The organism is Variovorax beijingensis, from assembly GCF_007828835.1.
GTDB lineage: Bacteria > Pseudomonadota > Gammaproteobacteria > Burkholderiales > Burkholderiaceae_C > Variovorax > Variovorax beijingensis_A.
Genome location: NZ_VIVL01000004.1, coordinates 335,947 through 393,617, shown reverse-complemented (window position 1 = coordinate 393,617; position 57,671 = coordinate 335,947). Strand labels below are relative to the sequence as shown.

General features: G+C 65.9%; 39 protein-coding genes, 2 tRNA genes and 1 pseudogene (2 of these 42 only partly in view). 14 read left to right on the top strand and 28 right to left on the bottom strand.

Features of this window, described 5'->3' with window-relative positions; translation table 11 throughout:
- The 3 genes in view from FB547_RS15350 to FB547_RS15340 are tightly spaced (each overlapping or abutting the next) and all read right to left on the bottom strand, a layout consistent with a single transcriptional unit that may run on beyond the window.
- A protein-coding gene (locus FB547_RS15350; protein WP_145743582.1) for a TIGR03862 family flavoprotein crosses the window boundary here: on the bottom strand, positions 1–302 show its beginning. The gene continues 937 nt to the left of window position 1, outside the view; 302 of the gene's 1,239 nt are visible here — the first part of the coding sequence; the start codon lies at positions 300–302; the stop codon falls past the left edge of the window.
- Positions 299–3,562, bottom strand: a complete 3,264-nt coding sequence (locus FB547_RS15345; RefSeq protein ID WP_145743580.1) for a UvrD-helicase domain-containing protein — start codon at positions 3,560–3,562, stop codon at positions 299–301. The genes FB547_RS15350 and FB547_RS15345 overlap by 4 nt, the downstream gene beginning before the upstream one ends.
- Entirely contained in the window at positions 3,559–6,153 is a 2,595-nt protein-coding gene (locus FB547_RS15340) for a PD-(D/E)XK nuclease family protein (protein ID WP_145743578.1), read from the bottom strand. The genes FB547_RS15345 and FB547_RS15340 overlap by 4 nt, the downstream gene beginning before the upstream one ends.
- A 158-nt stretch (positions 6,154–6,311) precedes the next feature.
- Here FB547_RS15340 and trxA point away from each other — a divergent pair, with 158 nt between their 5' ends.
- Both trxA and rho read left to right on the top strand, forming a co-directional pair.
- Positions 6,312–6,644 carry a thioredoxin TrxA gene (gene trxA, locus FB547_RS15335; RefSeq protein WP_012747433.1) on the top strand — a complete coding sequence of 111 codons (333 nt, stop codon included), beginning with the start codon at positions 6,312–6,314 and terminating at the stop codon, positions 6,642–6,644.
- 182 nt (positions 6,645–6,826) lie between these two features.
- Complete coding sequence (gene rho / locus FB547_RS15330) at positions 6,827–8,092, top strand: transcription termination factor Rho (protein ID WP_021007063.1); 1,266 nt, start codon at positions 6,827–6,829, stop codon at positions 8,090–8,092.
- A gap of 54 nt (positions 8,093–8,146) precedes the next feature.
- Here the strand turns inward: rho and FB547_RS15325 are convergent, their stop codons facing one another.
- Positions 8,147–9,220 (bottom strand): oxidoreductase, encoded by a 1,074-nt coding sequence (locus tag FB547_RS15325; RefSeq protein ID WP_145743577.1) that lies wholly within the window; start codon positions 9,218–9,220, stop codon positions 8,147–8,149.
- Positions 9,221–9,378: 158 nt separating this feature from the next.
- Between FB547_RS15325 and FB547_RS15320 the strand changes: the two genes are divergently transcribed.
- The 3 genes from FB547_RS15320 (at position 9,379) to FB547_RS15310 (ending at position 12,807) form a co-directional block, all read left to right on the top strand.
- Positions 9,379–9,648 carry a type B 50S ribosomal protein L31 gene (locus FB547_RS15320; RefSeq protein WP_007836661.1) on the top strand — a complete coding sequence of 90 codons (270 nt, stop codon included), beginning with the start codon at positions 9,379–9,381 and terminating at the stop codon, positions 9,646–9,648.
- Between the two features lie 84 nt (positions 9,649–9,732).
- Positions 9,733–11,460, top strand: a complete 1,728-nt coding sequence (locus FB547_RS15315) for a hypothetical protein (protein ID WP_025569354.1) — start codon at positions 9,733–9,735, stop codon at positions 11,458–11,460.
- A 3-nt stretch (positions 11,461–11,463) separates the two neighbouring features.
- Positions 11,464–12,807 (top strand): MATE family efflux transporter, encoded by a 1,344-nt coding sequence (locus tag FB547_RS15310; RefSeq protein ID WP_145743575.1) that lies wholly within the window; start codon positions 11,464–11,466, stop codon positions 12,805–12,807.
- On the opposite strand, the gene phoR is transcribed toward FB547_RS15310, so the two are convergent.
- Genes phoR through pstS form a run of 7 tightly spaced genes read right to left on the bottom strand, consistent with a single transcriptional unit; the run spans position 12,796 to position 19,447 of the window.
- Entirely contained in the window at positions 12,796–14,133 is a 1,338-nt protein-coding gene (gene phoR / locus FB547_RS15305; protein WP_145743573.1) for a phosphate regulon sensor histidine kinase PhoR, read from the bottom strand. The two genes, FB547_RS15310 and phoR, sit on opposite strands and share 12 nt — an antisense overlap.
- 44 nt (positions 14,134–14,177) lie before the next feature.
- Complete coding sequence (gene phoB / locus FB547_RS15300; protein WP_012747427.1) at positions 14,178–14,870, bottom strand: phosphate regulon transcriptional regulator PhoB; 693 nt, start codon at positions 14,868–14,870, stop codon at positions 14,178–14,180.
- Positions 14,871–14,899: 29 nt separating this feature from the next.
- Entirely contained in the window at positions 14,900–15,601 is a 702-nt protein-coding gene (gene phoU / locus FB547_RS15295; protein WP_012747426.1) for a phosphate signaling complex protein PhoU, read from the bottom strand.
- 16 nt (positions 15,602–15,617) lie between these two features.
- Entirely contained in the window at positions 15,618–16,397 is a 780-nt protein-coding gene (gene pstB, locus FB547_RS15290; RefSeq protein WP_021007056.1) for a phosphate ABC transporter ATP-binding protein PstB, read from the bottom strand.
- Positions 16,398–16,417: 20 nt separating this feature from the next.
- Positions 16,418–17,302, bottom strand: a complete 885-nt coding sequence (gene pstA, locus FB547_RS15285) for a phosphate ABC transporter permease PstA (protein ID WP_145743571.1) — start codon at positions 17,300–17,302, stop codon at positions 16,418–16,420.
- Complete coding sequence (gene pstC, locus FB547_RS15280) at positions 17,299–18,378, bottom strand: phosphate ABC transporter permease subunit PstC (protein WP_145743570.1); 1,080 nt, start codon at positions 18,376–18,378, stop codon at positions 17,299–17,301. The genes pstA and pstC overlap by 4 nt, the downstream gene beginning before the upstream one ends.
- 31 nt (positions 18,379–18,409) lie before the next feature.
- Positions 18,410–19,447: a phosphate ABC transporter substrate-binding protein PstS gene (gene pstS / locus FB547_RS15275; RefSeq protein ID WP_145743568.1), complete on the bottom strand. Its 1,038-nt coding sequence runs from the start codon at positions 19,445–19,447 to the stop codon at positions 18,410–18,412.
- A gap of 255 nt (positions 19,448–19,702) precedes the next feature.
- Here pstS and FB547_RS15270 point away from each other — a divergent pair, with 255 nt between their 5' ends.
- Positions 19,703–21,223, top strand: coding sequence for a Ppx/GppA phosphatase family protein (locus tag FB547_RS15270; RefSeq protein ID WP_145743566.1), 1,521 nt, complete (start codon positions 19,703–19,705; stop codon positions 21,221–21,223).
- Between the two features lie 6 nt (positions 21,224–21,229).
- Here FB547_RS15270 and FB547_RS15265 read toward each other — a convergent pair whose 3' ends face one another.
- From FB547_RS15265 to FB547_RS15245, 5 genes are all read right to left on the bottom strand, one after another.
- Positions 21,230–22,084 carry a hypothetical protein gene (locus FB547_RS15265; protein ID WP_145743564.1) on the bottom strand — a complete coding sequence of 285 codons (855 nt, stop codon included), beginning with the start codon at positions 22,082–22,084 and terminating at the stop codon, positions 21,230–21,232.
- Between the two features lie 166 nt (positions 22,085–22,250).
- Positions 22,251–23,033 (bottom strand): hypothetical protein, encoded by a 783-nt coding sequence (locus FB547_RS15260; protein ID WP_145743562.1) that lies wholly within the window; start codon positions 23,031–23,033, stop codon positions 22,251–22,253.
- A gap of 145 nt (positions 23,034–23,178) precedes the next feature.
- A complete protein-coding gene (locus FB547_RS15255; RefSeq protein WP_018906136.1) occupies positions 23,179–23,640 on the bottom strand; it encodes a SixA phosphatase family protein in 462 nt (153 codons plus the stop codon).
- 19 nt (positions 23,641–23,659) lie between these two features.
- Positions 23,660–25,978 (bottom strand): polyphosphate kinase 1, encoded by a 2,319-nt coding sequence (gene ppk1, locus FB547_RS15250; protein ID WP_145743560.1) that lies wholly within the window; start codon positions 25,976–25,978, stop codon positions 23,660–23,662.
- A complete protein-coding gene (locus FB547_RS15245; protein WP_145743558.1) occupies positions 25,975–26,835 on the bottom strand; it encodes a GNAT family N-acetyltransferase in 861 nt (286 codons plus the stop codon). The genes ppk1 and FB547_RS15245 overlap by 4 nt, the downstream gene beginning before the upstream one ends.
- A gap of 144 nt (positions 26,836–26,979) precedes the next feature.
- On the opposite strand from FB547_RS15245, the gene FB547_RS15240 reads away from it, so the two are divergent.
- The 6 genes from FB547_RS15240 (at position 26,980) to FB547_RS15215 (ending at position 31,532) form a co-directional block, all read left to right on the top strand.
- The gene (locus FB547_RS15240) at positions 26,980–28,659 is read left to right on the top strand and encodes an FAD-dependent oxidoreductase (protein ID WP_186454173.1); all 1,680 of its coding nucleotides are present in this window, start codon (positions 26,980–26,982) and stop codon (positions 28,657–28,659) included.
- A gap of 101 nt (positions 28,660–28,760) precedes the next feature.
- On the top strand, positions 28,761–29,465 hold the full coding sequence (locus FB547_RS15235; protein WP_145743554.1) for a glutathione binding-like protein: 705 nt from the start codon (positions 28,761–28,763) through the stop codon (positions 29,463–29,465).
- A gap of 35 nt (positions 29,466–29,500) precedes the next feature.
- A tRNA-Pro gene (locus FB547_RS15230) sits at positions 29,501–29,577 on the top strand.
- A gap of 141 nt (positions 29,578–29,718) precedes the next feature.
- A complete protein-coding gene (locus FB547_RS15225; protein WP_145743552.1) occupies positions 29,719–29,967 on the top strand; it encodes a hypothetical protein in 249 nt (82 codons plus the stop codon).
- Between the two features lie 68 nt (positions 29,968–30,035).
- Positions 30,036–30,112: transfer RNA gene (locus FB547_RS15220), tRNA-Arg, on the top strand.
- A gap of 181 nt (positions 30,113–30,293) precedes the next feature.
- Entirely contained in the window at positions 30,294–31,532 is a 1,239-nt protein-coding gene (locus FB547_RS15215; protein WP_145743550.1) for a tyrosine-type recombinase/integrase, read from the top strand.
- A gap of 239 nt (positions 31,533–31,771) precedes the next feature.
- On the opposite strand, the pseudogene FB547_RS33600 reads toward FB547_RS15215, so the two are convergent.
- The 11 genes and pseudogenes from FB547_RS33600 to FB547_RS15155 form a co-directional block, all read right to left on the bottom strand.
- Positions 31,772–31,873 (bottom strand): annotated as a pseudogene (locus FB547_RS33600) (AbiEi antitoxin N-terminal domain-containing protein); the annotation flags it as partial.
- Positions 31,874–32,062: 189 nt separating this feature from the next.
- Positions 32,063–32,494 (bottom strand): hypothetical protein, encoded by a 432-nt coding sequence (locus FB547_RS15205; RefSeq protein ID WP_145743549.1) that lies wholly within the window; start codon positions 32,492–32,494, stop codon positions 32,063–32,065.
- Between the two features lie 516 nt (positions 32,495–33,010).
- A complete protein-coding gene (locus tag FB547_RS15195; protein ID WP_145743547.1) occupies positions 33,011–33,841 on the bottom strand; it encodes a hypothetical protein in 831 nt (276 codons plus the stop codon).
- 339 nt (positions 33,842–34,180) lie between these two features.
- On the bottom strand, positions 34,181–34,864 hold the full coding sequence (locus tag FB547_RS15190) for a hypothetical protein (protein ID WP_145743545.1): 684 nt from the start codon (positions 34,862–34,864) through the stop codon (positions 34,181–34,183).
- Between the two features lie 91 nt (positions 34,865–34,955).
- Positions 34,956–36,671 carry a ShlB/FhaC/HecB family hemolysin secretion/activation protein gene (locus FB547_RS15185; protein ID WP_145743880.1) on the bottom strand — a complete coding sequence of 572 codons (1,716 nt, stop codon included), beginning with the start codon at positions 36,669–36,671 and terminating at the stop codon, positions 34,956–34,958.
- Between the two features lie 75 nt (positions 36,672–36,746).
- Positions 36,747–36,950: a hypothetical protein gene (locus FB547_RS15180; protein WP_145743543.1), complete on the bottom strand. Its 204-nt coding sequence runs from the start codon at positions 36,948–36,950 to the stop codon at positions 36,747–36,749.
- 44 nt (positions 36,951–36,994) lie between these two features.
- Entirely contained in the window at positions 36,995–47,068 is a 10,074-nt protein-coding gene (locus FB547_RS15175; protein WP_145743541.1) for a hemagglutinin repeat-containing protein, read from the bottom strand.
- A 914-nt stretch (positions 47,069–47,982) separates the two neighbouring features.
- Positions 47,983–48,249 carry a helix-turn-helix transcriptional regulator gene (locus FB547_RS15170; RefSeq protein ID WP_145743539.1) on the bottom strand — a complete coding sequence of 89 codons (267 nt, stop codon included), beginning with the start codon at positions 48,247–48,249 and terminating at the stop codon, positions 47,983–47,985.
- Positions 48,250–48,502: 253 nt separating this feature from the next.
- Complete coding sequence (locus FB547_RS15165; protein WP_145743537.1) at positions 48,503–49,609, bottom strand: relaxase/mobilization nuclease domain-containing protein; 1,107 nt, start codon at positions 49,607–49,609, stop codon at positions 48,503–48,505.
- Complete coding sequence (locus FB547_RS33595) at positions 49,602–50,180, bottom strand: hypothetical protein (RefSeq protein ID WP_261380291.1); 579 nt, start codon at positions 50,178–50,180, stop codon at positions 49,602–49,604. The genes FB547_RS15165 and FB547_RS33595 overlap by 8 nt, the downstream gene beginning before the upstream one ends.
- A 557-nt stretch (positions 50,181–50,737) precedes the next feature.
- Positions 50,738–51,310 (bottom strand): helix-turn-helix domain-containing protein, encoded by a 573-nt coding sequence (locus FB547_RS15155; protein WP_145743536.1) that lies wholly within the window; start codon positions 51,308–51,310, stop codon positions 50,738–50,740.
- Between the two features lie 206 nt (positions 51,311–51,516).
- Here FB547_RS15155 and FB547_RS15150 point away from each other — a divergent pair, with 206 nt between their 5' ends.
- Positions 51,517–51,729, top strand: a complete 213-nt coding sequence (locus FB547_RS15150) for a helix-turn-helix domain-containing protein (protein ID WP_047787280.1) — start codon at positions 51,517–51,519, stop codon at positions 51,727–51,729.
- Between the two features lie 386 nt (positions 51,730–52,115).
- On the opposite strand, the gene FB547_RS15145 is transcribed toward FB547_RS15150, so the two are convergent.
- Positions 52,116–53,927: an ATP-dependent nuclease gene (locus FB547_RS15145; protein WP_145743534.1), complete on the bottom strand. Its 1,812-nt coding sequence runs from the start codon at positions 53,925–53,927 to the stop codon at positions 52,116–52,118.
- A 176-nt stretch (positions 53,928–54,103) separates the two neighbouring features.
- Here FB547_RS15145 and FB547_RS15140 point away from each other — a divergent pair, with 176 nt between their 5' ends.
- Positions 54,104–57,671, top strand: the 5' portion of a protein-coding gene (locus tag FB547_RS15140) for a RecQ family ATP-dependent DNA helicase (RefSeq protein ID WP_261380290.1). 1,619 nt of this gene lie beyond the right edge of the window; only the first 3,568 of its 5,187 coding nucleotides appear in the window; its start codon is at positions 54,104–54,106; the stop codon falls past the right edge of the window.

Sequence of the window (57,671 nt, the reverse complement as noted above, 5' to 3'; positions counted from 1 at the left end):
GAGGTGCCGACGAAGGTCTCGATGCCGAGGCCCGCCGCCCAATCGCGCACCTGCTGCGGACCGAAGCGGGCGAGCATCGGTTCGAGCTGCGCGCGGCGCTCGCCGAACCGGCTCATGAACACGTCGAAGGGCTCCGAATGCGTGAGGTTCAGCCCGCCGCGGCCGGCCAGCAGGAACTTGCGGCCCACCGAGGGCATGGCGTCGTAGACGTGCACCTGCACGCCGGACGCGCTCAGGACTTCGGCCGCCATCAGGCCGGCCGGTCCGCCGCCGATCACGGCAACGGTTTGGGAAAGAGTCATTCGAGAGTTACCAGTTCGCCCTGCCCGGTCAGGAACGCGGCGCGCACCAAGGCACCGGGATAGGCATGTTGCACGGCCGCGCGGTAGCGCTGCATCTGTGCGATCAATTCCGCGTCCCGTTCGGGGCGCGCAGCGGATTTGTAGTCGAGGATCCACCAGGCACCGCTGGCGCGCTCGCGCACCAGCCGGTCGATGCGCAGCGTCTCGCCTTCGTGGACCAGCGTCACTTCGTTGCCATGCCAGTCGATCATGCGCTCATCCCACGCCCAGGCGCCGGCGCCCGCGCGGATGCGCTCGGCCAGCACTGCAGCGCCGCGCGCCTGCTGCGCATCGAGCATGAATTCGCGGGCCGCGGCACGCACGTGCGCAGGCGGCAGCGCCTCGCCCTGCCGGGCCCATTCGAGCAGCCGGTGCATCGCCTGGCCGAAGGCCGCAGCCCGCGCATCGACGGTAGCGCCTGCGGCTTTCCTGGTGGCCGGTGCTTCCTTGGCCGCAGATGCGAGGACGGGCATCTTCTTCATCGAGAAACTTCCGGCCCCGGTCTCCACGGGCAGCGCGAGCAGCGGCTCGTCGGCTTCAACGGGCTCGCACATCGATTCGAGCCGCGACCACCAGCTGCCCTCGTTGGCCCGGGCCGGCTGCACCGACGACAGCACGAGGCGCTCGCGCGCCCGCGTGGTCGCGACGTAGAGGCCGTTGAGCTCCTCGCGATGGCGCGCGCGCTGTTCTTCCTCGAGCAGGGTGGCCGCGCAACCCGGCGGCGTTTTTTCGCTTGCCAGGAACACGAAGCGCGTGGGCGCGCTGTCGCTGCCCTTCCATTCGACCAGCACGCCCATGGTCTGGGCGCGCGGCGGCGGCGCGTCGCAGTCGAGCATGAGCACGGTGTCGGCTTCCAGGCCCTTGGCACCGTGCACGGTGAGCAGTTGCACCGCATCGGGCACGGCGACGGAAGGCGCCCTGACGCCGCCGGCGCGCAGCGCACGCACCAGCGCATAGGGCGTGGCAAAGCGCGCGCCCTCGATCTCGAGCGAAGCCGCCAGCAACCCGCGCAGATTGGCCAGCGCGCTCTGGCGCATGGCCGAAGGCATGGCGGCGCCGAACCTGGCCAGCACGTCGCCATCGTGAAAGATCGCACTGAGCGCATCGTGCGGCGGCAATGCGGCGAGCCAGCGCTGCCACTGCCTGAGCCTGGCGCCGGCCTCGGCCAGTTCCGCCGGCAGGCCCTCGCCTTTCTGGATCAGCGCGAACCAGCTTGAAGAGGAGTGCTCGCGCTGGCGCAGCGCCAGCTGCACCAGCGCCTCGTCGCTGATGCCGAAGAGCGGCGACTTGAGCGCGCGCGCCAGAGAAAGGTCGTGCGCGGGCGACACCAGCGCATCGATCAACGCCACCACGTCCTGCACTTCGGGGGCGTCGTGCAGTTCGTTCTTCTCGGGCTGCTGCACGGGAATGTGGCGCTGGCGCAGCGCGTCCTGCATGGCGGACAGCCGGTTGCGGCGGCGCGCCAGCACCATGATCTGGCGCGGCGGCGTGCCATCGGCAATGCGCTGCGCGACCCAGCGCGCGGCCTGCTCGCATTCCTTTTGCAGCAACTGCTCTTCGGGCAGCACCCGCGGCGTGACGAGGCTGTCGCGCCAGTGCAGCATGCCGTCGTCCGCGGGCGCGGCCTCGGCTGTGGTATCGAGGGCGCCGCGGTCGATGGGCGGGAGCTTGAGCAGATCGCCCGCGTCGCTGCGCTCGGTGGTGTGCGCGCGGTAGCCGTCGAACTCGCCGGCGTCCTGCGCGGCCAGCATGGACTGGTTGACCAGGCCGACCACCGCGCGCGCGTTGCGGTGGGTGTGGTCGCAATTGAGCAGCTCGCCGCCCAGCCCTTCGCGCACGAATCTCTTCGCGGCGATGAAGACCTGCGGCTCCGCGCGGCGGAAGCGGTAGATGCTCTGCTTCGGGTCGCCCACGATGAAGACGCGCGGCGCCTTGCCGCCCGCGCCGGTGTAGGCGCTGAGCCAGCCGTAGAGCGCCTGCCACTGCAGCGGATTGGTGTCCTGGAACTCGTCGATCAGCAGGTGCGCGATGCGCGCATCGAGCCGCTCCTGCACCCAGCCCGACAGCGCCGACTGGCCCAGCAGCAATTGCGCGGCCTGTTCCACGTCGTTCATGTCGACCCAGCCGTGGGCGCGCTTGACCTCGGCGAAGGCGGAGATCAGAAGGCGCGTGAGGCGCGTCATGCGCTGTTGGTAGAGCCAGGCCGCGTGCTGGGCCTGCGCGGCGCACAGGGTCTGGAGCTCGGCCTCGGCTTCTTGCGCGGCGGGGTATTTCTGCAGGTTCTTGTTGAGCCGGTCTTCGGTGGCGACGAAGAAGTTCTTGCGCAGATGCGCGAGCGCGGCAGGGAGCGACTCCTGCGGCGGTTCGCCATTGCCGAACACGTCGATGATCGCCTCGGCCGCTTTCTGCGGCGTCTTGTTGGCTTCGCGGCCGAGTGCGGCGGCGCGGTCCAGCCAGCGGCGCCGGACCTGCTCGCCGCGCAGTGCTTCGGGCGGTTCGTCGAGGCCTTCGAGCGACGGATGCATGGCGCTGAAATGCTGCACCGCCGACGCCGGGTCGGACAGCGAGAACTCGACCCGGCGTGTGAGCGCTTCGCCCAGGGCCTTGGCGGTCTGCGACCGGCCATAGGTGGCGACGACGGCGTAGTAGTCGGCCAGCGCCTCCTTGTCGGCCGTCACCGCTTCGAAGAAGGGGCGCCAGGTGCGCGAGCGCGCCTCGGCATCGTCCTCGAGCAGCTCGTAGTTCGCGGGCAGGCCGAGCTCGCGCAGCACCGCCAGCGGCGCGTTGCGCAGCAGGCCCGCGAACCAGGCGTGGAAGGTGCGGAACTGCACCGGCCGGCCGCCTTCGAGCAGGCGCCTGTAGAGGCCTTGCAGGCGCGGCACGGCGGCCAGCGCGGCATCGGGCTCGACGCCGCGGATCACGAGTTCGCGCACCAGCTCCTCGGGGCTGCGCTCGGCGAACTGCTCGAGCCAGTGGTCGAGCCGCTCGCGCATTTCGCCGGCGGCTTTCTTGGTGAAGGTGATGGCCAGGATCTCGTGCGGCTCGCAGGCGGACTCGCCCTCTTCGAGCAGCGCGCGCAGGATGCGCGACACCAGCATCCAGGTTTTGCCCGCGCCGGCGCAGGCTTCGACGGCCACCGAGCGCCGCGGATCGCAGGCGACGGTGTAGAAGGCCTCGCGCGTGACGTGCCGGCCGTTGTGTTCGTAGGCGGCGCCATTCATTTCGCAGGCCCTCCCTCGGTCGGAGACGAAAGTACAGGCTGTTCGATCTCCCAGAAATCTTTTCTGCAAAGCCCGCGTGCCGCGCAGTAGTCGCAGACTGCGCCCTCCCCCAGCGGCGGCAGCGCCGCGCCCTGGGCAATGCGGGTGAAGTCGTCGAGGATGCCCGCCACCAGCGCATCGCGCGCCTCCACCACCACGGGCTGCTCGACGGTCTGCGTGCCGGACGACTTCTCGCCGACGTTGACGTAGGCCGCGCGCAGCGTGTCGTCGGCCACCAGCGCGGCATAGAAGGCGAGCTGTGTGTCCTCGGTCGGATCCTTCACGCGCTCCTTGGTCACCGCGGCCGATTCGGTCTTGTAGTCGATCACGAAGGCTTGGCCGTCCGGCATGCGGTCGATGCGGTCGAGCCGGCCGACCAGTTGCAGGTTGCCCAGCGGCTGTTCCATCCAGGGTTCGGATTCAGCGAACACGGCGCCACTCGCCTCGTGTCCGGCAAGCCATTGAAGGTAGCCGTCGCGCACTGCGGGCCACGCCGCCGCGAAGGGCAGGAACTCGGCATCGGACAGTCCGAACTCGCGCGTGGCGCGCTCGGCCGCCACGCTGATGTACGCCGCACGCTCAGCGGCATCGCTGGTTGGCTTCTCTTTCAGCGCCTCATGGAAATGGCCCAGCACGGCATGCAGCCAGTTGCCGAAGTCTCGCTTGTCGACCTCGGCATCGAGCTCGTCGGCGCTGCGCAGGCCCAGTTGCCGCAGCGCGAAGAAGCGGTAGGGACAGCGGCGCAGGTCTTCGTAGACGCTGGTGGAGATGTTGCGCAATGGCAGCAGCGCCCCCGACGGCGTCGGGTAGGCGGTCGGCTGCAGCGCCACCTCGCGCGGCGTGCGCGGGTCCGCCATCATTTGCAGGGCGTGGTCGAGCTGCAGCGCCTGCACCAGCGGGCTGGGGCGGACCGGCTCGCCGCTCGCATCGGACTGGCGCCACAGCACTTCGCAATTCGGATTGCACAGGGCCGCGGCCCATGCCGAGCGTTGCGCGGCCTCGAGCGTCTCGCGCGCGGGCAGGCCCAGTTCGGCGCGCTGCGCGGCGCTCCAGTTGCCGGGCGGCTCGGGCGATGCGGGCAGGCGCCGGTCGTCGCAACCGGGAATGACCACGGCGCCGAATGCGCGGCCCAGCAATTGATGCAGCGGCAGCACCACCACCTGTGGCGCCTCGCTGCCGGCGGGCGGCACGAAGCTCGCGTCTTCCAGCACGTCGCGCACCCAGGCCGTGAACTCGGCCAGCGTGTGGCGTCCGCCGGGAAATTCGTCGTCTTCGCCATGGACATCGGCATCGAGCCACAAGGCGCCGATCACCTTGGCGCCGGCCATGTCGGCTGCGAGCGGCTCCCATTGCTCCCCGGCCTCCAGCAGTTGGCGCAGGGCGCGCAGCCAGTCGGCCAAGGGCCGCGAGCGGGCCATGTCCATGCGGCGGCCTTCGACAGCCTCGGTGAAAGGCAGCAGCGCGATGTCCTGCGGCTTCTCGCTGCGCGCGGCCTGGCCGCACCAGGCGGACCACTCGCGCACGCCTTCGCGCCGCAGCCGGGATTCGAGCGCCTGTACGGCGAGCGCATCGCCGTCGGCGCCGCTCTTGAGCCATTCGAGCACCTGGTCGCTGCCGGCGTCGTGCGCGCAGGCGCGCAGCGCGCTCATCACGGTGGCGGCGGCGCGCGTGGTGGAAAGCTTCCAGCCGGTTTCGTCGTGCGCCGTGACACCCTGCGCCTGCAGCTGCGCGCCGATGCGCCGCGTGAGCGCCCGGTCGGTCGCGATCAGTGCCACCGGCGCGCGGCCTTCGGCCAGGTGCCGCAGCACGCAGGCGGCCGCCAGTTCGGCTTCGTCTTCCGGATCGGCGGCGACATGCGCGGCTGCCGTAGCGGCCGCAGGGCTTGTGGGCACCAGCGAGAGATGGATGGCGCGATCGCCCCACAGGCTGCAGAGTGTCTGCGTGAGTGGATCGGCCTGGAAGCCTTCGAGCACGATCAGCGCATCGACCTGCGCACGCACCGTGTCGCGCAGCAGCACGTCGGTGGCATAGCCCGAATTGGCGGCCCAGGCCATCGCGACGCGGATCAGCGCGCTCTCGATGCGGAACCATTCCGACTCGCTGCCCGCATCGGCCACCTGGGCCGCGCGCTGCGCCCATTCGCTGCCGCGTCCCCCGGGCAGCGCGGCCGCCGCCAGGGGCGCCAGCTGGTAGGCCAACTCGACCACACGCCCGGCCAGCGCGAAGCGTTCGGCGGCAAAGCCGGCCTGCGACAGCAGCGCCTGGGCCGTGACCAGGTCGCGCGCCATGTCGAAAGCAATGTCGTAGCCCGTGGGCAGGAAGCCGCCCGCGCTGCGCGCCCAGTTGCGCGTGGTCTCGAAGCGCGGCGCGAAGCCGGGGCCGCCGCAGCGCGACCACATGCCGTGGGCCACACCCATCAATTGCGCATACGGCACCAGCACCACGGTGCGCGCCGCATGCAGCCCGTGCTGCGCAATGGCGCCAGCGATGCGCGCGACGACGCCGCCGGCGGGGTCGCACCACAGGGCCTGGACGGGGTGGCCTTCGTTCATGTTCTATCGAGGGGTTGGAGGGCGTGGAGGCGCAACGCGCAAAGGGCTTTTGCTATCGGCGCCATAGCGTTCCCGCATGGCACCCCACCCCTTGGTTTCTGTCACAATGACCAGCACTTTAGCTGCACCGAAACTCTCTGCGCACAAGGACACATCACATGGCCAGCGACCTGATCAAACACATCTCCGATTCTTCCTTCGAAGCCGACGTGCTCAAGTCCAGCCAGCCCGTGCTGGTCGACTACTGGGCCGAATGGTGCGGCCCCTGCAAGATGATCGCCCCCATCCTGGACGAAGTGTCGACCGCCTACGAAGGCAAGCTGCAGATCGCCAAGCTCAACGTCGACGAGAACCGCGACATCCCGGCCAAGTTCGGCATCCGCGGCATCCCCACGCTCATGCTGTTCAAGGACGGCCAGCTGGCCGCCACCAAGGTCGGCGCCATGAGCAAGGCGCAGCTCACGGCCTTCATCGACCAGCAGCTCGCGTAAGGCATTTCACCCGGCCAGCGCGCAATGCGTTGGCCGGACGGATTTTTGCTGTCATAATCTCCCACAGATCACCGGCCCCTTAGAGGTAACCGGTTCGAGTTCCCCGGTTTGTGAGGCAGCTCTCGCCTCACATCAAACCTCCCCCCGTTTTTCCGATCGATTGCCCCGCAAGGGGTCATTCCATGCACTTAAACGAACTCAAGGCACTCCACGTGTCTGAAGTCCTCAAGCAGGCTGAAGCGCTTGAGATCGAAAACGTCGGCCGCATGCGCAAGCAGGAGCTGATGTTCGCGATCATCAAGAAGCGCGCCAAGGCCGGCGAACAGGTCTTTGCCGACGGCGTGCTCGAAATCCTGCCCGACGGCTTCGGCTTCCTGCGCAGCCCCGACACCAGCTTCACGGCCAGCACGGACGACATCTACATCTCGCCGAGCCAGGTGCGCCGTTTCAACCTGCACACCGGCGACATGATCGAAGGCGAAGTGCGCACGCCCAAGGACGGCGAGCGCTACTTCGCGCTGACCAAGCTCGACAAGGTCAACGACGGTCCGCCCGAGCAGAACAAGCACAAGGTGATGTTCGAGAACCTGACGCCGCTGTTTCCCAAGGAACAGATGAAGCTGGAACGCGACGGCGTCAAGAGCGACGAGAACATCACGGGCCGGATCATCGACATCATCGCCCCCATCGGCAAGGGCCAGCGCGCCCTGCTGGTGGCGCCGCCCAAGAGCGGCAAGACGGTGATGATGCAGCACATTGCCCACGCCATCAGCGCCAACTACCCCGAAGTGCACATGATGGTGCTGCTGGTGGACGAGCGGCCTGAAGAAGTGACCGAAATGCAGCGCACCGTGAAGGGCGAGGTCATTGCCTCGACCTTCGACGAACCCGCGGCGCGCCACGTGCACGTGGCCGAGATGGTGATCGAGCGCGCCAAGCGCCTGGTCGAGCTCAAGAAGGACGTGGTGATCCTGCTCGACTCGATCACCCGCCTCGCCCGCGCCTACAACAACGTCGTACCCTCGTCGGGCAAGGTGCTGACCGGCGGTGTCGACTCCAACGCGCTGCAGCGTCCCAAGCGCTTCCTGGGCGCGGCGCGCAACGTGGAAGAAGGCGGCTCGCTGACCATCATCGGCACCGCGCTGATCGACACCGGCAGCCGCATGGACGAAGTGATCTTCGAAGAGTTCAAGGGCACCGGCAACTCCGAAATCCACCTGGACCGCCGCCTCTACGAAAAGCGCGTGTTCCCCTCGATCCAGCTCAACCGCAGCGGCACCCGCCGCGAAGAGCTGCTGCTGGCACCCGAGATCCTGCAGAAGACCCGGATCCTGCGCCAGCTCATGTACAACATGGACGAGATCGAGTCGATGGAGCTCATGCTCAAGAACATGAAGGCGACCAAGACCAATGTCGAATTTTTCGACATGATGCGTCGCGGCGGCTGAGCACCACGCTCGCCGCAAAAAAAGCGCGTTGGCCCCCGGGCCAACGCGCTTTTTTCATGGGCAACCGATGAGGCTGATCGCCCGGCCCTCGGCCGCGCTCTGCTGGCCGATGTCGAGCAGTTCCATCAGTGCGACGGCCTGCTCGGGCGGCACCGGGTTCGGGCCGTTGCCGAGGATCGCATCGCGCACTGCGGCGTAGTACTCGACGTAGTTGCCGGCCCGCGTGGGCCAGGTCCGGCGCTGCGGCTCGCCGCCGTCGTTGGCGGGCACCACGAGTTCGCCGTCCTTCGGATCGGCGCCCCACCCCGCCATCGGCGGCCGCTGGCCGGCGCGCAGCGCGTCTTCCTGCGGATCGACGCCATGCTTGATGTAGCTGCCGCGCGTGCCGTGCACGATGTAGCGCGGCGCGGCATGGGCCGCGAGCGTGGTGGCGTGCAGCACCACGCGCAGCGGCGCATGCGGGCCGCTTTCATAGCGCAGCACGGCGTGGAAATAGTCCTCGACCTGCGCGCCCTCGCGCAAGGCCGCGGTGTCGAGCTGCAGCGTGTCGGGCGTTCCGAACAGCTGGACCGCCTGGTCGGCCAGATGGGAGCCCAGGTCGACCCAGAGGCCCGCGCCCGGCACCTTCTGTTCGCGCCAGCGGTCGCGCACCTCGGGGCGGAAGCGGTCGAAGTGCGATTCCAGGTACACGAGCCGGCCGAGTTCTCCGCTCGCCAGCACGTCCTTGAGCGTGAGGAAATCGGCATCGAAGCGCCGGTTCTGATAGACCGCCAGCAGGCGATTGTTGCGCCGAGCCAACAATTCGAGCTCTCTGGCCTCGGCCACGTCGAGCGTGAACGGCTTGTCCACCACCACGTGCTTGCCGGCCTCCAGGGCGGCCTTGGCCACCGGATGGTGCTGGGCGTTGGGGGTCGCCACCACCACCAGGTCGATGTCCGGCCGGCCCACGAGCGCGGCCGCATCGGGCACCACGGCCACGCCGGGCCAGTCGGCGTGGACCTTGTGCGGGCGGGAGCTCGCCACGGCCGCCAGTTCGAGCCCCGGCACGGCCGAAAGCACCGGCGCATGGAAGGTCTGGCCGGCAAAGCCATAGCCGACGAGGCCGGCGCGCAGGGTTCTGGAGGTCATCTGGAGGGCCGTCCTTCGCTCAAATCGGGACAGTATGCGATAATCGGCGGCTCCGCGAAAAGTGCAGCCGGGCGTCTTGCCCTGCGATTTCCCTCCCCGGAACGGCGTGTCCCCTTGGGCGCGCTTGTGGCTCTCGCATCGACCCCAAAGGAAAGACCATGGCAAAAGAAGGCATCCACCCGAACTACCGCGAAATCCTGTTCGTCGACATGTCGAACGGCTTCAAGTTCGTGACCCGTTCGTGCGCGAACACCAAGGAAATGGGCAAGACCGACGACGGCCGCGAGCTGCCGCTGTTCAAGCTCGACACCACGAGCGAATCGCATCCGTTCTACACGGGCACGCAAAAGTCGGTCGACAACATGGGCGGTCGCGTCGAGAAGTTCCGCAACCGCTTCGGCAAGACCACCGGCGCTGCTTCCAAGTAAAGCACGCGCTTTCGCATCGAGGGCAGCCCGGTTTACCGCGCTGCCCTTTTTTTCTTTCCCAAGACCGACGTTCGTTTCCACCCTGTGAATCAGCCCACTCCCGCGATCGTTGCCCAGAGCGCCGTGCGCCGGCTGCCGCGCCTGGCACTGCTGCTGCTGTGTGCCGCCTATCTCCTGCCGGGCCTGTTGGGGCGCGGCCCCTGGAAGAGCGCCGACATCACCTCCTTCGGCTACATGGCCGAACTGGCGCGCAACACCGAAGGCATCGCCCGCTGGTTCGATCCCCTGCTGCTGGGCCTGCGCCCTGAAACGCCGGCGCTGCTTCCCTACTGGATCGGCGCCTGGGCCATCAAGATCGCGCCATCCTGGGTGAACCCCGACCTGGCGGTGCGCATCGCCTTCGCGCTGCTGCTCTGGGGCACCTTCACCGCCACCTGGTACGCCGTCTACTACCTCGCGCGCACTTCGCGGGCCCAGCCGGTGGCCTTCGCCTTCGGAGGCGAAGCACGGCCCACCGACTACGCCCGCGCCATTGCCGATGGCGGACTGCTGGCGCTGATCGCCTGCCTGGGCCTGGCCCAGCTGGGCCATGAAACCACGCCGGCGCTGGCGCAGCTGTATTTCGCGTCGCATCTGTTCTACGGCGTGGCGGCACTGCCCTACCGCCGCGTCGGCCCGGTCATCGCATTGCTGGTCGGCACCATCGGCATGACCTTGAGTGGCGGTCCCACGGTCGGCCTGGCGCTGGCGGTGGGCAGCGCGCTGTTCATCGCCTACGAGCGGCGCACCGCCGGCGCCGCCTCCGACGAAAGCCCCGGCTATACCCGGGGCGCGCTGGCCACGATGATCGCGGCCGCGCTGGCGGCCGCCGCACTGGCGCTCGGGCTGGGCCTTTTGCAATGGAAGATCCAGTTGCCGGGCCATCATCCGAGCAGCACCTCGGCGCTGAGCGACGTGCGCAGCCAAGCCAAGCTGCTGGTGTGGTTCACCTGGCCGGTCTGGCCGCTCGCGATCTGGACGCTGTGGCGCTGGCGCCGCCAGCTCACGGCGCGCCATGTGGCGCTGCCGTTCTGGTTTGCACTGGTGCCGCTGGCCGCGACCTGGACCACCGACTATTCCGACCGTTCGCTGCTGCTGGCGCTGCCCGCACTCGCCACGCTGGCCGCCTTCGCCCTGCCCACCTTCCGGCGCAGCGCGGCGGCGCTGATCGACTGGTTCAACGTGCTGTTCTTCAGCGGACTGGCCGTGCTGGGATGGATCTACTGGATCGCGATGCAGACCGGCGTGCCGCCCAAGCCGGCGGCCAGCGTGGCGCGGCTGGTGCCGGGGTTCGTGCCGGAGTTCTCGGCCATCCCGTTCGTCCTGGCGCTGGCCGCCACCATCACCTGGTGCTGGGTGGTGCGCTGGCGCACCGGGCGCCACCGCGCGGCGCTCTGGAAAACGCTGGTGCTGCCGGCCGGCGGCACCGCGCTGTGCTGGATGCTGCTGATGACGTTGTGGCTGCCTCCCATCGACTATGCGCGCAGCTATGCCCCCCAGGTGCGGGCGGTGGCCGAGCGCGTCGGGCAGCCGAGCTGCATTGCCGAGCTTGCGCTGAGCCGCGCGCACATCGCGGCGCTGCGGCACCACGGCCAGTTCAACCTGCAGCCGCTGCTGCTCGGCACCGATTGCCCCTGGCTGCTGGTCAGCCCCGAAACCATCGAGCGGCTGCACACCATCATTCGCCTGGAGCACTGGCGTTTCAGCGGCACGCTGCGCCGGCCCAGCAGCGCGACCGACGACCTGCTGCTCTACCAGAAGATCGCGCCCTAGCAAGTGAGCGGCGAACGAGGCCTGATTGCGCGGCACGCCGGCACGGTGCTGGTGGGCCAGCTGGCCGTGATGGCGTTCGGCGTGACCGACACCATCGTGGCCGGCCGCTATTCGGAGAACGCGCTCGCCGCGCTCTCTGTGGGCGCGGCCGTCTTCATCAGCGTGTTCGTCTCGCTGATGGGCGTGCTGCAGGCGCTGCTGCCGGTCTGGGCGGAACTGCACGGCGCGGACCGGAGAAGCGAAGTCGGCCGCTCGGTGCGGCAGTCGCTCTACCTGGCTGCCATCGCCATTGCCGTCGGCATGGCCGTGCTGCTGCTGCCCGGTGCGGTGCTGCGCTGGACCCAGGTGCCGCCCGCGATGCGCGGCGAGGTGGAAACCTATCTTGGGGTGCTCGCCTTCGCATTGCCACCGGCCCTGCTGTTCCGCCTGTTCAGCACCCTGAACCAGAGCCTGGGCAAGCCGCAGGTCGTGACCTGGCTCCAGCTGGGCTCGCTGTGCGTGAAACTGCCACTGTCGATCTGGTTCGCCTTCGGCGGCGCGGGCCTGCCGGCCATGGGCCTGGTGGGCTGCGCCTGGGCCACGCTGTGCGTGAACTGGGCCATGCTGGCCTGCGCCGTGTGGCTGCTGCGCAGCAGCACCTTCTACCGCGACTACCGGCTCTGGGAACGCATCGAAGCGCCCGACTGGCGCCAGATCCGCCAGTTCGCGAGCCTGGGCATTCCCGGCGGCCTGGCCGTGCTGGTGGAAGTGACTTCGTTCACCCTGATGGCGCTGTTCATTGCGCGCCTGGGCACGGCCGCGGCGGCCGCGCACCAGATCGCCTCGAACCTGCTGGCGGTGGCCTACATGGTGCCGCTCTCGCTGGCCATTGCCACCAGCGCGCGCGTGAGCTTCTGGCTCGGCGCCGGAAAGGCCGCCAAGGCTCGCCGCGCCTGCCGCATGGGCTTCGAACTCACCGCCCTTTGCGCGCTGTTCTTCGCGGGCGCCATGGTGGCGCTGCGCTTCAGGCTGGCCCACGTGTATTCCGACAACCCGGCCGTCATCGCAATGGCCGCGGCGCTGCTGCTGGTGGTGGCGGCTTATCACTTTGCCGATGCGCTGCAGACGCTGTGCGTGTTCGTGCTGCGCAGCTACCGCGTCACGCTGGTGCCGCTGGTCGTCTATTGCACGCTGCTCTGGGGAGTGGGCCTGGGTGGCAGCTACCTGCTGGCCTACCGCGGGCTGGGGCCCTGGCCTGCGATGCAGTCGCCGCTCGCCTTCTGGATCATGAGCGCCGGAGCGCTCGCAGTCACGGCCCTGCTGTTCGGCGCGCTGCTGCGCTGGACGATGCGCCGCTCACTTCGCTAGCAGCCGCGCTTCCCGCACACGGATTGCCGGGAACACCAGCGCGAAACGCGAGCCCTTGCCCACCGTGCTCTGGATCCGCAGTTCAGCGCCATGCCGCTGCGCGATGTGCTTCACGATGGCCAGGCCCAGGCCGGTGCCGCCGGTTTCGCGGGAGCGGCTGCGATCGATGCGATAAAAGCGTTCGGTCAAGCGTGGAATGTGCTCGGCGGCAATGCCGGGGCCGGTGTCGCGCACCGCGTATTCGCCGCGCCCGTCGGGCAGCAGCCGCCAGCTCACCGCCACCTCGCCGCCGCCGGGCGTGTAGCGGATGGCGTTGCTCAGCAGGTTCGACATGGCGCTTTGCAGTTCGGTCGGCGCGCCCGAAATCTCGGATTCGGCCTCGATCGTGAAGGAAAGGCGGTGGCCCTGCGGCGTGAGCCGGCCCGACAGGCCCCGTCCCTCGTCTTCGCACTGCGCGAGCAGCGCACGGATGCGGATCCACTGGTTGCCCGAGGGCGCCGCGCTGCCCTCGAGCCGCGAGAGCGTCAGCAGGTCGTTGACCAGGGTTTCCATGCGGTGCGACTGCTGGCTCATGAGCGAGAGATAGCGCGCGCGCTCGTCCGCATCGAGCGGCAGGTTCTGCAGGGTCTCCACGAAGCCCGCCAGCACGGTGAGCGGCGTACGGATCTCGTGCGAAACGTTGGCGACGAAGTCGCGCCGCATGGCTTCGGCCTGCTCGACCGCCGTGATGTCGCGCGTCAGCAGCATGCGGCGGTTGCCCGCATAGGGATGCACCTGCACCGACAGGCGCACCGGATGGCTGCGCTGGTGCCCCTGCCCCGGGCCGGAAGCATCGATGACCACATCGCGGCTGTAGTTCCACGAGGCCAGGTAGGCCACGAAGGCGGGGTCGCGGACCAGGTTCGCAAGATGCTGCAGCAGATCCCGCTCGGCATCGATGCCGAACTGGCTGGCCGCCGTCTGGTTGCACCATTCGATGCGGCCCTGTTCGTCGAGCAGGATCACGCCGTTGGGCGACGCCTGGATGGCGGCCAGGAATTCCTGCAGGCGGTCCTCGGCCTGGCGGGTCTGCTGTTCGCGGTCGCGCAGCAGCTTGCGAATGCGTTCAGAAAGTTCGCCCCAGACACCGGCGCCGCGGGTCGGCAGGCCCGCCGCGTTGTTGCGCAGCACCTTGAGCAGGCGCTCGGCGCGCCACGCGTCGAGCGCGAGCCACAGCACCGCGCCCAGCCAGGCGCCCAGCCATCCGAATTTCCAGCCAAAAATGGCTGCAGCGCCCGCTCCCATTAGGAGAGACGCTATTAGAAATGTAGCGATACGGAAAGGCATGGCGGGCGATTATCCGCGCCCGCGGCCCGTGAAAGCAGCGGAGCTCAAACCGTGACTTGGGCCGTCAGGCGATAGCCGGCGCCGCGCACCGTCTCGACCATGGGCGAGGCGGCGCCCAGCGATTCGCGCAGGCGCTTGACGTGCACGTCGACCGTACGCTCCTCGATGTAGACGTGGTCGCCCCAGACCTTGTCGAGCAGTTGCGCACGGCTGTGCACGCGCTCGGCATGCTGCATCAGGTAGGCCAGCAGTTTGAATTCGGTCGGCCCCACCTTGAGCGCATTGCCCTGCCAGGTGACGCGGTGCGTGGCGGTGTCGAGTGCGAGCTCGCCGATCTCCACGCGTTCGGTCACCACTTCGGGCGCCCGGCGGCGCAGCACGGCGCGGATGCGCGCGAGCATTTCCTGCGTCGAGAACGGCTTGGTGATGTAGTCGTCGGCACCTGCGTCGAGGCCGGCCACCTTGTCGGGCTCGTCGCCGCGCGCGGTGAGCATCAGGATCGGGATGGCCTTGGTGCGCGGGTCCTTGCGCCATTGGCGCGCGAGCTGCAGGCCGCTCTGTCCAGGCAGCATCCAGTCGAGCAGGATCAGGTCCGGCAGGAAGGCGTCGATCTCGCGTTGCGCCGCCGCGCCGTCTTCCGACCAGATCGGCTCGAAGCCGTTGTGGCGCAGGTTGACGGCGATCAGCTCGGCGATCGAGGACTCGTCTTCGACGATCAGGACTCGGGGTTTCTTCATGCTTTCTTGGGAGACTTGGGCTCGCTCTGTTACTGCAGCGCCGATTCGATCTCTTGCATCGAAGTGTGCCGCACATCGGCGCCCTTGACGATGTAGATGATGAATTCGGCGATGTTCTTGGCGTGGTCGCCGATGCGTTCGATGGCCTTGGCCAGGAACAGCAGGTCGAGGCTGGCCGAGATCGTGCGCGGGTCTTCCATCATGTAGGTGACCAGCTTGCGCACGAAGCCGTCGAACTCCTTGTCGATCAGGTCGTCGTCCTTCAGGATCGACAGCGCCGCGGCCGTGTCCAGGCGCGCGAACGCGTCGAGCGCGGTGCGCAGCAGGCCCGAGGCCAGGTCGGCCGCGATGCGCAGCTCGTTCGAGGGCAGCGCGCGGGCCGAGCCGCTCTCGATGATCGACTTGACCATGCGCGCGATCTTGTTGGCCTCGTCGCCCACGCGCTCCAGGTTGGCCGTGGTCTTGGAGATGGCGATCAGGAGGCGCAGGTCGCGCGCGGTCGGCTGGCGCCGCGCGATGATCGACGACAGCTCGCGGTCGATCTCGATCTCCATGGCGTTGACGCGCGTCTCGGTTTCCATCACGCGGTCGGCAGCGTCGGGATCGAACTGCAGCAGTGCGTACACCGCCTGGTGGATCTGCGCCTCGACCATGCCGCCGAGTTCCATCACGCGCGACGAGACGCCGTTGAGTTCGCTGTCGAACTGGCTGGAGAGATGTTTTTCAGTCATGTGTGCCTCCTTGGCATCAGCCGAAACGGCCGGTAATGTAGTCCTCGGTCTCCTTGCGCTGCGGCTTGAAGAACATCTGTTCCGTCGCGCCGAACTCGATCAGGTCGCCCAGGTACATGTAGGCGGTGTAGTCGCTGCAGCGTGCAGCCTGCTGCATGTTGTGCGTCACGATGACTACGGTGTACTCGTTTTTGAGCTCGGCGATCAACTCTTCGATCTTTGCGGTCGAGATCGGGTCGAGCGCAGAGCACGGTTCGTCGAGCAGCAGCACTTCAGGCTTGATGGCAATGCCGCGTGCGATGCACAGGCGCTGCTGCTGGCCGCCCGAAAGGCCCGAGCCGCTTTGCTGCAGCTTGTCGCGCACTTCGGTCCAGAGCGCCGCCTTCTTGAGCGCCCACTCGACGCGGTCGTCCATCTCGCTCGCGCTGAGATTTTCGAACAGCTTCACGCCGAAGGCGATGTTGTCGTAGATCGACATCGGGAACGGCGTGGGCTTCTGGAACACCATGCCGACCTTGGCGCGGATCAGTGCCACATCCTGCTTGGAGGTGAGCAGGTTCTCGCCGTCCAGGGCGATGGTGCCCTCGGCGCGCTGCTCGGGGTAGAGCTCGAACATGCGGTTGAAGGTGCGCAGCAGGGTCGACTTGCCGCAGCCCGACGGGCCGATGAAGGCCGTCACCTTGTTCTCGGGGATCTCGAGGTTGATGCCCTTGAGCGCATGGAACTTGCCATAGTAGAAGTTCAGGTCCTTGACCGAGATCTTCGAGCGCGACGGTTGTGCGACGGTGTTTGGCATGGTTGCTACTTCTTCTTGAATCAGAGTTTGTTGCGCGTGAGGACCCGCGCCAGGATGTTGAGGGCGAGGACGGCCACGGTGATCAGGAACACGCCGGCCCAGGCCAGCTGTTGCCAGTTCTCGTACGGGCTCATCGCGAACTTGAAGATCGTCACCGGCAGGCTGGCCATCGGCTGGCTGATGTCGGCGGTCCAGAACTGGTTGTTGAGCGCGGTGAAGAGCAGCGGCGCGGTTTCGCCCGCGATGCGCGCCACGGCCAGCAGCACGCCTGTGACCACACCGGCGCGCGCGGCGCGCAGCGTGATGCTCAAAATGACCCTCCACTTCGGCGTGCCGAGCGCATAGGCCGCTTCGCGCAGCCCCGGCGGCACCAGCTGCAGCATGTTCTCGGTGGTGCGGATGACCACCGGAATCACGATCAGCGCAAGCGACAGCGCACCCGCCAGGCCCGAGAAGGTCTTGAAGTACGCCACCACCACGGCATAGACGAACAGGCCGATCACGATCGACGGCGCCGACAGCAGGATGTCGTTGACGAAGCGCGTCACCGACGACAGCCAGCCCTTGGGGTTGTACTCCGCCAGGTAGATGCCGGCCATGATGCCGATCGGCGTGCCCACGAAGGTCGCGAGCATCACCATCACGAACGAACCAAAGATCGCGTTGGCGATACCACCCGCCTCGTTCGGCGGCGGCGTCATCTCGGTGAAGGTGGCGAGCGCCAGGCCGCCCAGGCCCAGGCGCAGGGTTTCCCACAGGATCCAGATAAGCCAGAACACGCCGAACACCATCGCCGCGAGCGACAGCGTGAGCGCGATCTTGTTGACGCGGTTGCGCGCGGCAAACTTGGCCTGGCGCGTTTCGGCGAGCGCCTTCGCATTCAGCAGGTTTTGAGCCGTACTCATGACTTGGTTCCTTCGCTCTTCTTCATCTGGGCCAGCAGCACCTTCGACAGCGCCAGCACGACGAAGGTGATGAAGAACAGCACCAGGCCGAGATACATCAGCGCAGCCTGGTGCAGGCCCGCGCCGGCTTCGGCGAATTCGTTGGCAAGTGCCGAAGTGATGCTGTTGGCCGCCTCGAACACGGAAAGCGAGTTGAGCTGGTTCATGTTGCCGATCACGAAGGTGACCGCCATCGTCTCGCCCAGCGCACGGCCCAGGCCGAGCATGATGCCGCCGATCACGCCGGCCTTGGTGTAGGGCAGCACGACCTTCGACACCACTTCCCAGGTGGTGGAGCCCAGGCCGTAGGCCGACTCCTTGAGCAGCGGCGGCGTCACTTCGAACACGTCGCGCATCACCGAGGCGATGAACGGAATGATCATGATCGCGAGAATGATGCCGGCCGAGAGAATGCCGATGCCCACGGGCGGGCCCGATACCAGCGCGCCAAGGTACGGCACGCCGGCCAGCAGCTTCTGCAGCGGCTGCTGCACCCAGGTGGAAAGGATCGGGCCGAACACCAGCAGGCCCCACATGCCGTACACGATCGACGGCACGGCGGCGAGCAGTTCGATGGCCGTGCCCAGCGGGCGCTTGAGCCAGCTGGGCGAGAGCTCGGTCAGGAACAGCGCAATGCCGAAGCTCACCGGCACCGCGATCACCAGCGCGATGATCGAGGTGGCCAGCGTGCCGTAGATCATGACCAGGCCGCCGTACTCGTTCTGCACCGGGTCCCAGACGCTGCTGGTCAGAAAGCCGAGGCCGTACTTCGAGATGGCGGGCCATGCGCCGGCAATCAGCGACAGCAGGATGCCGATCAGCATCGCGAGCGTGAGCAGCGCGGCGCCCTTGGCGGCCCAGCCGAACAGGCGGTCGGCCATCGGGCCCGAACGCGGCGCCTTGGCGGGCGGTGGTGCGGTGACGCGGCCGCGTTCGGCCGCGAGGTCGAGCGAGGATGCGGAGGCAGGATAGGTGGATGACACGGGTCGCTCCGGCAATGACGAAAGCGGCGCATCCTCGAGCGAAGTGCTGCTCATGGCTGCGCCGTCCTGGGCTTGAGGGGGTTGCTTACTTGAACGCGACCGGCTTGCCCGATGCGTCCTTGACTTCGCCCCATGCCTTGGCGATCGTGGCCTTCACGCCGTCGGGCATCGGCACGTAGTCGAGCTCATCGGCCGTCTTGTCGCCGCCCTTGTAGGCCCAGTCGAAGAACTTGAGCACGGTCGTGGCGTTGGCGGGCTTGTCCTGCACCTTGTGCATCAGGATGAAGGTGGCACCGGTGATGGGCCACGCGCCCTTGTCGGCCTGGTTGGTCAGCACCTGGTAGAAGCTCTTGTTCCAGTCGGCGGCGGCGGCGGCGGCCTTGAAGGCGCTGTCGTCCGGCGAGACGAAGTTGCCGGCCGCGTTCTGCAGCTGGGCGTAGGTCATTTTGTTCTGCTTGACGTAGGCGTACTCGACGTAGCCGATCGAGTTGGGCAGGCGGTTCACGAAAGCGGCGACGCCTTCGTTGCCCTTGCCGCCCGCGCCGGTGGGCCAGTTCACGGCCGTGCCTTCGCCGACCTTGGTCTTCCACTCGGCGTTGACCTTGCTCAGGTAGTTGGTGAACAGGAAGCTGGTGCCCGAGCCGTCGGCGCGGCGAACCGGTGCAATGGCGGCGTCAGGCAGGGCCAGCGAACCATTGAGCGCCTTGATGGCGGGGTCGTTCCACTTGGTGATCTTGCCCAGGTAGATGTCGCCCAGGACCTGGCCGTTGAGCTTCAGCTCGCCGGGCTTGATGCCGGGAATGTTCACCACGGGAATCACGCCGCCGATGACGGTGGGGAACTGCATCAGGCCCTTGGCCTGGAGCTCGTCGTCCTTGAGGGGCGCATCGGAAGCGCCGAAATCGACCGTCTTGGCTTCGATCTGCTTGAGGCCGGCGCCCGAGCCGACCGACTGGTAGTTGATCTTGACGCCGGTGGCCTTGTTGAAATCGGAGGCCCACTTGGCATACAGCGGTGCCGGGAAGCTGGCGCCGGCGCCGGTCACGTCTTGTGCGAAGGCGGGAACCTGGGCGAAGACCGCGGCCACGAGGCCGGCAGCTGCAAATTTGAAAGTCGTTTTCATGGAGGCTTCCTTTTAGAAGTAAGAAGTAGTCCCTTTCGGGCTTGGAACGGACTCTAGAAAGCTTGTGTGACATCGGTGTGACACCCCGCTGTCGAGGGAAAATGCCGCTCTTTCCCCTTCGGATCGTGTGACGCTGTCACACAACCGTCATGCGCCGCACCTAGCCTTGCGAACCTCGCCACCGGCGATTTGGAAGGCCGCGCGCCCGCCACGGCGCTACGATCGAAGCCACCCGCCTTCTTCCACGACAACTACATGCAAAACGGCACCCGCCTCGCCGCCGTCGATCTCGGCTCGAACAGCTTCAGGCTCGAAATCGGACAGGTCGACCACGGCCAGATCCACCGCACCGAGTACCTGAAGGAAACGGTGCGCCAGGGCAACGGCCTGGACAGCGCCCGCAACCTCACGGCCGAGGCCATGCAGCGGGGTTGGGACGCGCTTGCCCGCTTTGGCGAGCGGCTGGCCGGTTTCAAGCGCTCGCAGGTGCGCGCCGTCGCCACCCAGACACTGCGCGAGGCACGCAACCGCGAGGAATTCCTGCTGCGCGCGCGCACCATCCTGGGCTTCGGCATCGACGTGATCCCGGGCCGGGAAGAAGCCCGCCTCATCTACCAGGGCGTGGCGCACATGCTGCCCCACACCGACGCCTCCGACCGCGAGCGCCGCCTGGTGGTGGACATCGGCGGGCGCTCCACCGAAATGATCATCGGCCGCGCGCTCGACGCCGAACTGATGGAGTCCTACCGCGTCGGCAGCGTCGCCTGGTCGATGAAGCACTTTGGGGAAGGCCTTTTCACCCAGAGCGCCTTCCGCGCCGCCGAGGTGGCCGCCAAGGCGGTGCTCGACGACGCACTGTCCAGCTACACCCGCGACCAGTGGGACGTGGCCTATGGCGCCTCCGGCACCATCGGTGCCGTCGGCGACGTGCTGGCCGCGGCGGGCGGCGAGCCGGGGCTCATCACCCGCGACGGCCTCGACTGGCTGGTCGACCGCCTCCTGAAGGCCGGCAGCACCGACAAGCTGCGCGTCGACGGCATGCGCGAAGACCGCAAGCCTGTCATCGGTGGCGGCGTGAGCGTGCTGCGCGCGGTGTTCGACCTGCTGGACATCGAGGAAATGAGGGTGGCCCAGGGTGCGCTGCGCCACGGCGTGCTCTATGAGCTGCTGGAGCGCGACGAAAGCGTGGCCGACATGCGCACCGCCACCGTGGCGCGGCTGGCGAGCCGGTTCGCGGTCGATGCGGCGCAGGCCAGGCGGGTGGGCGAAACCGCGGCCGCCCTGTTCGTGCAGCTCACTCCGGCGGCGCGCGGCGGCAGCCCCGGCAGCCGTGCCGGGCGGGCGCTGCGCAAGCTCGGCTGGGCAGCGCAGCTGCACGAGATCGGCACGCTGGTCTCGCACAGCGACTATCACAAGCACGGCGCCTACATCCTCGACAACACCGACGCCCCCGGCTTTGCCGTCAATGAACTGCATGCGCTCGGCCAGCTGGTGCTGGGCCAGCGCGGAAAGCTGCGCAAGCTCGACGCCGCGCTCGAGGACGAGACCTTCGTGATGCAGCTGCTGTCGCTGCGCCTGTCGGTGATCCTGTGCCATGCGCGCCGCGATCCCGATCCGCGGGCGCTGCACCTTGCGGCACTGGGCGCCAGGGCCTTCACGATCGCCTGCGCGCCCGACTGGGCCGAGGCCTATCCGCAGTCCGCGCACCTGCTGCGCGAGGAAGTGCTGGCCTGGCAGAAGACCAGCAGCTGGCGCGTGGAACTCAGCGGGGCCTGAGCCGCCTCACTTCGCGTCGAGGCCGGCGGTGCGGGTGCTTTCCGCAGGCAGCGCGCGCGGCTGGTCGCCCCCGAACATGCCGGCATAGGCGGGCTGCACGACCCGGTCCAGCCCCTGCTTCAGCCCGCCATGGGCCACCGCGGTGTCCTTGAGCAGGCCGTCGTAGCTGAAATAGGTGGGCTCGCTCACGTCGGCGGTATGGGCCGTCTGGTGCACGACGGACTGCCGCTCGTCCCTGAGCAGCTGCTCCACCGAAATGAAGGGCTTGAAGCTCGAGGTCGCGTCGGCCGCGCCGTACGCCGTGGTGATCCGCAGGATCAATGTGCTGTAGCCGGGCGTGGGCTGGAGCTCCGGCACCTTCATCTCGCTGGCCGGTCCGGTGGCGCGCATGAAAGGCGTCAGCTTCACTTCGCGGCCGCTCTCGCGCAGGCGCGCCGCCAGCTGCTCCGCGAACTGCCGGTTGAGCGTCATGGCCGCGCCACTGTTCTTCACCGCGGCCGTGAATTCCTTGCTGCGCTGATCGGTCCGGGCGGCCATGGTCATGCGGCTGTTGGTGTCGATGCTCAGGGCCAGCAGTGCGCCGATGGGTCCCAGGAGCAGCCCGGCAAAGCCCGTGAGTCCCGAACCGCCGCCATCGGTGACGATCAGCTGGTCTTCCTCGTTGTAGATGAGCTCGACCTTCGCGGCCGAACGGGTGGCGGCATCCTGGCGCGCCTGCAGCGCGGGTTTGGACGCTTCGGCCGCGCACCCCGCCAGGAGGGCGGTGGCGACGAGCAGGGACGTCAGCTTCTGCAACGACATGCCCGCGTCCAGGCGCAGCAGATCCATGAAGCTTCTTGGCAGCGGGTTGAGCAGTTTCATGCGTATTCCCCAGTGGTATGGCCGATGTGAAGCCACTGTAGGAATCGCGCCGCCCGCGCACATGAGCGGTGCGCACTTTCTCCGGGGAGACAAGCGCCCCGCCACCTCTGCCCGCGGCCATGACAAAGCGCCTGCGCCGGCCCCGGATGCGGCTATCCGAGCCGTTTCACCTGGCGTGGAAGCTGGCGGTCCGGGTGGTTTCCGAACCGGCGAGGCGCGGCGGCCCGTCTTCGCCGAACATGCCGGCATAGGCAGGCTGGACGATCCGGGCAAGGCCTTGCCGCAGGCCGTCCTGCGCCCTGGCCGGGTCCTGCAGCAGGCCGTCGTACGCCAGGTAGGCCGGCTCCTCCAGGTCGGAGGTATGGGTGGTCTGATGGAGAACGGCCTGCTGCTCGTCCCGCAGCGACTGCTCGATTGCCACGAAGGGCTTGAAGCTCGACGTCATGTCGGGTGCCCCGTAGGTCGTGGTGACCCGCACGAGCAAGGTGCTGTAGCCCGGGGTGGGTTCGAATCCAGGCGCCTTCATCTGGGCGAGCTCGCCGTCCATGCGCGCGGCGGGTGTCAGCTTCACTTCGCGGCCGCCGGCCCGCAGGCGCGCCGCCAGTTGCTCCGCGAACTGCCTGTTGAGAGGCATCGCGCCGCTGCTTTTCACGACGGCCGTGAACTCCTTGCTGCGCCGCTCGATGCGGCTGGCCAGCGTCATCCGGGTGCCGACCTCGACGCCAAGGGCCACCAGCGTGCCGACAGGGCCGAAAACCCCGGCCCAGCCCATGATCGCGGACCCACCGCCATCCATCACGGACAGCTGGTCCGGCTCGTTGTAGACGAGTTCGATCTTCGTGATCGACCGGGTCGCATCGTGGCGAACTTGCGGCGCCGGCTCGGGCGCGCCCGTCGCGCAGCCGGCCAGCAGGGCCGCAGAGATCAGCAGCGATACAAGCGTCCTCACGGAGGCGTAAACGTAAGCCATAGTTTCAATTTGCATCTAAATGCATCAGATGCAACTATTGTGCCTACAGACCGCTATCGCACCCCATCGGATTTCGTCAATTAGTTTACAGATCCGGGCAGATTTTCAGCCTGCGGATCGCCCGTCAGAGCAGCTCGGGCGACTGCACAGTCACCACGACGGTCTGCACGTCGCCGTCGCGTTCGCGCGTGCGGATCCACCAGAGCGAACCCTTGCGCACCGGACAGCTGTCCTGCTTCAGGCCGAGAAGCAGCGAGATGGCCTGCCCCACCGAAGGCTGGTGCCCGACCATCAGCACCACCGACTTGCCGTTGGGCCAGCCGGCCGCAGCCAGCATGGCCTCGGCGGTGGTGTCGGGGGCGAGTTCGGCGCGCAGCTTGTATTTGCGGCCGAGCGCGAGCGCGGTCTGCTCGCAGCGCCGCGCGGGGCTGCAGATGATGCGCGTGCCATCCGGCAACTGCCGGTCGAGCCAGCTGGCCATGCGCTTGGCCTGCTTTTCGCCGCGCGCGGTCAGGGAACGCTGCAGGTCGTCGCAGCCTTCGGTCCAGTCCTCGGCTTCGGCATGGCGCCAGAAGATCAAGTCCATGGTTGTCGTCTTTCGGTCGTCAGTTGCTGGGTGCATCGGGGTGATGGCCTCGCGATGCATACCGGTTCATGAGTGCAGCCTGGGCACCGTGCGCCTCGATGGCGCGCGACGCGCCCGCCTCGCCGGCATGGGTGTCGTGGTCGACGCGCGTGTAGATGCCGTCGCCGCCCAGGTCCCAGGCGTCGCGGCCGTCGTGCAGGTAGGCGACCAGGCATTCGTCGATCAGGCGCTGGCGAAGGCTGGGGTCGGTCACCGGCCAGGCCAGCTCGATGCGCCGCATCATGTTGCGGTTCATCCAGTCGGCGCTCGACAGGTAGAGCGACTCGTCCTCGCCATTGCGAAAGTAGAAGACGCGCGAGTGCTCGAGAAAACGCCCGATCACCGAGCGCACGCGGATGTTGTCGGTGAGCCCCGGCACCTGCGCGGGCAGCGTGCAGGCGCCGCGCACGATGAGGTCGATCTTCACGCCATTCTGGCCGGCGCGCATCAGCGCGGCCACCAGGGCATCGTCGGTCAGCGCATTCATCTTGGCAACGATGCGGGTCGGCTCGCCGGTGGCAGCGGCCAGGCTCAGCGCGTCGATCTGCGCGATGAGGTTCCGGTGCAGGTCGAACGGCGCGAGCCACATGCGGTTGAGCTTGGGCAGGCGGCTCTGGCTTGCCAGGTGCACGAACACGGCTTCCATGTCCGCCGTGAGCAGCGGGTCGGCCGTCAGGTGGCTGATGTCGGTGTAGAGCCTGGCGGTGCGCGGGTTGTAGTTGCCGGTGGACAGGTGGCCGTAGCGGCGCATCTGCTTGCCCTCGCGGCGCGTCACCAGCAGCATCTTGGCGTGCGTCTTCAGGCCCACCACGCCATACACCACCTGCGCGCCGATCGACTCGAGCATTTCGGCCCAGTTGATGTTGGCCTCTTCGTCGAAGCGGGCCTTGAGCTCCACCACCACCGTCACTTCCTTGCCGCGGCGCACGGCTTCGCGCAGCAGGTCCATCAGCTCCGAATCGGTGCCCGTGCGGTAGATGGTCTGCTTGATGGCCAGCACCTGCGGATCCTGCACGGCCTCGCGCAGGAATGCGAGCACGCCGTCGAAGCTCTCGAAGGGCTGGTGGATCAGCACGTCGCCATGCTGCAGCCGCTCGAAGAACGACTGCGCCGGCGACAGCGTGACCGGGTAGGAGGCCGAGTACGGCGGAAACAGCAGCTGCGGCTCCTCCAGCAGATCGATCAGCTGGGTCAGGCGGGCCAGGTTGACGGGGCCGTGCACCCGGTAGAGCGCCTGCGCCGGCAGGTTGAATTGCGCCAGCAGGAAACTCGCGAGCGACTCCGCGCAACTGGCCGACACCTCGAGCCGCACGGCCTGTCCGTAGTGCCGGTGCTGCAGCCCCTGGCGCAATGCGGTGCGCAGGTTCTTGACGTCTTCCTCGTCCACCGCCAGGTCGGAATGCCGCGTGACGCGGAACTGCGAGAAATCGCCCACCTCGCGCCCCGGGAACATGCTCGAAAGATGGGCGCGCACCACGCTCGACAGCGCCACGAACAGCGTCTTGCCGTCCGACACCTTGGCCGGCATGCGGATCACGCGCGGCAGCACGCGCGGCACCTTCACGATCTGGATCGGGTTCTCCCGTCCGAAGGCGTCCTTGCCGCCGAGCCGCACGATGAAGTTGAGCGACTTGTTGGCCACCTGCGGAAACGGGTGTGCCGGGTCCAGCCCGACCGGGATCAGCAGCGGGCGCACTTCGCGCTCGAAATATTCGCTGACCCACTTGCGCTGCGCCGGATTGCGTTCGCCGTGCGAAATGATGTGGATGCCGTGCTTGGCGAAGGTCGGCATCAGATCGTCGTTGTAGAGCGCGTACTGGCGCGCCACCAGCGCATGGGCGGCCTCGGCAAGGCGCTCGAACGATTCGATCGTGTAGGCGCCCTTCTGGTCGCCGGCGCTGCTGGCAATCAGGTGCGGCGCGGCGCGCACTTCGAAGAATTCGTCGAGATTCGATGAAACGATGCAAAGGTAGCGAAGGCGCTCGACCAGCGGCACTTCAGGCCTGCGGGCCCAGTCGAGCACGCGCTCGTTGAACGACAGGATGCTGTGATCGCGGTCGAGCAGCGTGAGGGCCGTTGCCGCGACCGCGGGCGTGCGGTCAGCGGGAGCAGGTTGCATGGGCACTGATTCTGGAGCAAGCGGCACGGGAGCACATGTAGGCTGAAATATGACAGTGTCACCCTCGTTTGTGACGTTTTCGTGACCGCCGTGTGACGCCTGCGGGCCGCCCTTGGGCAGCCCCGTGCCGGGCGAAGGGGCGGACGGCCCGGCACCGGGCCGGGCGGCCGCTGGCTTCATGCGCCCAGAAAGTGCTTGCGGTAGCGCGGCGGCAGGTCGTCGATGCGCATCAGCATCGGCAGGTCCGCCGTGTTGAAGTCCGGGTCCCAGGCCGGCGCGCCCAGCACCTTGGCACCCAGGCGCAGGTAGCCCTTGATGAGCGCGGGAGGCTCGACGTCGAGCGCACCGTCGAGCCGCTCCACCGGCAGCGGCAGGCGCGGCTGCACCTGGTACTGGATCGGCGCCATGTGGCTGGCCGACAGCTGCCGCCAGATGCTGGCGGCCGCGTCGCCGCTGGTCACGCCGTTGTGCGACATCGGAATGCTCGCGCAGCCGATCATGGTGTCGAGCTTGTTGCGGTGCATGAAGCCAGCGAGCGCACCCCACAGCGCGAGGATCACGCCGCCCTGCCGGTGGTCGGGATGCACGCAGCTGCGGCCCAGCTCGACCATGCGCTCGCGCAGGTCGCGCAGGCGGGTCAGGTCGAACTCGGTGTCGCTGTAGGTGCTGCCCACGCGCCGGGCCTGGGCCGGCGTGAGCACGCGGTAGGTGCCGATCACCTGCCCGGTGCGTTCTTCGCGCACCAGCAGGTGCTCGCAGAAGTCGTCGAACAAATCGATGTCGTGGCCGGCCAGCGGCGTGCTCACGCGGGCGCCCATTTCGCCGACGAAAACCTCATGGCGCAGGCGCTGCGCGGCGCGCACGTCGTCCAGGTGGCGGGCCCAGCTCACGGTGATGCCTTGCCTGGCGTCGATGACGACCGGCGGCACCGCAACGGCAGCGGGCACCGACGCGGGCGCGGCTGCAGGGACGGGCCACAGGGCGGCGCGCAGTCCGAGCTGCGACAGCGGGAACGTCGGGTTGGGCAGTTCTTTCATGGGGACCCTTTCTGCTGAAGGAGTCTCGGCACCCGCAGTGAAACGGGTATGTCAGCGCCATTGCAGTTGCATGACGGTGTTACCGCGTGTTTTGGGGCTTCCTGGATGTCTAATGCGGTGGGTCCGCGACATGGAGTTTTCTCAATGGCCACAGCCGCAAGCAGCAATTTCGACAACCGCCTTCACCAGACCTTTCCTGTCCTGAGCGATACCGAAATCGCGCGCATCGCGCACTTCGGAACCGTGCAGCGCTTCGCCCGCGGGGAACGGCTGTTCACCGCCGGCGAAACCGGCCCCGGCATGTTCGTCCTGCTCAAGGGCGTGGTGGCGGTCACGCAGCGCGACGGGCTCGGGCACGTGGTGCCGATCGTGCGCCAGGGCCCCGGCGAGTTCCTTGCCGAAGTCGGCCAGCTGAGCGGCCGCCCTGCCCTGGTCGACGGCCATGCCGAGGAAGAGGTGGAAGCGCTGATCGTTCCGCCCGCGCAACTGCGCGCGTTGCTGGTGGCAGAAGCCGACCTGGGCGAGCGCATCACCCGCGCGCTGATCCTGCGGCGCGTGGCGCTGATCGAATCGGGCGCCAGCGGGCCGGTGCTGATCGGCCGGCCGGAGTCGCCCGACATGGCGCGCCTGGAGAATTTCCTGCGCCGCAACGGGCATCCCTACCACCTGGTCGACGCGGCCGAAGATCCCGGCGCCGCCGCGCTGCTGGAGCAGTACGGCACCTGCAAGCTGCTTGCCGTGTGCCCCGACGGCTCGGTGCTGGTCAACCCCGCCGAAGAGGCGCTGGCCCGCTGCCTGGGCATGGTCGACACCGCGGAGCACAACGAACTGTTCGACGTGGCGGTGGTCGGGGCGGGCCCCGCCGGCCTCGCGACCGCGGTGTATGCGGCCTCCGAAGGGTTGCGCGTGATCGTGCTCGACTGCCGCGCCTTCGGCGGCCAGGCCGGGGCGAGTGCGCGCATCGAGAACTACCTTGGTTTTCCCACCGGCATCTCGGGCCAGGCGCTCGCGGGCCGGGCCTTCGTGCAGGCCCAGAAGTTCGGTGTGGAAATGCTGATTCCTGCCAAGGTGACGTCGCTGGACTGCTCGCGCGACAACCCCATGGACGCCCTGCGCATCACGCTGGCCGACGGCCGTGCCATCCATGCGCGCACGGTGGTGATTGCAAGCGGCGCACGCTACCGGCGGCCTGACGTGCCGAGGCTGTCGGAGTTCGAGGGCCGCGGCATCTGGTATTGGGCTTCGGCCATCGAGGCCAAGCTCTGCGCGCAGCAGGAGGTTGCGCTGGTCGGCGGCGGCAATTCGGCCGGACAGGCCGCGGTGTTCCTGTCGCGCCACGCGGCCAAGGTCAATGTGCTGGTGCGCGGCCCCTCGCTCGCGGCCAGCATGTCGCGCTACCTGATCGATCGCATCGAGGCCACGCCCAACATCGAACTGCACCCCCACACCCAGCTGGTGAAGCTCAACGGCGGTTCCGGCGAAGGACTGACGGGTGCAACCTGGCGCTGCCAGACCACGGGCAACGAGCACGACTGCGACGCGCGCAACATCTTCCTCTTCGTTGGCGCCGAGCCCGAGACCAGTTGGCTCGACGGCTGCGGCGTCTCGGTCGACAAGCATGGCTTCGTGCTGACGGGCGATGCCGCCAGCAGCGGCTTTCCGGCGCGGCCCTCCACTGCGCTCGAATCCAGCGTGCAGGGCGTCTTCGCCGTGGGCGACGTGCGCTCGGGTTCGGTCAAGCGCGTGGGCGGGGCCATCGGCGAAGGCGCGGCCGTGGTCGCGCTGATCCACCAGCACCTGTCGTCCAACTCGGCCGTTGCCTGAGCGTGCTCCGCCCGTAATTCCCGGCGCTGCACACGTGCGGATGGCCGCGTATATGCTGCCTGCCTCGCATCACAACCAACCCCAACACCGGAGCCCGCGACATGCCTGCATCGCCCATCGAGGTCTATTCCTGGCCCACGCCCAACGGCCACAAGATTCACATCATGCTGGAGGAGTGCGGCCTGCCGTACAACGCCCGTCCGATCAACATCGGCAAGGGCGACCAGTTCGCGCCCGAGTTCCTGCAGATCAGCCCCAACAACAAGATCCCCGCCATCACCGACCCCGATGGTCCGGACGGCAAGCCGATCTCGCTGTTCGAATCGGGCGCCATCCTCGTCTACCTAGCCGGCAAGACCGGCAAACTGTTGCCCAGCACCGACCGCGAACGCTACGACGTCCTGCAGTGGCTCATGTTCCAGATGGGCAGCGTCGGTCCCATGCTCGGCCAGGCGCATCATTTCCGCATGTATGCCCCTGAAAAGATCGGCTACGCCATCGAGCGCTACAGCAACGAAGCCAAGCGCCTCTATGGCGTGATCGACAAGCAGCTGTCGAAGAACAAATTCATTGCCGGCAAGACCTATTCGATTGCCGACATCGCGATCTTCCCGTGGCTGCGCAGCTGGGAAAACCAGGGCATCACCCTCACCGACTACCCGCACCTGAAGGCCTGGTTCGACGGCATTGCCGCCCGCCCCGCCGTGCAGCGCGGCGTGAAAGTGCTGGCCGACCTGCGCCAGCCGATCACCGGCGACAAGGAGCGCGAGATCCTTTTCGGCAAGACCCAATACGAGAAACGCTGAGAGCCCCGATATCCGGGCTAGAATAGAAGGCTTGTCGGGGTGTAGCGCAGCCTGGTAGCGCATCTGGTTTGGGACCAGAGGGTCGAAGGTTCGAATCCTTTCGCCCCGACCAAGAAAAATACGAATGCCTGCAATGACTCACGTTGTTGCAGGCATCTTGTTTTTCGGGCCCATGGCAGCGCGCCAAAAACAATCCCCACGGTGAATTCCTCGCGTACAGTCGAATTCACATCATCACTGACCGGGGTTGGCCGTGTCCTACTACGAACTGAAGATTGGCAACCAGACAGGCCTGGTCCAGGTTACGCAGGACCTCGTCTCCCACACCGCCACCCTGTACTGGATGCCCCGCCGCCGCCCCTTGCGCGCCACGGAAGAGATCAATTCCACGCCGCTGGCGCAGCACCAGACTTACGGGCCCTCGGAAGCGCAGACGCTCGATCTGCTGCGCGCATGGGCCGTCGAGAACTTCGAGCCGGTCGGCGATTTCGTCCAGATCTGAGTGCTCTCCGGCGCCCCGGGCTCCAAGGTGGATGTGGGTAGAATCCGGGGCTCCGTTCGGCCCGGAATCTGCCCGTAGCTCAGTTGGATAGAGCACCTGCCTTCTAAGCAGGTTGTCGGGGGTTCGATCCCCTCCGGGCAGGCCAATTTCCAGTTTCAATTAGCTCAGAACCATCCTGAAACCCGCTCTCCTTCGAGGAGAAGCGGGTTTTTCTTTGCTCCGAGACGGATCGGGGCATAGCATGTCTTGTCGGTACTTTGTCGGTACTTCTGCAGGTATCTGCGCTGCCGCCAAAGCCAGGTACCGACAGCAAGGAGAAAAATCCAATGCTGACAGACACTTTCGTGAGGCAAGTGAAGCACAAGGGCAATGAGATCGGCGAGCGCTACGCGGACGGCGGCGGCATGTACCTGCGCGTCAAGGCAGCAGGCAAGTACTGGCGCATGGACTACCGGTTCAACGGCAAGGCGAAGACCCTGGCCTTGGGCGTCTACCCTGCGGTCTCGCTTGCGAAGGCCCGGCAACGGCGCGACAAGGCCCGGGAGCTGCTTGCCGACAACGTCGATCCCGGCCTCGCGAAGCGGGCAGAGAAACTGTCCCGGGCGGTGGAAGCAGCCAACACCTTCGAGGCGTTGGCGCGGGAATTCCACGCCACCAAGGCCAGCAGCTGGAGCACGTCCTATTCGGAGCGCTGGCTGCGCATCATGGACAAGGACCTGTTCCCCTACATCGGCAAGCTGCCGATTGCCTCGATCCAGGCCAAGGATCTTCTGCACGCGCTCAAGCGCATCGAGAGCCGGGGCGTCATCGAGACGGCCCACACCCTGCGCCAGTGCGCCGGACAGGTGTTCCGCTACGGCGTGCAGACGGGCCGGTGCGCAAGCAATCCGGCGCCCGACCTGCACGGCGCGCTCCGACCGGTGCTCACCAAGAGCATGGCCGCCGTTCTGGAGCCGCAGAAGGTCGGAGAACTGATGCGCGCCATCTACGGCTACAGCGGGCAGCCGATCACCCGCGCCGCCCTCCTCCTGTCCGCCCTGCTCTTCCAGCGCCCCGGCAACATCCGCGCGATGGAATGGGCATGGATCGATCTCGACAACTCGATGCTCACCATCCCGGCGCAGGAAATGAAGCGAAGGCTGCATGAAAAGCTCAACGGCCGCCCCCACTTCGTGCCGCTGGCAAGGCAGGCGAAGCAGGCACTTGAAGATATTCAGCCATTGACCGGCCATGGCCGATACGTGTTCCCCAGCATCCGCACGGGAGAGCGCCCCATGAGCGAAAACACCGTGAACGCCGCGTTGCGAAGGCTGGGGTACACCAACGACGAGATGACCGCCCACGGCTTTCGTGCGATGGCCCGCACGGTCATGGCGGAGCAACTTCACGGCATTTCGCCCGACGTCATCGAGGCACAGCTTGCTCACGGCAAGAGCGGGCCGCTGGGTACGGCCTACGATCGCGCAGAGTTCATGGACAAGCGCAAGGACATGATGCAGCGCTGGGCGGACTACCTGGGCCAACTTGCCCGAAACGCGCAAGTCCCAACGCTCCGGGTGGCCTAGCCGCGATTCCGCAAGACCTCCATCAACGCACACCACGGCCGACGGTCGGCGAGCGGCGCACAACTGGAAGAGGCGATGAATCAATTCGCGAATGCACGTCCGACGAGGTGGTGCCCTTTCCGGTCAGCGTATCGTTGCCTGCGCCATCGATATACGTGTCATCCCGCCGAGGCAACCGACGGTGGCGTTGCCGGCGCCACCATCCAGCGTGTCGTTGCGCACCCCTAGGCTGCGGATCACCCCTCCCATTGCAGGCGCCCGCCCTTGCGCATGTGGACGCCGCGCGCCGGCGATATCAACCAGCCACTGCGCACGTAGCGCGCGACAAGGCTTAGAGAAATCGGTCAAAACCGACCAGCCGCCTCACACACAGAAATCCGGACACCCCCGCGTTGAAGCCGTCAACGGTCGTCTTTTCCTTCACAAAAAACTGCCCTTAAAAGTGGCCCAGTTGAGAATCTGAACCGTTCAAACCGATCCGCTGGATTGCCGGTGTATTCGGGGCAACAACGTCTTCCCGTTCTCTTTCTTCACGACCTTGACTTATCGATGTCCAGGACGGAGACGGTAGCCCCGGTTTCATCTTCGATCCAGCCACGCCATGTGCCGCGACCCCATGAGGCTTTGACCTCGTACTGGATCACGTACGTTCGACCAGGAAGCGCCACGAATTTCAGGCGGATGTGGTCGGCCCGGAACTGCGGGTGCGTCCTGAGTCCGACTGTTACCGAGTGCTCGCCGGGCGAGAGCTCCCACCGGACGACCGGACGGAGTACATGCGGGACCTGTTTCCCGTCTATCGAAGCCAAATACGTCGCGGCGCGCGGCCCGGACTCGACGATGGCGAGGCTGGACAACGGTTGCGTCTCCGTACCGGGAAGGCGATACGGTGCGGCGGCGCAGCCCGCGAGCATCGCGGCGGTCAACGCGAGGGTCACCACGGCCTTGAAGCTTTTATTCATGCTGACTTCTTTCCCTTGCTTCCTTACCGATCGCTCTTGATCAATCTGGAAGCGAGGTTTGCCTCGGCACCTTTCCCAGTTCGACAGGTTTCAATCGCACGCTGTGACGCCAGCTCGAAGCATCGCGCCAATTCCGCGCGTGTGCCTGATTCCTTCGCTCGGCGCTCCGCGGCCGCCTCGACTTGGAACCCCACGAGCCACTTCATGAGCAACATCAGGGCGACCAGGAGGCCGCTCAGAGCCCCGACGAATGTCGATCGCCAGCTGCGAGTGCCCGAAGCCCGATCACCGGAGCCCTTAACTGTCTCGATCGCGTGGGAATGCCGCACCTGCGATTCACCGCCATGGACGCGCCGGCGCTTCTGAAACTCGACGGGGGCTTGCACTGTGCGTCCAGCCATCAACGACCCGCTTCCCATGGCATGGTTTCATGCACCGACTGGGACGCCCCACACTGCATAAACGGCGCCGGTGCCGCACGCCCGTGGGCAGTTCCTTCCTGCGAAGAACCATCCGTCACCACAGGCGCCCTTTGGTTTGCCCCAGTGTCTCGGTGCACTGGGCCAAGGCCTTGGGGCGTTCCTCGCGCAAACGCTGCCAGCCGTCGGCTTGCCAAGCAGTCCATGTCACCGGCTCGGACTGATAGAAACAGTTGGCCGGCATGGGCGGCAGGCCAAAACGCAGGCTTGCCAGGCCCAGCCCCGCACTGAACTGCAGGCGGTAAAGTTCGTCTTGTCCCGACAGGTTTTCATAGACCAGCCGCCACACGCCGGGGTTGACCGGCGCGTCGGCCTCGGCCGGCAGCTGCGCAGCAGCAAGCATGTCTTCGCGCGTCCATCCGCCTTCTTTTCGGCCCCGCTCCAGCTCCTTCCACGCCCGGGCCGCATAGACACGGGTGGCGATCTCGCCGAGCGCCTGCGGCAGCTCCTTCAGACCGGGATTGCTGGCCCATGATTGCCCCGCCAGTTCTGGGACGGCGTCGCCGATCAGCTCGTCCTTGGAGAAGCTTTGCACGAATCCTCCCCTCCCGCCTATTGCCACTGCAAGACCCACGTTGAGCGCCACCTGCGACGCCACGGCCCGGCCCGTGTGATCATGGCGCACGACGCGCAACTGCTCAAGGCCGCCAGGATACGAATTCAGACGCATCCTCGTCGTGCCCACTGGCACGAAGCCATCGGCCGCGGCGTAGCTGCTCAGCGGTGGCGCCGAGACTGCGGCTTCCTCCGGCTGCGTTGCGGTCAGCGGTGGATGGGTGACGCATGCCGATAGGAGAAGGGCGATGCCGAGTGCGCCACATCGAAGGGCAGCCGCATTCGCGGAGATTTTTGCTTTCGTTGCCTTCATTGGAATCCTCCCTTAATCAAAAATTCGCATTCAAGTCGAACCCCGGTGCGAGCCCGGCCATACCGCTCGCAGGATTGACGGGAGCCAAGCAGTTCTTGCCCTCACCGCGCAGCAAGTTTCTGACCCGTGAGCTGAAAGTAATGCCACACGTTGTCCTCCGGCCCGTTCCTCAGACGCTTCTCCACCTTTATCTGCGGCCATATCTCCATACGATCTACGCCGACATGGAATGTCGGGATGTCGTGGCTGGGATGGAGTGCGCTCTCATTGGACCAAGTTCCTCTGAACACCGATGTGCTTCACTGTCGAGGCGGGTCCAATCCCACTTTTCCCCTACCGTCACCGGAACAACAGCCCATACAGTTTCCATCCGACATAGAGGCCGGGAACCAGCAAGATCATTGACGTCCAATATCGCCACTTCGGCAGTTGCGGCGATTCCTTGTACTCCAAGGTGACAAGAATCCCGGGCGCAAGACTCGCGTATTGCTTTTTCAACGCCTCGGCATCCGCTCCTGCATTCATTGATTCAAAGACGCTCTTGAACAAGCGCTGACCTTCCAGACTCAGCTTGGGAAGTTGGACCTGGGTGCCGTCGTACAGATGAACAAGAACAGCAGCTGAGCCAATTTCCTCGATCGCCCGGATCGGGAAGCCAAGGGTGCGCAAGCGACGCCGTCGCGGGACATATCCGCAGAACCGCAGTACCCCTTCGCGCCGTATCAATCCATAGCCGGTAAGGCGTTCAATCTCATCGTTGCTGATCAGGATCTCTGTTGTCATGTAGAAATGCAGTACCAGCTGCGCAAGCAGCGCGGCATAGAACCACGGCCCCTGTATCCTGAACACGGTGTAGAGCATGAGAACGACGGCCGCTATGCTGTACACCTCAGAGAACAACAAGCCGCGCACGAGAGCGCCCCATGAAGTGTCACGCGGGGGCAAAAAGCACACGCGCATCGGTGAAATAGAACCCATTGAAGCGGGGTCGGACTTCACTACTGTTTCGTTCTGGCTAGTCATCGTTTATGTCGCGTTGATGCCGTAAGGCGCGGGCGGTCGGCGAATCAGTCTAGGCATGAGCGATCGAGAATCGACTGCGGCATTTGGCCCCTCAGAAGCTTGCATTCAGGTTGAACCCCAGCGTGACCCTGGCCGTGCGATAGCCCTCGGGCTTTCGGATCGGCGCGCCGGCGAAGAAGTCATAGCTCAGCTTGCCCCACTGCCCCCGCACGCCGACCACCGCGCCCGCCAGGTTGCGGCCGAGCAGGCCCGCCGTGGAGCGCCCGCCCACATGCCCGTAGTCGGCCCCGACATACAGCTCCGCCCCGCTCTGCCCCATGGCCCAGCCGATGTCGTTGCGGATCAGCCAGCCGCGCTCGCCCATCAGGCTGGTCTCGCCATCGAAGCCACGCACCGTGTAGCGCCCGCCGATGGCGAAGCGGTCCTGCGGCACCAGCGGGGTGCGGTTCCATTGGGCGCGGATCAGGCCCGAATAGCGCAGCTTCTGCTCGCCGAGCTTGAACGGGGCATTGAGGCTCACGTCCGCGGTGTAGAGCTTCAGCCGCGAAGTGCCCTCGCCGAATTCTTCTTCCGGCGCCGCCCTCGCGCCGAAGCCGCCCGTGCCGCGCTTGTAGGCGATCGTGCCCTCCAGCGTGGCCTCGCCGATGAACTCCTTGTGGTTGAGGCCGAGCTCCCAACCGCCCACCACGCGGTGCTGCACCTCGACCTCGGTGTCGTCCACGAAGTTGCGCGATTCGCGCCGCCAGCCCTTGAGCGCCAGCGTGGTCTTGCGGTGCTGATCGCGGTAGAGCAGGCGCGAGAGCTTGACCTCGGCGTTGTTGGTCTTGCCGGCGTAGATGTAGTCCTGGTTCAGGCCGGCCACGCGCTGGTGGTACTGGCTGTTGGAGGCCGTGAGGCCCAGCATCCAGTAGCCGTAGGGCAATGAGTAGTGAACGGTCTGGCCTTCGGTGCCCTTGGCCGGGTCGCTGAAGACGTGGTTGTTGAGGTTGTGGTTGGCGCTGACGTAGAACAGGTCGTTCAGGCCGAAGGGGTTGTCCAGCGACAGCGTGGCGCCGGCCTGGTAGCGGCCGGTGGCCTCGGTGCCGCTGTCGTCCAGGCTCAGGGTGACGCGCCATTTCCTGGCCTGGACGTACTTGACCACGAGGTCGCTGTCGCCCGGCCTGGCGTCGGATGCGGTCGAGGGTTCGATCTGGATGTCGGCCTCGGCGGTGGGGGCGCGCTTCAAGTTCTCCAGGCCCTGCTCGATGTCGCGCAGGTTCAGCAGGTCGCCGACCCGGGCCGGAATGGCGGTGGCCAGCAAGGCAGAGCTGCCGAGCAATGTCGAGGAAGCATCCGGCGTCAGGCGAATGGCCGCGATGCGGCCGGGCACCAGCGAGAGAGTCAGCGTGCCGGTGGACAGGTCCTGCGGCGCGGCCAGCACCCGGGTGGTGACGAAGCCGCGCGCGATGGCCGCCTGCTGGGCGCGGGCGAGCACCACGTTCACGCCGGCGGTGCCGAGGCACCGGCCGAGCGGTGAATCGTCGCCCTCGGGGCCGGACAGATCGGCCACGGCCCACTGGAAGGCCTCGGACTGCTCGCCGACCAGGAGCACGCGGTCGATGCGAAAGCACGGGGCTTCGGACTCGGGAACGCGCGCCGCCGGTGCGGGCGGTGCCGCCTGCAGGCGCTGGTCGACCGTGCGCTCGTTCTGCTCGCGCAGGGCGCGTTCGCGTTCCTGCTGGCGTTGCTGTTCGACGAAGGGTTGTGGTGTGCTGGGAACCTGGGCTGTGGCCAACATTGGGCCGCCCAAGAGTACGCCCGCCAGCATGGCACGCGAGTTCGTTCTCAATTTCTCTCCCTGATATTGTTTATCTGCACCGTCACGCGCAGGATCAGAGCATTTTCACCAATGCCCTTTGTGTTTTCCGGCCAACCACATCACGGCTGTTGCAACAACCGTCACACCGAGGACGACAAACAGCAGACTGCGAAGTTCAGATGAACTGACCGGGAAATAAAGTACCCCATGAATTGCCCACCGAATCAAGGGCATGGCGAGCAAGGCAGCCAAGGAAAAGCCGACACCAATGATGAAGAGGCAGGTCAAGAACAGAACTCCAAGCATTCTCAAGCCTAGGCTTCGCGATGTGTTCATCTGCCACCCCTTGTCGGGTTGCCTGTACCTTGTGGAACATTCGGGTTATTGACTCCCGCATTGGCCAACTCCTGCAAGAAGCTGCCAACGCTGGCGCCACCCATCCCGGGCAAAATACTAGGCTGCAGCCAGCTCTGCATGGTGTAACCCAAGTCTTGCCACATTGGCCGGTACCATGGATTGAAATAACCGTTCAATCCGTTTTGCGCCACGGCGCCAACTGGATAGCCAAGCGTTGTTCCCAGCGCGGCTCCCAAGATGCTGCCTCCGGACGCGGATGGCGCTTGATTCATATAGATTGTGTTCATCCCGGACCCGACGAGCGCGCCTCCTGTGTTAACGAACATCGACGACATAAATCCTGCCCCATAAGTCAATGCTCCCGTATAGAACGCCATTCCGACATCGCGTGGATTGACCTGACCAAGACTCCCGCCATTTGCGTACAACTGGCCCCCCACGTTCGCCGTTGCCCCGATTGTCCCGCCTACGGCGAGTCCTTCCCAAGTCAACGAAACGCCAGCCGGTCCTAGCAGCGGAGCCACAATCAACGCAGCAGCGGTGATCGCCTGTTGTGTGCATTGCTGGGGATTCGCTTTGCAATTGTTTAGCACATCGATCGATTGCCTTACCGTCTCTCGATAAGCGGGATCGTTCGCCAGCCGCTGCCCCGCGTACTGTCCCAGATCATTGCCGGTTCCGGCGCCGATTGGTAGTTTTCCGTCGGCAGCGAGATCGATCATGGCCTGCGTTCCATTGATCACATCCTCTCGCAACGTGACGCAGTTCCCGGTTTTCGCGCAGTTGGCCAACGCCACATTCTGTTGATTGCTGAGGTCCTGATAGCTGTTCCGGATGACCTGCTGTTCCTCTGTCGTGCAGTTGCGCGCCTGGCATCGTTTGATGTCTTCTGCGAGCGCCTCCCACTGAGTGCTTGTCAGGTAATTGTTGGTCACCTCATTGAATGCCCCCGCAGCTCCTGATGCGCTACCCAATGCACCGCCAACGGCCATCGTCAGCCCTGCGACCACCGCATCATGTACAGCACCGGTGAGGCCCAATGCGCTGACGGTCTGATCGAGATAGGACGCAACCTGCGTGCTTGCGCCTGCGCCGATAGCCCCGCCCAGACCGCCTGCGAGCCCACCGATCACCAAATGTCCGGACGCGCGACATGAGCCGCTGGCCCCCCAGCAAGCTCGCTCCTCGTCGGTCTTGGCGTCCCGCAGGCGCTCGTTGGCATACTGGCCCCAGGCACTGGTCGCTTGTGAGCTGAATTGCGCCGTGATCAGGACTTCCCCTTGAATGTCCCTCATGGCGCGCTCTCGATTGGTCCTTTGCAGCGCGTTGGTGCCGTCCACTCCAGTCCGCACTCCCGTATTCCCCGCGATACCGGAGACGCCGCTGCGGGTGGTGCTGGACCGATTGACATCGTTGCTGCCGATACCCGCTGTGCCTGAACCCGAACTCGAGGTGCTTGTGCTGAAGCTGACGCTGTACCCGCTGCCTTGGAAAGTGTCATGGTTGACCAGATCGGTCATCGTCAGGCTGCCCGTCGTAAAGCTGTTCCTGCCTGCACTTACCGCAGCGTTGGTGCTGCTGATGACGCCGCCCACGAGGTTGGTATTGCCCGCCACGTTGACACCAAAGCCTCCATTTCCTGCCAGAAAGCCGCTTTGCTGTGTCGCGCTCGCAAAATTTCCGTCCCCGTGCATGTTGTGGGCGTAGACGCTCACGCTGCTGTCGCCGTAGCAATACCAAGCGCAGATGGTGGCATTAAAGCCGCCCCCGCTGTTCTGGCTGTGGTAGGTGCTGGTGTCCTGCAGGGTCTCGATGTGCAGGTTGCCTCCCACGTCGGCATTGATGCGGCTCCCGGAAACCATGGCGCCCCGGACGGTGGTGTCGCCGCCGCTGGTGATGTTGACCTGCTGGCCCGCATTGACAGTGGTGTTCGTCCATGCACCATCGGTGCCGTTGTCGCGTCCGTTCTGGCTTCCAGCGGCCACCTCGATCGTCAGACCGTTGCTTTGCCCGAAGGTGAAGCCCACGCCGATACTGGCATTGCTGCTGCGACTTGTAGAGCTCTGCTCCCGAGTGTTCGCCGCCGCTTCGAGGGTGACGTTGTTGTCCGCCGACAGATTGACGTTCTTGCCTGCGTCGATCTCACTCCCGCGTATCAGGATGTTCGAATCCCTTCCACCCCCGGTAGCGGTGATGGTGACGTTGCCGCCCGCCTGCACACGCGAACTGGCCGACGTGTTGCTACTCTCAGTGCGCGTGGATTCGCTCGAACTGCTGCCGAGGGCTAGGGTCGCCCCCATGCTGACCACACCGGTGCCGCCCGTGCTCTGGGTCGCGGCCTGTTGTGCAATGTCCTGGTATGCCGAATAGCCGCTGAGCGCCATGCTCGCCGCGCCCAGCGCCTGCATGCGGTCGTCCTTGGTATCGCCCATCGCCTCGGTCGTTCCCTCAAAGCTTCGCAAAAGGTCGATCAACGGTGCCTTGATGCCCAGCGTGATGCCGCCTTGGGAGAAGCTCTGCGTGCTCTCGCTGCGACTGCTCTCGCGCGCCTCGACGATCTGCACATCGCGCGCCTGAATGTCGACGTCACCTCCCGGAGCGACCACATCGCTGCCCACCTGGCTGTAGCGGTTCCCAGCGGTGATGACGACATTGCCCGCGATGGCGCCCACCGTGCTGCCCACGGCCGTGTTCTCCTGGCGGTTCCTGGTGCTGCGCGTGTCCTGGTGGCCCCACGTCCAGCCCGAACTCGCATCGAACATGCCGCTCTTGGACTCCTCGCGGACATACTGGCTGTCCCGGGTCTGCGTCGCGGCCTCGATGGTGATGTTGTTGCCGGCCCAGAGTTCGGTGCCTTGGTCGCTCACCACGTTCGAGCCGCGGATGCGGATGTCGGTGCCTGCATCCAGCACCACCGTCTTGCCACCCAGGCTGCTGCCGATGACGCCGGTCGAACCGAAGGTGCCCTGCTCCATGCTGCGGTCACTACCCCAGAAACCGCTGTCCTCGGTGCGGCGTCCCACATTGAGCGCTGAGGTCGACTGGCCGGCATCGATGGTGATGTTGCGTTTGGCAGCCACTTCGAGCGCGCCATCCGCGCTGTTGATGGTGGCGGCGCGCACGTTGACATCCCGCTGAGCGTGCAGGCTGATGTCGCCGCTGGTCTCGATGCGGGTGCCGACCTCCCGCGTGCTGGCCTCGGCGCGGTAGTTGCCGGCGTCTCGAACCGTGGCATCCTGCCTGGCGGTGGTAACGGTGCCCAGGTTCAGGTCGCGACCAGCGCCAATTTCGGTTGTGCCTTCCTTGCCGCTGTTGGCGACAAGGGCGCCAATCAGGTTGACGTCGCGGCCGGCCGAAGCCACCAACACACCCTTGGAGCCGGTCACGTACAGGCCGGCCACCCGGTCGACAATGGTGGCGCCGCGCAAGCTTGCGGCGCCGGGGGCGAAGTCCAGCGCCAGCGCGCTGGTGCTGGTCGTGGTGCGCACATTGATGTCGCGTCCCGCCTCGATCTTGAGCTGGCTGGCCGCGTCGATGGTCCCACCGATGTTGTTCAGGTCGGTCCGGGCCCTGAGGTCGAGGCTGTCGCCGGAGATGCGGCCGTTCAGGTTCTGGATGTTCTCCGCGGTGATCTTGACCGTCTCGCGCCCGGCAACGGTGCCGCTGTTGACGAGATCGCCATCGAGCTTGATGTTGACCTGCTTGCCGGCCAACAGAGCACCCGAGCCGTCGATGTCGCCGTTCTTCACGCGCACATAGACCTGCGGCACGAGCACGCGCTGGCTGCTGCCGTCCGGCAGCGTGACGGTCTGCTCCACCAGCCAGACAATGTCGCTGGTCAGCTGCGCCATCTGGGCGTCGCTCAGCGCAATGCCCGGCCGCAGACCGTACTGCCGCGCAAAGGTGAGGCCGGCGTCCATCAGGGCGGTGTACTGCGCCTCGTCGCTGTCGTAGCCGTCCAGGTAGCGGTAGCCCGTCAGTTGCGCCACCTGCTCGCGGATCAGGCGCTGCTCGTAGTAGCCGTCGCCCAGGCGCTTGAGGGCGTTGTTGGGGTCCTGCCCCAGGTTGTTCAGCAGGTAGTCGCTGCTGAGCCAGTTGTGCCGGTTCGCAAAGCGCGGATCGGTTTCGATCAGGTAATGGCTGGAGGTCTCCGGATGCGTGCGGAACAGGCTGGCCGTGGGCAGCGTCAGGCCCGGCAAGGTCGTACGCACGACCTGTGTCGTTTCCGAACTGGCCGCCAGGTTCACTTCGATGATCGGGTGGACGATCGGGCCTGCCGCGCCACCCGTGCCAGCGCCGGGCGCATTCACCGGGGCGCCGGTGCCACCGGCCACGCCGGTGGGGCCGCTCCCATTGACACCGCTGGCACTGGCCACGCCCTGGCTGGTATGGCCGGGCGTCAGGGTGCCGGTCGACCCGCCGCTGCCGACCACGGTCACATTCCCTTCCTGCCGTGCGGCAGCCAGGGTCACGGTGATGGGAACGCTGGTGTTGTACGGGGTGACCTGCGTCGCGTCGCCCGTCCCCGCCTGGAAGTGCTGCCAGCCGTTGCGCGTCTGCGCGCCCGAGACCTCCACGTTGTGGTTGGCGATGGTGCCGCCCGTGACGTTGAGCGCGCCGCCGGCCAGGATCTGGCTCATGTCGTTGGTGCCGCTGCCGACGGCAATGTCCATCTTGCCGCCCGCGATGATCCGTCCGGGCGATGAGGTCTGCAGCACCGGGGTGGTGGTCGACTCGGTGTAGACCCAGGCGTAGTAGGAGCGCGCGTAGTTGTCGTAGACGTCCCGGATGAAGGCCTCGGTCGCGGCATCGAGGCGCCGGTGGGCGTCCAGGTAAGCCTGGGCTTGCGTTGAGTCAGTTGGTGTGTCCGTGGCCGGCGGCGTCACGCCGAAGGCGGCCCAGATCGGATCGGTGCGGGCGTACCAGGCACCGGGCTCGGTGTATGTCTCGGTCTGATCGATGTTGATCTGCCGCGTGCCCGTGAGATCACGGCTGTTGCGCGGCGGGTTCGCGTAGTAAGTCCCGTACCGGGACAGCGGATAGCTGGCGGACGGCACCAGGATGCCGGAGAACTGGCCGGACACGGGCCCTGCGGCGTAGCTGACGAAGCTGGGCCACAGCACGCCCATCAGGTGCTCGAAATCGACGGAGGGCCCGCCCACACTCACGAAGACCAGCTGGCTGGGGTCATAGCGCGTTGAACTGCCAGGCAGCGCATATTCGGTGTGCTGGAGACCATCGGAAGTGGTCTGCGTCGTCCAGGTCACGCCGCCGTTGGTGTTGTTCAGGACATTGGCCTTGATGGCCATGTCCTGCACCGCCTCGATGGTCGCGGCGTGGTTGTTCAATACGCCGGCGGCGTCGCTGGCTTTGCCGTCCACCAGCTTGCCGCCGATGTAGAGGTTTCCGGCGCTGAGGATCAGGGCGCCGTTGCGGTTGTTGACGGTCCCGGCGCCGATGTCGAGGCGATCGCGCGCGGCGATGGTGCCGGCCGAGGCCACGCCGTTGACCGTTTCGGTGTCGTTGTTGAGCGCGCTGACGCCGATCGAGATCTGGTCGCCATAGATGCGGCCGGTGCCGAGGTTGTCCAGCGTGGTGGCGTTGATGCGGGTGGTCTGGCCATCGATGACGCCACGGTTGGTGACCGTGCCGCTGGCATTCAGCGTGGTGGTCTTGCCCTGGATGTCGCCGGTGGCGGTGTTGTCGATATCCTTCGCGGAGAGCGTCAGGTCGTTGCCGGCGGCGAGCCTGCCGCCGTTGGTGATGTCGCCCGTCGTCGAGATCGTCAGGTTGTGGTTGGCGACGGTTTCGCTGCCCGCCGCGAAGGTGATGTCCTGGGTGACCGCCAGCGTCATGTCGCCGAGGGACAGCAGCTTGCCGTCCCATGTGACCGAGCCGGCGTCGAGGACGACGTTCTCGCCGCCGACCAGGGTGCCGCCAGTGTTGAGCACCGACAGGGTCTTGGCCGCGCCGGGGTCCTTGATGGTGAGCACCTTGCCAGCGGACACCAGGCCGGCGCTGTTGTCGATCTGCCCGCTGCTGCTGAGCGTGGTGTTCTGGTCGGCACGGATCGCGCCGGAGGCATTGACGATCGACTGCGCAGCGATGTCGACGTTCTGCCCTTCGATGCCCTGCTCTGTTCCCTGGGTGTTGGTGTTGATGACGCTACCGGCACGGAGCGTCGTCGTGGCCGTCGAGCGGATCAGGCCGGCGGTGTTGGTCAGTGTCCCGGCGTTGATGCCGAGATTGCCCACTGCCAGGGTCTGGCCGCCGGTGTTGTCGTATTTGGCACCGTGGGTGCCGATGGCTATCGTGGACTGCCCGAGCACCATGCCCCCGCCCGTGTTGGTGAAGGCCTGCGTATCGGCGACCAGCGCATTCTTCGCGCCGATGAAGCCGGCTGCGTTGTCCACATCCCCCACGTTCGTCAGCGTCAGCGTGTCCGCGCTCGTGATGCCGCCCGCCGCGTCTTCGGGCGTGGTGCGATAGCCATTGGCGTTGGTGTTGATCAGTGCCTTGCCAGCGGTATCGATGGTCAGGACGCCACCGGACTGGATCAAGCCTGCGTCGTTGTTCAGCGCCCCCGAGTTCACAGCCACGGTGGTGGTGGCAGCCATCGTGCCCTTCGCGCTGTTGTCCAGCGCATTGCCGCGTGTGTCCACGGACAGGCTGTTGCCGAAGATCTTGCCGCCGACATTGCTCAGTCCGCCATTGACCAAGTTCGTCGCGGCGCCGGCTTGCAAGGTGCCACCATTGTTGGTCGTCGCACCGGTCGTCGTGATGCTCAGGTTGCCGTTGACGGCGGCCACGGTTCCACGCGTGTTGTCCATGGTGCCGGCGACGAGCGTCGCGTTGCCATTGGCCGCCAGCATGCCGCCCACGTTGGTCGCGGCGCCGCCGATGGTGGCGGTCAGATCGCCGACAGCGGTCACGCTGCCGGCATTGTTGTTGAGACTGCCGGCGGTAAAGGTGGTGCTGCCGCCCGCGCCGATCGCGCCCTTGTTGCTGTTGTCGAGCACGCCGCCCACGGTCAGACCGAGGTCGGACGTCTCGGCCGCACGGATGGTGCCGCTCTGGTTGGTCAGGCTGCCAGCCGCGATGTTGGTGTCGCCGTTGCTGGCCAGCGTCCCGCCGCTGTTGTCCAGGGCGCCCACCACCGTGATGCGCGTGGCCTCGGTGCCGGTCTGCACGATCTGGCCGCCGGCGCGGTTGCCCAGCGAGCCGGCGTCGATGGTGATCTGCTGGGCGCTGACCGCAGCCTTCGCGCCGTCCTGGTTGAAGGCGCCCGACATGGCGACCGCCAACGCGCCGTTGCCGGTGATCTGGCCATCGGTGCCGCTGTAGCTGCCGCCCGCGATGGCGAGCGTGCCGGTGCCGGCATGCTCGATCTTGCCGCCAGCGTTGGTGATGCTTGCGCCATTCAGGCTGAGGTCCTGGCCGTTGCTGGCGATGCGTCCGCCGTCGTTGTTCAGGGTGCCACTGGTAGCGATGGCGGTGGCCCCGGTGCCGGTCTGCGCGATCTCGCCGCCATTGGTGTTGGCGATGTTCGAGACATTGAGGTCCAGTTGGCCGGCATTGAGCGTGCCCGCGTCATTGACCAGCGTCTGGCCAGACTGGGCGTTAGCCGTGATGCGGAGGGTGCCTTGCGTGGCGACCGTGGCGTTGCTGCTGGTGAGCACGTTCCCCTGCGTGGCGGTGACCGCGATGTTGGCCGCGCTGGTCTGGCCGGCCGACAGATCGACACTTGCGCCTTGCAGCGCGGCATTGCCGGCCGCCAGGTTGGTGCCGTGGGCGACCAATGCGCCGGTGCTCGTCACGTCCAGGTCGCCCGCCCCGCCGAGCGTGCCGTCGCTCTGGATGCCCGCGCCCAGCACCCCGGTGCTGCCGCCTTGCAGGCTGCCGGCCGTGATCGTGGTGTGGCGGCCGGCGGTGACGCTGCCGTCATTCACCAGCGCGCCGCCGATCGCGACATGGATATCGTTCGCGCCGCGCAGGCTGCCGCTGTTGCTCAATGCGCCGGCCTGGATACCCAGATCCGTGGCCGCGTTGATGCTGCCGCCGCTGCCGCTCGCCAACTGGTTGGTCACTGCGAGCTGCACACCGGCCTGTGCGGACTGGATGCTGCCGTTGGTGTTCTCCAGCGAGCCGCTGCTCAGCGTCAGCGCCTGGTTGGAAGCCAGGGTACCGCCGCTGTTGAGGGTGGCTCCGCCCACGCTCGCGGTCAGCGCGCTCGCACCCGAAATCGATCCGCGCGTGTTGTCCGCCTTGCCGCCGACCACGAGGTGGGCGTCGGTCGCGCTCGTCAGTACGCCGTCGACGTTGAGCAGGTCGCCGCTGGTGGCGATGTTCAGCGAGCCGGCATTCAGCCGGCCGCCCGAATTGTCGAACTGGCCGACGGTGGCCGTAAAGCCATTGCTGACATTCAGCGTGCCCCCTTGATTGTTGAAGGTCGGCTGGTTGACCGTCATGCTGGCGACGCTCAGGGTGCCGCCCTTGTTATTGATGTTGGCGCTTTGCAGCTCGATCGGGCCGCCTGCATAGATGCGGCCGCCGTCGTTGAGAATCACGCCCGCTGCCGTGACGGTCCCGGGCGATGGCGCCACATACGGTGCGGGGGTGATCGTGCCGCCGGTTCCCGCCGTTCCACCTGTGGTGGGCGCGCTCGGGTTGGTGGTGCCGCCATCGGTGCCCCCGCCTGTGCTCGGACTCGTGCCACCACCGGGCTGCGACGGGGTTTCCGGGACCGGCTCCAGCCCGACCACGCCGCCGGCCGTGTTGCTCAGGACCGGTGCCGAGATCGTCAGCCCCGTGCTGCTGGTCTGGCGGAGGGTGCCACCGCGGTTGTCGATGTCGCCTGCCGTGCTGGCGAGTTCCAGCCGTGCGCCTTCGAGCGTGCCGCCCTTGCCGTCGAGCGAGTTCGCCAGGTCGCCCTGCGAGGCGATCCTCAGATTTCCGCCGCTGCCGATGCGGCCGCTGTTGGCCAGGCTTGTGGCCGCGAGGTTCACATCGGCCGTGCCCTGGATCGTGCCGATGTTCTCCAGGCGTCCGGCACTGGTGACCACGAGCTGGCCCGCGCCTGCCAACGCAGTCGTGCCCGGCGCAGCCTGAACGGTACCGGCATTGCGCACGCCGAGGCCGGCCTCGGTGCCCACCAGCACGATTTTTCCGGCATACATGCCGCCGAGGGCGGCCACGTCCAAGGCAAAGGTGGGGGCCGCACCGGTGCCGGTCGTCGGCGTGATCTGGCTGTGGTCGGCGCTGACCGTGTTCGCGCCTGTCACCACCTTCAGTTCGCTGGCCCAGATCCCGGCATTGGCTTCCACGGCGCGCGCCAGAATGGCGGCGTAATCGGTCTTACTGGCATCCAGGCCTGCACCGTTGATCGTGATGGTGCCGCCCCGCACAAGGAAGCTGTCGAGGCCGCCGAACGCATTGAGCTGTGGCGTCCCGGTCGTGAGCGTTGCCCGGCTGGCGTTGATGAAGCCGGCACCGTCGACGCTGATGCCGGCGGGGTTGGCGATGATGACCTCCGCGCGCTGCCCCGCCACTTCCATGTATCCGCGAAGCTGGCTCGGATTTCCGCTGTTGACCTCGTTCAGGATGATGCGTGCCGGCCCGCCCGCGAGGTAGGGATTGCCTTGAACGATGCCGCCGAGCTGTGTGGCTGCATTGACGCGGCTGTTGTTGAAGATGGCCCCGTTCGGGGCCACGTTGAACTGGTTGTAGACATTGCGGGACACACCCGCTGCACTCGGGGTCTGCACGTTGATCAACGGGACGCCGTTCGGCGCAACGAGCACCGTGGGGCGCAGGTTGCCGGGAACGTTGGGCGCCCCGACGATCTGGGCAAGCGCGGACGGGGCCATTAGCACGCCCGCAAGGGCAGCGCCGATGAGCATTGGAGCAATGGCGAAGGCCCCAGCCCATGCACCGGCTGCCACGGTGGTGGCCTTGGAGGAGCCCTTGCCGGTGCTCTTCGCGGTCTCCTGAACCACCATGCGCAGCCCACGTTTGGCATTGAAAACGATGCGGTGCAAATGGCGATTCATGTTCTGGTGCTCCCTCTAGGATTGGCTGCCGGGCATCGTTATTTCTGTGACAAGATGCTTCGGCGGGCCGATTATGGGAGGGGGCCCCCTGGTTCGAGCGGTACTTGTTCACGAATCCTGCAGACTTAAGAATCACCACCGCCGCGTGTAATTCGTGAGCATTACTTTTGAGTGCCCGGCGTTGGATGGGTGCAACGGACCGAACTCGACGAGCGGGGCCAACGGCACGCGCATTCCCTGGCGCCTTTGGGAAAAACACCGTCCACCGGCACAGCCGTCCGGCGGCGGGAGGCGCCGTTCTCGGGAGCCGACAACCACCAGCGCCTGCTCGACCCAGCGGCCGCACGGCCCGTACGAGCCGAGGCAAGCTGCCATCGGCAGCCGTGAGTCAAGTCATTCCGGATGGATGGCACGACGCGATCAGACGGCCTTCGTGCATCCTGGGCGGTTCACCTGCCGGGATGCCGGCATTCGCGCCGGTGCCCCTCGTGAGCGACCGGACGGTGCGCGCCATGGCCAGGCCATCGACTGCAGCCTGAAGCGCTGGGTGGCAGCTGCGTGACTCCGACGAGCCGGCGCGGCCCGTCGGCAACGATCAGGTGACATCGACCTGCTGCTGCCGCACCTCTGGCGGCCATCCGCTGCGGCCGCGAGCGCCGACGCGCGCAAGGGATGGCCCGCGTGCGTCAGCTCCCCTGGTTTTTCCGGGGCGAAGCGCTCCCGTCCAGCGGGGCGCAGCGACGTTGCCCCTCTTCATCCCGGACCGCCGTCCTGTGACGCTCATCTCGACGAACGCAACCCTGAAGTCCAACCTGCCGCGTCTCTGTTGAAGGCGCCGGAGTCGGGGAATCCAACAGGGCGAGAAAGGAAGACATCCGGACCCCGCCCGAAGGCCCCGGAGCGCCCCGCTCCGCTCAGTTCATTCGACGCAGGTGCGCGACGGGCAAGTTCGAGTAGCCGTCCGGATCATCGATCCACCGCTGAATCGCTGCGCGCGGCCATCCGCAGGCGCGTCCTCCCAGGTGCACGGGAGGCGGGAACTTGCCGTCGGCGATCCGTCGATACACAGTGGTGCGACTCAGCGCCGTGATCCGGATCACATCGGCCATGCGGAAGAATGCGGGACCGGCCGCGGTCTGAGGATCAACATCGCCGCGGTTGGCATGGTGTTCGATATGCATGACAAATCCTCGAAATGGAGCCCGGCCTTCAAGGCGGCTTGCGTTGGAAGAGGAATGCCTTCCTTGGAGAACTCGGACAGAGCACGAACGCCCGTGCAGAGGGCAGCGCAGCAGCACCAGCCCGCCACACGTCACCAGAAGTCCCCTGCCCTCCCGTCCCGCGGGTGGGGTTTCAGGCAGGGAGTTCGGCGAGCGTGCAATCAAGCCCGCGGGCGGTCAACTGTCACTTCTGACAGGGGTGCGGGACGGCCGATCACCGGACACGCGGCGGAGGCGGCCCGGTGGGCGCGTGCTCCGGCGCACGGCGCTTCTCGGTCCCTCGCCAGCGACCGGCGATCCTCTGCGCATCGGTCTGTACACCTGGCATGCGCGCGACGAAACGATCCACCTGTGCGGCCAGATCACCTTCCCCCTGTCTTCGAAGTGCATCCGCCGTTGCGCGCCAGTCCACGACCGCCTCCCGCCGGGTGTTTCGCATCTTCTCTTGTCCGCCATCCACGGCGCCTCGCCCCGACCTCAGAGCCTGGAGCAGGCTCTCCAGCTTGGCGCGCATGAAGGTCGAGGTCTTCGGCGGTGGATGCCCGGTCCGGTCGCTCGGGGGCAGTTGGCCGAATGCCCGAAGCGCGCGCAGCCGGTGATGGATTGCATCCCTGTACGGCTTGCGGGTCTGCCCGCGCACCTGCCGCGGTGTGGCATTGGCCGCCACGCCCTGCTCCCGCATCAGCGCGGCGAACTGCTCGCGCCACTGGCGCAATGTCTCCTTGCGGATGTAGAGGCGCTTGCCGGGCTCGAACTCGTGCTCGCACTTGACCACCAGGTGCACATGCGGGTGCGGCTGGTCGGTGTGCAGCACCATGGCGTAGCGATGTTGCAGCGCGAAGTTCTCGCGTGCAAAGACGCGGGCGGCCGCCCGTACCCTGTCCGGCGGCGTGCCGGCGGGCATGGACAGGACGATGTTGTGCACCAGCTTCGCACGCGTGTCTTTCTGCCCCAGCGCGGGCCTCGGCTTGTACTGGCTTCTGCAAAGCGCCAGCTGCCAGTCGGCCGTGATCTCCCTGGCCGCTCCTCGCCCCTGCGGCGCCAGGCCCTCGTCGGTTTCGATCGGCAGCTTGCCGTGCCGGCCGATGTAGCGCAGATGGGCCTCGACGCCGCCGATGTCCCGTGCGCCGCCGGAGACCTTCACCATCACCTCGGGCGTGCGCCCCACCGTGCGCTGGATCTGCGCGATCTGGTCGGCGCCGAGGCGCAGCGTGCCGCCTGGTCCTCGCCGACCGTAGCTCACGATGTCCAGGGTCAGGTCGCGCGGCGCATCGGCCGCGCCGCGGCCGCTTCGGCCCGCGCGCGCCCTCTGTTCAGGCATTGGTCCTCCCGCCGCCGGTCTCCCAGCTGATCAGGTTGCGGCGCACGAGGGCGGCCGCGGCTTCGCGTGCCGCCTCGACTTCCCGCCGGACCCGCGCGATCGTTTCACCCAGGTCCGATGCAGGCTGAGACAGAGTGTTCGGCATGCCGAACATTCGGAGCTGCCGCCCCAGCGCGGCCAGTCGGGCGCCGGTCGCTTTGATCTGGTCCAGTTCGTTCGGCGGCAGCACGGCCGCGTCACGGACATGGTTGTGGATCAGCAGGGCGAGGTAGCTCGCTGTCTTCATCCCTCGGACACGGGCTCGCTCTGCCGCCAGCGCGCGATCGCCATTGCGAAGCCGCAGCGTGATGCGGTCCGCCACGCCAATGTCGCCTTCCGTTTCGCGTAGGGAGCGCTGACCACCCGAGCCCAGCGAGATGTCGCCGTGGGTCTTGAGCACTTCGTCGACCATCTTCGCAAGCAGGCTCGACGCACTGAGGTGATGACGCGCGGCCAGCGCGGCGAAGCGCGCCCTCGTCTCGGGCGGCACCCGGGTGCCGATCACGCGGCTGGGTCGAGAGGACTTGGTCATTGCAACGCCATGGCTGTTAACAATGTCTGACGGCAGTCTATCCTGCCCTCATGGCCGCACAAGGACTTTGCCCTCGGAATTCCAGCGTCGAACCCCTCGCGGTTTCGCCGCTCCCGGAGCGTTGCGGTCGATCGGCAGTTCGGAGCCCTCCATCGATGTTCGGCATGCCGAACATCGATGGAGCGAACTAGCACGGTCCAGCGGCAGCGAATTCGCGAGCAAACATCCAACTCAGCCTGCCTCATAGCCGCATAAGGACTTTGCCCTTGAAGTTTCGACGTCGTCCTGCGACCGCCGCGTCCAGGCTGCCGAGACCGAAAAATTCATTCCGCTCGCAGAGCGAGCCCGCCCGGCCGCCGCGAAAATTTCCTCATGGCTCCATCAAGCAGAAAACCTCCGCTGTTGCGAGCGTTCGAGACTTTCTCGGTGTTCGGCATGCCGAACATCGAGAAAAAGCGAGGGGCAGAGAAGTGAATTCGACACGTAGCGAATTCGGGGGGGAACCATCGAATGGGCATCCGCGTCGCCCGCTGCGCGGCGGTGCCGCCAAGAACAGCCTACTCTCGCAGCGTGAACACCACTGACAGGTAAGAGACCGGCTGGGTCTGAATGGCCTCGATCCCATGCAGTGCGGTCGCATCGAACAGCAGCGAGTCCCCTGCCCTCACCTCCGCAGTCCTGCCGCCGTAACGGTAGCTGACCTCCCCAGACAGGAAGTACAGGAACTTGAGACCCGGGTGCTGGAAGGTCACGTAAGGATCGGCGCCGGGCAGCAGCGTGACCAGATAGGGCTCGACGAACAGGTTGCCCGACAGGAGGTGACCCAGCAGCTCGTAGCGGTAGTCCGCCACCGCGCCGATGCGATCGACCAAGACACCCTGTCCTGCGCGCACATGGCAAAAGTCAGTGCGCCGCGCCTGGTCCCCGAAGAACCGCGACGTCGGCACGCCAAGACCCTGCGCGAGGCGCTCCAGCGTTTCCACCGAAGGCGAGACCAGACCGCGCTCGATGCGAGACAGCATCGAGGCAGAAATCCCCGAGGTCTTGGCCAATTCGCCGCCAGACATCTCGGCCGCCATGCGAAGCGCCCTCACCTGCGCGCCGATGCGAGCCGCGGACAGGCTACGCACTATAGGTGCTGGTCGCCGCGCCCGGACGCGTGTGATCGAGACTGGTAGCCGCAGGGGTCGAACCGTTGGCAGAGGTGAGGGAATTTGGTGACGCGTCATTTGAACTTCGCTGCCGGTGGCGATGCATTCATCTGCTGATGCCTCGTCTTCGATGTCACGATTAGTGTGTTCACTATTAGATCACATGACACGACCATGCGTCGCACATGAAGTCTGTGCGTCGTCGATTTGGAGAACGCATCCGCCTGCTGCGGATCGCTACCGGCATGACCCAAGAGGCCTTCGCCGATCGATGCGGTTTCGCGCGCACCTACATGAGCAGGGTGGAGACGGGCGGAGCAAACCCGTCGCTTGATGCACTACAGACCTTCGCAACTGCACTAGGAATGCCGTTGAGCGAATTGTTTGCTGGCATCTAGTCGGGCGGGCTTATTCGCTGTGCCTGGCTAAACAAGGACTTCCCGTCCGGTGCACGATCAGTATCTGAACCGATTTCCCGTTTTTGCATCGGCATGGTGATCGGGCGCCACTCCCCTTCAGCATGACCGTCACTGCTGTCTGCATCGGGGAATTTGCAGCCAACAAGTTGAGAATCCCAGGTCGCTGGCAGCGGCCGCGCATCTCTCCTCAACGTTCGGCATGCCGAACACTGGGAATCACGCACTTATCAGCCGCGTAGGGCGCTGCGCTTGCTGAGCCCGGCAACGCAAGCACCGGCGTAAGACGCGGGCGGCACCGGCTGGTCGCCAGACGAAATTAAACGCGTTCAACCCTTACCGACTTATGGTCGGTTCGTTCGTAGTACCTATTGGAGCGGAGGATCGCCGCCGGCACGTCCGCCGTCTGCAAGCGGTAACGCAGACTTCACCGCCGCCAGCTCTATCGCTGCGGGCTGCTGGGCCACCACAATTGCAGCTGCAACACCCTCTCGCCCGCTCCACAATGGGTCATCCTCCAGGCCATTCGACTGTATGTGGGCATCGCGCTTCGTTTCAAACGCCCCGTGGGTGGTTGTCATCACACCACCGTCACGCCTCAGAACTCTGCTGTACGTGTCAACGATGCGCTGGTACTCACCCGACTCCTTGCTGTCGAGCGCCTCGAGCACCCGGTCAACCTTTCCGCTCGTCAGTTCCTCACCGAAGAATTCGCCCTCAAAATGCGGAAACTGCGTGAATACATGACTTCCGTTGGACTGCGCAACCGAGTTCCGGATTTGCTCGTTGACTGTCCATGTGCCGCTCTTGACCAGCTTTTTCTTGCGCCTGATGAACGGCGTATCGGCGTCATGGATCGCTACATAGGGTACCTTGAAGTGGTTCAAGATACGCGCGAACAGGGGAACGTTAGCTTTGCCCATGCAGTCAATCACATGAACATCCGTGCCGATCAAGCCCGCCACGTGTTTGACCACCAGATGCTCGGTCGGGCCTTCCACCAACACAATGTTGTTGTAGAAGAAAAACTCGTTTACCACGGGGTGGCAGGCACGGACCATCTTTAACCGCGTACGTTCATCTTCGTCAAAGGAAATCGAATCAGTCGAGATGTAGTGTTCGCTGGCTGGGTCTGCATCGACCCGAATGATCGTTGTGTGATTCTTGGACAGATCGATGAAGACCGGCGAGTGGGTGGTCGCAATGACCTGCCAGTCTGGATTACCAGTGGCGAAGTCATAGAGCGCGTCACGCGCACTGCGAATCGTCGGTGGATGCAGGAATGCTTCAGGCTCATCAATCAACAGGATTCTGGGCGCTGCCACCGCCGCCGACTTCTTCTTGGCATCGCCCTTGTCGGCCATCACCGCCAAGGCCGACCAGAGCAAGGCCCGCTGCAAGCCGGTGCCCTGCAAAAGCAATGGAGTGGAGTCACCGCCGGCCGTGGTGACTTTCAGATAGGAATCCGCGCCAATGATGTTCTCGTTCAACGCATCCTTGGACCTGGGGATGAGCTCGACAGCCGTACCGGGAAAAATGTTGGACACGCTGGCATTGATTCGCGCAGCCACGTCGTCAAAGGCCGCCTTGGAATCATCAAAGATCGATTTCGCCAAAGCCTCGATCTGAGCAAACGCGTTCTTCGTCGCGGAAGAATCGGCCTTCAGACGAGTCTTGACGTGGTCTTTGAGCATCGCAGCAATTTTTGTCTGCGTCGTCTCCACTGACTCTGTTGGACGGATGCGCAGTGGCTGCGGTATCCGGCTTTGTATTTGTGAATCCCAGCCCCCCATACCACCGTCTTCAAAGGCATCAGCGGTGGGATTGAAAGACTGCTTCAAGCCCTTTTCACCCGGCTTGCTCCAGACCCAGCGCACCTTCAAGCACTGGCCGTATTCAGCATCGTCATAGGTCCACTTCTTTCCAACGGCATCCTCATCTGCGGCATTCACCTCATTGAACACGCCGGTGATCTCGATCGGTCGAGACAAGTCTTCGCGATGAAACTCGTCATGGTCGCGTGCTGCGCCCGCCGAAGCAAAGGCCTCGTAGGCGTCCAAGATGGTGGACTTGCCAGCATTGTTCTGGCCGATCAAGACGACGATCCCATCGATACGAAGACGCCTCTCGGTATCGCCGATGCATTTGTAGTTCTTTATATGCAGTCCAGCCAAACGCATCGAGTTCTCCAAGTCGTGACAGGTCTCGCCGCTGTGTAACCAGCGTTTTGGAAGAGCCACTTAGCGGGAATAAAACCGAGCCATCACTATGGGGTGGCAATACAACCTGCCAACGGCGAGGCAACACTTTATGTTACAACGTCTTACTCTCACTTGCTGCTGATCGCTGGCCTTCATTGGAAACGCCTGTCCTCGACTCTCTGCATGCACGTGCTCGGCGCATCGCCGCCGAGGGTCGAATTGTTTCCGTCGACGTCGAGGCCCACCCGGAAAAGAGCAACCAGATCTTCGCCGTCGGCGCCGTTCGTTCGGACAGCACGGATAGCTATCACAGCACCTGTTCTCCTGCCAAAGCAGCCGCGGTGGCGGTATCCCTCAATAGCTTTACCCGAAATGGCCAGGTTCTTCTGGGCCATAACATCAGGCGCCACGACATACCTCTGATGCGCGCCCAGCTGCCGCATCTGGAGTGCCAGTACTGGCCCGTGCTGGACACGCTGGAGCTGTCCGCCCTCGCCTTCCCCAGCAATCCCTATCACCGACTGGTGAAGGGCTACAAGCTGCTCTCGGACGAGCGCAACAACCCGACCAAGGACGCCCGGATCGCGCTTAACGTGTTCGAAGAGGCCGTCGAAGCGCTGCTGGAGACGAACGAGCAGGAGCCTTGGTGGCTGGCCCTGCTGCACTTCCTGCTTCGCAACGACGAGAGCATGGCGACGCTGCTGGCGCAGGTGCGCGAGGAGACCGCTCCCGCTGGCGAGGCGGTCGGGCCGATCGTTGCCAGCCGTTTTGCAGATCGCTGCTGTGCCACCCGTTTGCAGGCGCTGGTCGCCGAGATTGCGACTTCCTTCGATGGCCACGACCCTTGGTCGGTCGCGTTCGCGCTGGGCTGGATCCGCGTCGCAGGAGGAAACTCAATCCTTCCCCACTGGGTCTTCCACGAACTGCCCGCCGTCAGGCAATTGATCGCCGAGCTGCGGGAGATCGACTGCGGTCAGACCAACTGTCCCTATTGCCGCCAGAACCACAACCCCGAGGCGCTGCTGTCCTCGTTGTTCGGCAAACCCAGCTTCCGGGCGCACCCGACAACCGCCGATGGCTCATCGCTGCAGCGTGCGATCGTCAGCGCCGGACTGGCACGCGAGAGCCTGTTGGCCGTCCTGCCCACCGGCGGCGGCAAATCCATTTGCTACCAGCTCCCCGCTCTCGTCCACTACCGCCGTTCAGGTCGACTGACCGTCGTCATCTCTCCCCTGCAGTCGCTCATGCGAGACCAGGTGGACAACCTGATGAAAGCCGACATCCAGTGCGCGGCAACCGTCAACGGGATGCTCACCCCACTGGAACGACGCGATGTGCTGGACCGCATTCGCCTGGGCGACATCGGCATCGTGCTGGTCTCACCCGAGCAGTTCAGAAGCAAGACTTTCGTTGAAGCCATCCGGATGCGGGAGATCGCGGCCTGGGTTTTCGACGAAGCCCACTGTCTCTCCAAGTGGGGGCACGACTTCCGCACGGACTATCTGTACGTCTCGCGCTTCATCCGGGAGCAGTTTCCCGGGCAGGCGCCGATCGCCTGTTTCACCGCCACCGCCAAGCCGGACGTCATCGACGACCTGTGCGACCACTTCCAGGAAGGCCTTCAGATCAACCTGAAGACATTCCTCGGCGGCCACGAGCGCACCAACCTGTCCTATGCCGTGGTGCCGACCTCGGGCGGCGAGAAGCCGCAGCGCATCGTGGAACTGCTGCGCGACGGCCTGCGACGAGACGATGCCGCCGTGGTCTTCTGTGCCACGCGCAAGAGCGCCGAAACCATCGCACAGATCGTCGCGCAACAGGGCATCGCATGCGGCTGCTACCACGGCGGGCTCACTGCTGATCTGCGCAAGGAGACCCAGCGCCGATTCCTGGACGGGGAACTGCAGGTGATCGCCGCCACCAACGCGTTCGGCATGGGCGTGGACAAACCCAACGTTCGGCTGGCGATCCATGCCGACATTCCCGGCTCCCTGGAGAACTACCTTCAGGAGGCCGGACGAGCCGGGCGCGATGGGGACGAAGCCAAGTGCGTGCTGCTGTTCGACCCCAAGGATGTCGAAACCCAGTTCCGCCTGTCCTCCACCTCCCAGCTGTCGCAGCGGGATTTTGTCGGGCTGCTCCGTGCCTTGCGCTTCCAGGCCAAGAAGCTGGGAAAAGACGAAATCGTCATCTCCGCGAAAGAGCTGCTCGCGCAAAGCGTCGGAACCGGCATCGAAATCGATGCCCCCGACGCCTCCACCAAGGTCACCACGGCGCTGTCGTGGCTTGAGCGCCATGGTTTCCTGAAGCGCAACGAGAACGCCACCAAGGTCTTCCCTGCCAGTCTTCGGGTGACCTCGCTGCAGGAAGCCAAGGACCGCATCGACAAGGCGGATTTTTCCGCCAGCGTTCAGCAAAAATTTCTCGCTGTCGCCACCGCCCTGTTCCGGTCTGACACGCCCGAGGGGCTGAGTACCGACGAGCTCATGCTCGACGCGGGCATCCGGCCGGAGGAATGCTTCCGCATCGTTCACCAACTGGCCAAGCTGGGCATCCTGGTCAATGACCTCGGACTGACGGTGCGCCTGATGCGCGGCGTGAGGGGCGCGTCCGCATCTCGCCTCGAATATCTGAGTGCCATGGAGAAGGAGCTTATCGAGCTCATGGCTGAAAACGCGCCGGATGCGGATCAAGACGAAGCGCAACAACACCTGAATCTCCGAGCGGTCTGCACGGAGTTGCGCGGTCGTCTGAAACTCGACGACGAAAAAGGCCGGCTCGACCCCACTCAGGTCCGGGCTTGTTTGCGGTCCATGGCCGACGGTTTCGGCTCCGGCAACGACAAGCGCAGCATGATCCAGCTGCAATCGCTGGGTGATGACACCCTGCGCGTCACCTTGCGTCGGCCTTGGTCCCAGATTCGCAGGATCTGCGAACTGCGCCGTGCCGTCGCCCAAGTCACGCTCACGCGGCTGCTCGCAGAGGTGCCAGACGGCGTCAAGGGCGCATGCCTGGTGGAGTGCAAGGCCCAGGCATTGATCGACGCGCTCAGTGACGATCTGGTTCTGAAGACCCAGCTGCGCGAGCCCGACGTGGCGCTGGAGAATGCGCTGCTCTATCTTCACCAGACGCGCGTGCTCGAACTGGACAAAGGCAGGTCCGTCTTCCGCTCTGCCATGACCATCCAGATGGACGAGGACACGTCCAGGCGGTTCAATCAAGCCTCGTTTGCGCCCCTGGAAGAGTTCTACAAGGAACGGACGCTGCAGACGCACGTCATGCACGAGTACGCCAAGCTGGGCGCGGAAGATCCGGCGAAAGCGCTTGCTCTGGTCAAGGCCTACTTCACCCTGCCCCACAAGCAGTTCATCAAGGAATTCTTCCGCGGGCGCGCAGACCTCCTGGAGCGCAAGACCACGGACGAGTCCTACCAGCGCATTGTCGATGACCTGCATCATCCCGTGCAGCAAGCCCTGGTCACGCAGCCGCGGACAGGCAATCAGCTCGTCTTGGCGGGTCCAGGGTCCGGCAAGACGCGGGTGATCGTCCACCGCATCGCCTACTTGCTGCGCGTATTGCGGGTGAATCCGGGACGCATCATCGCGCTGGCCTACAACCGGGGGGCGGCCATCCAGCTGCGTCGCCGATTGATGACGCTCGCCGGAGACGATGCACACGGCGTACTGGTCATGACCTACCACGCGATGGCGCTGCGCTTGACCG

Coding starts and splice junctions, on each gene's coding strand:
- FB547_RS15145 (WP_145743534.1), bottom strand. CDS start 53,927: ATGCGTTTGGCTGGACTGCATATAAAGAACTACAAATGCATCGGCGAT.
- FB547_RS15265 (WP_145743564.1), bottom strand. CDS start 22,084: ATGAAACTGCTCAACCCGCTGCCAAGAAGCTTCATGGATCTGCTGCGC.
- pstS (WP_145743568.1), bottom strand. CDS start 19,447: ATGAAAACGACTTTCAAATTTGCAGCTGCCGGCCTCGTGGCCGCGGTC.
- ppk1 (WP_145743560.1), bottom strand. CDS start 25,978: ATGAAGCCAGCGGCCGCCCGGCCCGGTGCCGGGCCGTCCGCCCCTTCG.
- pstA (WP_145743571.1), bottom strand. CDS start 17,302: ATGAGTACGGCTCAAAACCTGCTGAATGCGAAGGCGCTCGCCGAAACG.
- FB547_RS15240 (WP_186454173.1), top strand. CDS start 26,980: ATGGCCACAGCCGCAAGCAGCAATTTCGACAACCGCCTTCACCAGACC.
- phoR (WP_145743573.1), bottom strand. CDS start 14,133: ATGCCTTTCCGTATCGCTACATTTCTAATAGCGTCTCTCCTAATGGGA.
- FB547_RS33595 (WP_261380291.1), bottom strand. CDS start 50,180: ATGACCAAGTCCTCTCGACCCAGCCGCGTGATCGGCACCCGGGTGCCG.
- phoB (WP_012747427.1), bottom strand. CDS start 14,870: ATGAAGAAACCCCGAGTCCTGATCGTCGAAGACGAGTCCTCGATCGCC.
- FB547_RS15215 (WP_145743550.1), top strand. CDS start 30,294: ATGCTGACAGACACTTTCGTGAGGCAAGTGAAGCACAAGGGCAATGAG.
- FB547_RS15235 (WP_145743554.1), top strand. CDS start 28,761: ATGCCTGCATCGCCCATCGAGGTCTATTCCTGGCCCACGCCCAACGGC.
- phoU (WP_012747426.1), bottom strand. CDS start 15,601: ATGACTGAAAAACATCTCTCCAGCCAGTTCGACAGCGAACTCAACGGC.
- FB547_RS15255 (WP_018906136.1), bottom strand. CDS start 23,640: ATGGACTTGATCTTCTGGCGCCATGCCGAAGCCGAGGACTGGACCGAA.
- rho (WP_021007063.1), top strand. CDS start 6,827: ATGCACTTAAACGAACTCAAGGCACTCCACGTGTCTGAAGTCCTCAAG.
- FB547_RS15175 (WP_145743541.1), bottom strand. CDS start 47,068: ATGAATCGCCATTTGCACCGCATCGTTTTCAATGCCAAACGTGGGCTG.
- FB547_RS15170 (WP_145743539.1), bottom strand. CDS start 48,249: ATGCATATCGAACACCATGCCAACCGCGGCGATGTTGATCCTCAGACC.
- FB547_RS15320 (WP_007836661.1), top strand. CDS start 9,379: ATGGCAAAAGAAGGCATCCACCCGAACTACCGCGAAATCCTGTTCGTC.
- FB547_RS15185 (WP_145743880.1), bottom strand. CDS start 36,671: ATGCTGGCGGGCGTACTCTTGGGCGGCCCAATGTTGGCCACAGCCCAG.
- FB547_RS15195 (WP_145743547.1), bottom strand. CDS start 33,841: ATGAAGGCAACGAAAGCAAAAATCTCCGCGAATGCGGCTGCCCTTCGA.
- FB547_RS15190 (WP_145743545.1), bottom strand. CDS start 34,864: ATGACTAGCCAGAACGAAACAGTAGTGAAGTCCGACCCCGCTTCAATG.
- trxA (WP_012747433.1), top strand. CDS start 6,312: ATGGCCAGCGACCTGATCAAACACATCTCCGATTCTTCCTTCGAAGCC.
- FB547_RS15325 (WP_145743577.1), bottom strand. CDS start 9,220: ATGACCTCCAGAACCCTGCGCGCCGGCCTCGTCGGCTATGGCTTTGCC.
- pstC (WP_145743570.1), bottom strand. CDS start 18,378: ATGAGCAGCACTTCGCTCGAGGATGCGCCGCTTTCGTCATTGCCGGAG.
- FB547_RS15205 (WP_145743549.1), bottom strand. CDS start 32,494: ATGAATAAAAGCTTCAAGGCCGTGGTGACCCTCGCGTTGACCGCCGCG.
- FB547_RS15245 (WP_145743558.1), bottom strand. CDS start 26,835: ATGAAAGAACTGCCCAACCCGACGTTCCCGCTGTCGCAGCTCGGACTG.
- FB547_RS15340 (WP_145743578.1), bottom strand. CDS start 6,153: ATGAACGAAGGCCACCCCGTCCAGGCCCTGTGGTGCGACCCCGCCGGC.
- FB547_RS15345 (WP_145743580.1), bottom strand. CDS start 3,562: ATGAATGGCGCCGCCTACGAACACAACGGCCGGCACGTCACGCGCGAG.
- FB547_RS15150 (WP_047787280.1), top strand. CDS start 51,517: ATGAAGTCTGTGCGTCGTCGATTTGGAGAACGCATCCGCCTGCTGCGG.
- FB547_RS15270 (WP_145743566.1), top strand. CDS start 19,703: ATGCAAAACGGCACCCGCCTCGCCGCCGTCGATCTCGGCTCGAACAGC.
- FB547_RS15165 (WP_145743537.1), bottom strand. CDS start 49,609: ATGCCTGAACAGAGGGCGCGCGCGGGCCGAAGCGGCCGCGGCGCGGCC.
- pstB (WP_021007056.1), bottom strand. CDS start 16,397: ATGCCAAACACCGTCGCACAACCGTCGCGCTCGAAGATCTCGGTCAAG.